The organism is Scytonema sp. HK-05 (assembly GCF_963872035.1).
In the GTDB taxonomy this organism is placed as follows: Bacteria; Cyanobacteriota; Cyanobacteriia; order Cyanobacteriales; family Nostocaceae; genus Kalymmatonema.
In genome coordinates this window covers 1-49,106 of record NZ_CAWMYC010000150.1, presented here as the reverse complement: position 1 = coordinate 49,106, position 49,106 = coordinate 1, and the positions used below count along the sequence as shown (strand labels likewise).

Annotated in this window: 46 protein-coding genes and 1 pseudogene; 22 read left to right on the top strand and 25 right to left on the bottom strand. The window is 44.5% G+C overall.

What is annotated here, in order from left to right:
• On the bottom strand, positions 1 to 225 hold a 225-nt coding region (locus AACT52_RS34905; RefSeq protein WP_073635015.1), incomplete at its 3' end, for a DUF2887 domain-containing protein.
• A 184-nt stretch (positions 226 to 409) separates the two neighbouring features.
• Between AACT52_RS34905 and glyS the strand changes: the two genes are divergently transcribed.
• The 4 genes from glyS to AACT52_RS34885 all read left to right on the top strand — a co-directional run bounded on the left by glyS (position 410) and on the right by AACT52_RS34885 (position 5,809).
• A complete protein-coding gene (gene glyS, locus AACT52_RS34900) occupies positions 410 to 2,560 on the top strand; it encodes a glycine--tRNA ligase subunit beta (RefSeq protein WP_073635014.1) in 2,151 nt (716 codons plus the stop codon).
• Positions 2,561 to 2,641: 81 nt separating this feature from the next.
• Positions 2,642 to 4,069, top strand: coding sequence for a UDP-N-acetylmuramoyl-L-alanine--D-glutamate ligase (murD, locus tag AACT52_RS34895; protein WP_073635020.1), 1,428 nt, complete (start codon positions 2,642 to 2,644; stop codon positions 4,067 to 4,069).
• A 293-nt stretch (positions 4,070 to 4,362) separates the two neighbouring features.
• Positions 4,363 to 5,004 carry a hypothetical protein gene (locus tag AACT52_RS34890; RefSeq protein WP_069349590.1) on the top strand — a complete coding sequence of 214 codons (642 nt, stop codon included), beginning with the start codon at positions 4,363 to 4,365 and terminating at the stop codon, positions 5,002 to 5,004.
• A 10-nt stretch (positions 5,005 to 5,014) separates the two neighbouring features.
• Positions 5,015 to 5,809, top strand: a complete 795-nt coding sequence (locus AACT52_RS34885; RefSeq protein ID WP_073635013.1) for a pentapeptide repeat-containing protein — start codon at positions 5,015 to 5,017, stop codon at positions 5,807 to 5,809.
• A gap of 185 nt (positions 5,810 to 5,994) precedes the next feature.
• On the opposite strand, the gene AACT52_RS34880 is transcribed toward AACT52_RS34885, so the two are convergent.
• The 5 genes from AACT52_RS34880 to AACT52_RS34860 form a co-directional block, all read right to left on the bottom strand.
• Entirely contained in the window at positions 5,995 to 7,494 is a 1,500-nt protein-coding gene (locus AACT52_RS34880) for a mannitol dehydrogenase family protein (protein WP_073635012.1), read from the bottom strand.
• Positions 7,451 to 8,608 carry an ABC transporter ATP-binding protein gene (locus AACT52_RS34875; RefSeq protein ID WP_073635011.1) on the bottom strand — a complete coding sequence of 386 codons (1,158 nt, stop codon included), beginning with the start codon at positions 8,606 to 8,608 and terminating at the stop codon, positions 7,451 to 7,453. The genes AACT52_RS34880 and AACT52_RS34875 overlap by 44 nt, the downstream gene beginning before the upstream one ends.
• A 166-nt stretch (positions 8,609 to 8,774) precedes the next feature.
• Complete coding sequence (locus AACT52_RS34870) at positions 8,775 to 9,596, bottom strand: carbohydrate ABC transporter permease (RefSeq protein WP_073635010.1); 822 nt, start codon at positions 9,594 to 9,596, stop codon at positions 8,775 to 8,777.
• Between the two features lie 2 nt (positions 9,597 to 9,598).
• Positions 9,599 to 10,522, bottom strand: a complete 924-nt coding sequence (locus AACT52_RS34865) for a carbohydrate ABC transporter permease (protein WP_073635009.1) — start codon at positions 10,520 to 10,522, stop codon at positions 9,599 to 9,601.
• 274 nt (positions 10,523 to 10,796) lie between these two features.
• On the bottom strand, positions 10,797 to 12,146 hold the full coding sequence (locus tag AACT52_RS34860; protein ID WP_073635008.1) for an ABC transporter substrate-binding protein: 1,350 nt from the start codon (positions 12,144 to 12,146) through the stop codon (positions 10,797 to 10,799).
• A 159-nt stretch (positions 12,147 to 12,305) separates the two neighbouring features.
• On the opposite strand from AACT52_RS34860, the gene AACT52_RS34855 reads away from it, so the two are divergent.
• The 5 genes from AACT52_RS34855 to AACT52_RS34835 all read left to right on the top strand — a co-directional run bounded on the left by AACT52_RS34855 (position 12,306) and on the right by AACT52_RS34835 (position 16,667).
• Entirely contained in the window at positions 12,306 to 13,109 is an 804-nt protein-coding gene (locus tag AACT52_RS34855; RefSeq protein ID WP_073635007.1) for an SDR family NAD(P)-dependent oxidoreductase, read from the top strand.
• 170 nt (positions 13,110 to 13,279) lie between these two features.
• Positions 13,280 to 14,272, top strand: a complete 993-nt coding sequence (locus AACT52_RS34850) for a sugar-binding transcriptional regulator (protein ID WP_073635006.1) — start codon at positions 13,280 to 13,282, stop codon at positions 14,270 to 14,272.
• Positions 14,273 to 14,941: 669 nt separating this feature from the next.
• Positions 14,942 to 15,748 (top strand): carboxypeptidase-like regulatory domain-containing protein, encoded by an 807-nt coding sequence (locus AACT52_RS34845; RefSeq protein ID WP_096549509.1) that lies wholly within the window; start codon positions 14,942 to 14,944, stop codon positions 15,746 to 15,748.
• A gap of 261 nt (positions 15,749 to 16,009) precedes the next feature.
• Entirely contained in the window at positions 16,010 to 16,288 is a 279-nt protein-coding gene (locus AACT52_RS34840) for a DUF6364 family protein (RefSeq protein ID WP_096549510.1), read from the top strand.
• A complete protein-coding gene (locus tag AACT52_RS34835; RefSeq protein WP_073635005.1) occupies positions 16,278 to 16,667 on the top strand; it encodes a type II toxin-antitoxin system VapC family toxin in 390 nt (129 codons plus the stop codon). Before AACT52_RS34840 ends, AACT52_RS34835 begins: the two co-directional genes overlap by 11 nt.
• On the opposite strand, the gene AACT52_RS34830 is transcribed toward AACT52_RS34835, so the two are convergent.
• Positions 16,612 to 16,821 carry a hypothetical protein gene (locus AACT52_RS34830; protein WP_143172944.1) on the bottom strand — a complete coding sequence of 70 codons (210 nt, stop codon included), beginning with the start codon at positions 16,819 to 16,821 and terminating at the stop codon, positions 16,612 to 16,614. The two genes, AACT52_RS34835 and AACT52_RS34830, sit on opposite strands and share 56 nt — an antisense overlap.
• A gap of 98 nt (positions 16,822 to 16,919) precedes the next feature.
• Between AACT52_RS34830 and AACT52_RS34825 the strand changes: the two genes are divergently transcribed.
• Positions 16,920 to 17,801, top strand: a complete 882-nt coding sequence (locus AACT52_RS34825; RefSeq protein WP_233154144.1) for an alpha/beta fold hydrolase — start codon at positions 16,920 to 16,922, stop codon at positions 17,799 to 17,801.
• Positions 17,802 to 17,814: 13 nt separating this feature from the next.
• On the opposite strand, the gene AACT52_RS34820 is transcribed toward AACT52_RS34825, so the two are convergent.
• Positions 17,815 to 17,955, bottom strand: a complete 141-nt coding sequence (locus tag AACT52_RS34820) for a hypothetical protein (protein WP_158054900.1) — start codon at positions 17,953 to 17,955, stop codon at positions 17,815 to 17,817.
• Between the two features lie 31 nt (positions 17,956 to 17,986).
• Between AACT52_RS34820 and AACT52_RS34815 the strand changes: the two genes are divergently transcribed.
• The 5 genes and pseudogenes from AACT52_RS34815 (at position 17,987) to AACT52_RS34795 (ending at position 21,114) form a co-directional block, all read left to right on the top strand.
• Positions 17,987 to 18,184, top strand: coding sequence for a type II toxin-antitoxin system HicB family antitoxin (locus AACT52_RS34815; protein ID WP_073635004.1), 198 nt, complete (start codon positions 17,987 to 17,989; stop codon positions 18,182 to 18,184).
• A gap of 145 nt (positions 18,185 to 18,329) precedes the next feature.
• The gene (locus AACT52_RS34810) at positions 18,330 to 18,830 is read left to right on the top strand and encodes a hypothetical protein (RefSeq protein ID WP_073635003.1); all 501 of its coding nucleotides are present in this window, start codon (positions 18,330 to 18,332) and stop codon (positions 18,828 to 18,830) included.
• Between the two features lie 9 nt (positions 18,831 to 18,839).
• Positions 18,840 to 19,046, top strand: a pseudogene (locus AACT52_RS34805) (Uma2 family endonuclease); the annotation flags it as partial.
• A gap of 340 nt (positions 19,047 to 19,386) precedes the next feature.
• Positions 19,387 to 20,049 (top strand): DUF4145 domain-containing protein, encoded by a 663-nt coding sequence (locus AACT52_RS34800; protein ID WP_073635002.1) that lies wholly within the window; start codon positions 19,387 to 19,389, stop codon positions 20,047 to 20,049.
• A gap of 180 nt (positions 20,050 to 20,229) precedes the next feature.
• Entirely contained in the window at positions 20,230 to 21,114 is an 885-nt protein-coding gene (locus tag AACT52_RS34795; protein ID WP_073635001.1) for an AraC family transcriptional regulator, read from the top strand.
• Positions 21,115 to 21,139: 25 nt separating this feature from the next.
• On the opposite strand, the gene AACT52_RS34790 is transcribed toward AACT52_RS34795, so the two are convergent.
• A complete protein-coding gene (locus AACT52_RS34790; protein WP_073635000.1) occupies positions 21,140 to 22,111 on the bottom strand; it encodes an AraC family transcriptional regulator in 972 nt (323 codons plus the stop codon).
• A gap of 350 nt (positions 22,112 to 22,461) precedes the next feature.
• Between AACT52_RS34790 and AACT52_RS34785 the strand changes: the two genes are divergently transcribed.
• From AACT52_RS34785 to AACT52_RS34770, 4 genes are all read left to right on the top strand, one after another.
• Complete coding sequence (locus AACT52_RS34785) at positions 22,462 to 23,613, top strand: acyl-CoA dehydrogenase family protein (RefSeq protein ID WP_073634999.1); 1,152 nt, start codon at positions 22,462 to 22,464, stop codon at positions 23,611 to 23,613.
• On the top strand, positions 23,579 to 23,758 hold the full coding sequence (locus AACT52_RS34780) for a hypothetical protein (protein WP_158054898.1): 180 nt from the start codon (positions 23,579 to 23,581) through the stop codon (positions 23,756 to 23,758). Before AACT52_RS34785 ends, AACT52_RS34780 begins: the two co-directional genes overlap by 35 nt.
• A complete protein-coding gene (locus tag AACT52_RS34775) occupies positions 23,733 to 23,957 on the top strand; it encodes a hypothetical protein (protein ID WP_073634998.1) in 225 nt (74 codons plus the stop codon). Before AACT52_RS34780 ends, AACT52_RS34775 begins: the two co-directional genes overlap by 26 nt.
• Before the next feature lie 790 nt (positions 23,958 to 24,747).
• A complete protein-coding gene (locus tag AACT52_RS34770; RefSeq protein ID WP_073634996.1) occupies positions 24,748 to 26,169 on the top strand; it encodes a hypothetical protein in 1,422 nt (473 codons plus the stop codon).
• A gap of 326 nt (positions 26,170 to 26,495) precedes the next feature.
• Here AACT52_RS34770 and AACT52_RS34765 read toward each other — a convergent pair whose 3' ends face one another.
• The 5 genes from AACT52_RS34765 to AACT52_RS34745 form a co-directional block, all read right to left on the bottom strand.
• Positions 26,496 to 26,831, bottom strand: coding sequence for a DUF5615 family PIN-like protein (locus AACT52_RS34765; RefSeq protein WP_073634995.1), 336 nt, complete (start codon positions 26,829 to 26,831; stop codon positions 26,496 to 26,498).
• Positions 26,824 to 27,150: a DUF433 domain-containing protein gene (locus tag AACT52_RS34760; RefSeq protein WP_233154143.1), complete on the bottom strand. Its 327-nt coding sequence runs from the start codon at positions 27,148 to 27,150 to the stop codon at positions 26,824 to 26,826. Before AACT52_RS34760 ends, AACT52_RS34765 begins: the two co-directional genes overlap by 8 nt.
• 126 nt (positions 27,151 to 27,276) lie before the next feature.
• Entirely contained in the window at positions 27,277 to 27,846 is a 570-nt protein-coding gene (locus AACT52_RS34755; protein WP_073634993.1) for a Uma2 family endonuclease, read from the bottom strand.
• Positions 27,847 to 27,884: 38 nt separating this feature from the next.
• The gene (locus tag AACT52_RS34750) at positions 27,885 to 28,241 is read right to left on the bottom strand and encodes a hypothetical protein (protein WP_073634992.1); all 357 of its coding nucleotides are present in this window, start codon (positions 28,239 to 28,241) and stop codon (positions 27,885 to 27,887) included.
• Positions 28,242 to 28,262: 21 nt separating this feature from the next.
• On the bottom strand, positions 28,263 to 31,478 hold the full coding sequence (locus tag AACT52_RS34745) for a helicase-related protein (RefSeq protein ID WP_073634991.1): 3,216 nt from the start codon (positions 31,476 to 31,478) through the stop codon (positions 28,263 to 28,265).
• A gap of 324 nt (positions 31,479 to 31,802) precedes the next feature.
• Between AACT52_RS34745 and AACT52_RS34740 the strand changes: the two genes are divergently transcribed.
• Entirely contained in the window at positions 31,803 to 32,036 is a 234-nt protein-coding gene (locus AACT52_RS34740) for a hypothetical protein (protein WP_073634990.1), read from the top strand.
• 127 nt (positions 32,037 to 32,163) lie between these two features.
• On the opposite strand, the gene AACT52_RS34735 is transcribed toward AACT52_RS34740, so the two are convergent.
• The 6 genes from AACT52_RS34735 to AACT52_RS34710 all read right to left on the bottom strand — a co-directional run bounded on the left by AACT52_RS34735 (position 32,164) and on the right by AACT52_RS34710 (position 37,120).
• On the bottom strand, positions 32,164 to 32,340 hold the full coding sequence (locus AACT52_RS34735; RefSeq protein WP_158054896.1) for a hypothetical protein: 177 nt from the start codon (positions 32,338 to 32,340) through the stop codon (positions 32,164 to 32,166).
• A gap of 117 nt (positions 32,341 to 32,457) precedes the next feature.
• The gene (locus AACT52_RS34730) at positions 32,458 to 33,120 is read right to left on the bottom strand and encodes a Uma2 family endonuclease (RefSeq protein WP_073634989.1); all 663 of its coding nucleotides are present in this window, start codon (positions 33,118 to 33,120) and stop codon (positions 32,458 to 32,460) included.
• Positions 33,121 to 33,129: 9 nt separating this feature from the next.
• Positions 33,130 to 34,953, bottom strand: a complete 1,824-nt coding sequence (locus AACT52_RS34725) for a DUF1156 domain-containing protein (protein WP_198941048.1) — start codon at positions 34,951 to 34,953, stop codon at positions 33,130 to 33,132.
• Positions 34,913 to 36,130, bottom strand: coding sequence for a DUF1156 domain-containing protein (locus AACT52_RS34720; protein WP_233154142.1), 1,218 nt, complete (start codon positions 36,128 to 36,130; stop codon positions 34,913 to 34,915). Before AACT52_RS34720 ends, AACT52_RS34725 begins: the two co-directional genes overlap by 41 nt.
• Positions 36,131 to 36,407: 277 nt before the next feature.
• Positions 36,408 to 36,857, bottom strand: coding sequence for an REP-associated tyrosine transposase (locus AACT52_RS34715; RefSeq protein ID WP_073634987.1), 450 nt, complete (start codon positions 36,855 to 36,857; stop codon positions 36,408 to 36,410).
• An 80-nt stretch (positions 36,858 to 36,937) separates the two neighbouring features.
• Positions 36,938 to 37,120, bottom strand: a complete 183-nt coding sequence (locus AACT52_RS34710; RefSeq protein WP_198941047.1) for a hypothetical protein — start codon at positions 37,118 to 37,120, stop codon at positions 36,938 to 36,940.
• A 176-nt stretch (positions 37,121 to 37,296) separates the two neighbouring features.
• Here AACT52_RS34710 and AACT52_RS34705 point away from each other — a divergent pair, with 176 nt between their 5' ends.
• Positions 37,297 to 37,467, top strand: coding sequence for a hypothetical protein (locus AACT52_RS34705; protein WP_158054894.1), 171 nt, complete (start codon positions 37,297 to 37,299; stop codon positions 37,465 to 37,467).
• Positions 37,468 to 37,501: 34 nt separating this feature from the next.
• On the opposite strand, the gene AACT52_RS34700 is transcribed toward AACT52_RS34705, so the two are convergent.
• The 5 genes from AACT52_RS34700 to AACT52_RS34680 form a co-directional block, all read right to left on the bottom strand.
• A complete protein-coding gene (locus AACT52_RS34700) occupies positions 37,502 to 37,930 on the bottom strand; it encodes a DUF7680 family protein (RefSeq protein ID WP_073634986.1) in 429 nt (142 codons plus the stop codon).
• Between the two features lies 1 nt (position 37,931).
• Positions 37,932 to 41,210: an ATP-binding protein gene (locus AACT52_RS34695; protein ID WP_073634985.1), complete on the bottom strand. Its 3,279-nt coding sequence runs from the start codon at positions 41,208 to 41,210 to the stop codon at positions 37,932 to 37,934.
• A 311-nt stretch (positions 41,211 to 41,521) separates the two neighbouring features.
• Positions 41,522 to 42,988, bottom strand: coding sequence for a xylulokinase (gene xylB, locus AACT52_RS34690; protein ID WP_073635016.1), 1,467 nt, complete (start codon positions 42,986 to 42,988; stop codon positions 41,522 to 41,524).
• A 232-nt stretch (positions 42,989 to 43,220) separates the two neighbouring features.
• On the bottom strand, positions 43,221 to 43,835 hold the full coding sequence (locus AACT52_RS34685; RefSeq protein ID WP_073634984.1) for an MBL fold metallo-hydrolase: 615 nt from the start codon (positions 43,833 to 43,835) through the stop codon (positions 43,221 to 43,223).
• Positions 43,836 to 43,896: 61 nt separating this feature from the next.
• Positions 43,897 to 45,000, bottom strand: coding sequence for an RRXRR domain-containing protein (locus AACT52_RS34680; RefSeq protein ID WP_073634983.1), 1,104 nt, complete (start codon positions 44,998 to 45,000; stop codon positions 43,897 to 43,899).
• A gap of 1,010 nt (positions 45,001 to 46,010) precedes the next feature.
• On the opposite strand from AACT52_RS34680, the gene pgmB reads away from it, so the two are divergent.
• Positions 46,011 to 48,929 carry a beta-phosphoglucomutase gene (gene pgmB / locus AACT52_RS34675; protein WP_073634982.1) on the top strand — a complete coding sequence of 973 codons (2,919 nt, stop codon included), beginning with the start codon at positions 46,011 to 46,013 and terminating at the stop codon, positions 48,927 to 48,929.
• The last annotated feature ends 177 nt before the right edge of the window (positions 48,930 to 49,106 follow it).

Sequence of the window (49,106 nt, the reverse complement as noted above, 5' to 3'; positions counted from 1 at the left end):
CTGGCGACTTATCCCCATGTCTAAAGCCAGGGGCTTGCGTCTCGTTTTCCGGTCAGGACTGTTTTCAGGTGGCAGAAACACTCCGTCAATCCGGAAAGCCGTTTGTTTGATTTCCACGGAACGGAATTGATAACCTCTAGTCTCGTTGGTAGAACGCCCAATCAACTCAAAGAAAATACTGGGAAACTCTGCAAACAATTGATAAAAGATGCTGTCAGTCTTCACTCTGGCTTTTTGCCTTTAAAAATTACGCTATGTTGATTTTAAGTGCAGCAACGCCCATTCTGACTTTTTATGGTTCCCCTTGTCCTGAAATGTGCGCTTTGTGTTACGCAAGCATAACAACCAAGGTAAACTGGTTGAATTGATTAATATAGTTAAGCCACGCTTTCCTTGACAACAGTGTCCTATGCCTGCATTTTTATTAGAAGTCGGTACAGAAGAACTACCCGCAAGCTTTCTCAGTAGCGCGATCGCACAATGGAAGTCGCGCATTCCCCAAACTCTCAAAGAAAACAGCCTCACTTACGATGCTGTGGAAGTTTACGGGACTCCCCGCCGTTTAGCCGTACTCATCAAAAATCTACCATCCCAACAAAGCGATCGCGAAGAGGAAATTAAAGGTCCCCCCGCACAAGCTGCGTTTAAAGATGGGAAACCGACACCAGCCGCGCAAGGCTTTGCTAAAAAGCAAGGTGTGGAACTCGACGCCTTGGAAGTTCGCGCTACGGATAAGGGGGATTTTGTCTTTGTACGGAAACTCACTCCCGGTCGTCCGGTTGCCGATATTTTAACAGAACTTGTTCCTCAGTGGATTTTCAAACTCGAAGGCAAGCGGTTAATGCGTTGGGGTGACGGGGATAAAACATTTTCTCGTCCCATCCGCTGGATTGTTGCTTTGTTAGATGAGGCGGTGCTGCCAATAGAATTAGATAATGGTTCGGAGACGATAAAGAGCGATCGCATTTCCCAAGGTCATCGGGTCTTGCATCCAGAAATCGTCACAATTCCCGAATCTACTGATTATATCACGGCGCTTCGCTCTGCATATGTCGTCGTTGATCCCGATGAACGGGCAAATACCATCACGCAGCAAGTCAAAGAATCTGTACAAAAGTTAGATGGCTATGCAGAGATTTACCAAGATTTATTAGAGGAAGTCACAAACCTCGTAGAATTTCCCTCAGCAGTTATCGGTAAATTTGAATCAGAGTTTTTGAACCTACCCACTGAGGTAATTACCACTGTGATGGTAAGTCACCAGCGTTATTTTCCTGTGTTCCAAGCTAAAGATTCAAAAGAATTACTACCCAACTTTATCACTGTCTCTAACGGCGATCCCACGAAATCAGACATCATTGCTGTCGGAAATGAAAGAGTTATCCGCGCACGTTTAGCCGATGGTCGATTTTTCTACGACGCCGATTTAGAAAAACCCTTAGAAAGCTTTTTACCTCAGTTGGAAAAAGTGACTTTCCAAGAGGATTTGGGTTCGTTGCGTGCCAAAGTAGATAGAATTGGCAAAATTGCTCAGCAAATTACAGAACAACTGCAATTAAGCGAAAAAGAACGGGAAAATATCCAAAGAGCAGCTATCTTGTGCAAAGCTGATTTAGTTAGCCAAATGGTCTACGAATTCCCAGAATTACAGGGAATTATGGGACAAAAATATGCCTTAGCCAGTAAAGAAGATGAAGCCGTTGCCACGGCAATTTTTGAACATTATCTACCTCGCGGGGCGGATGACATTTTACCCGAAACTTTGGTAGGACAAATTGTCGGTTTGGCAGACAGACTTGACACGTTAGTCAGCATCTTTGGATTGGGGATGATACCCACGGGTTCTTCTGACCCCTTCGCCTTGCGACGGGCTGCAAATGCGATCATTAACATTACATGGGCGGCTAATCTACCAATCAATCTGCAACAGTTACTAGAGCAAATAGCAACAGATTTTGTTAAGGAACATAACAAAGATAGAAATCAATTAGTCGCTGCTTTACAAGAATTCTTCCTGCAACGTATCAGGACATTGCTACAAGAAGAAAAAGGCATTGATTATGACTTGGTAAATGCAGTTTTGGGAGAAAATGACCCAGAATATGCAGAAAGGGCGTTAAAAGATTTATTGGATGTGCGCGAGCGCGCCACTTTCCTCCAACAAATCCGCAGTGATGGTACATTAGATAACATCTACGAAACGGTTAACCGTTCCACTCGTTTAGCGGCTCAAGGAAATTTAGATACAAAACAACTTGATCCAATATCAGTAGTTCACAAAGAACTCTTCCAAAAATCATCCGAAGAAGCTTTTTACAATGCCATTGTGGATTTAGTGCCGCAAACTCAAGCAGCCCAACAGTCACGAGATTATAGGCAGTTGGTAACAGCATTAGAGCAAATTACCCCCACCGTCAGCAACTTTTTTGACGGTGCAGAAAGCGTTTTAGTGATGGACCCAAATCCAGAAATTAAACGGAATCGGTTAAATTTGCTCGGATTACTTCGCAACCATGCGCGTATTTTAGCGGACTTTGGTGCGATAGTAAAAAATTTGTAGCATACGTAAAAAAAAGTTGTGTGATTCTAGCAAATAAACGCTACGATAATGATGCTTAACCAGGGACCTCTGCCACAGTCTATGCCCAAAGCCCACGTCATTGGATTAGGAAAGTCCGGTATTGCTGCGGCGAGATTGTTGAAACGGGAAGGTTGGGAGGTAGATCTGAGCGATCGCAACACCTCCCTTGACCTCCTCAAGCAACAACAGGAACTTGCCGCAGAGCAAATAACCGTTAAACTGGGATATTCCCTGGAACTCAATAATTCAGATTTACCCCAATTGATAGTTGTTAGCCCAGGCGTACCTTGGGATGTGCCTGTGTTGGTTAAGGCACGAGAATTGGGCATTAAAACCATCGGAGAGATGGAACTCGCTTGGCAACATTTGCAATCAGTACCCTGGGTAGCAATTACTGGCACAAACGGTAAAACCACTACCACATCCTTAATTGCTGCAATTTTTGAACAAGCAGGATTAAACGCTCCCGCCTGCGGTAACATTGGCTACGCTGCTGGCGAAGTCGCCCTGGCTGTGGGAAGAGCAGGGGGAGCAGTTACTTCCTCATCTTCCTCATCCTCCTCATCTCCCCACACTCAAATCGACTGGGTAATTGCAGAGGTGAGCAGTTATCAAATAGAATCATCTTGCTCCCTTGCGCCTCGCATCGGCGTTTGGACGACTTTCACACCAGATCATCTCAGTCGCCATAAAACCTTAGAAAACTACTACAACATCAAAGCGCAGTTGCTGCGTCAGTCTCAGATACAAATTTTCAACGGTGATGATCCATATCTGAGGAAGGTGGGTGAAAGTGATTGGCGTGATGCTTATTGGACAAGCGTCAAAGGTAAAGATGATTTGATAAGTTCCAAAGGCTATTACATAGAAGATGGCTGGGTTGTAGAGACGAGAGGCGGCGCGTCTCTACAAGATGAACGCATTGTGGAAGTTTCCGCTTTGCGGATGGTGGGAGAACACAACCTGCAAAATCTGCTGATGTCAGTTGCAGCGGCGCGTTTGGCGGGAATTGATAAAGATGCGATTTCTCGCGCTATCCGTGAATTCCCTGGTGTCCCTCATCGTTTGGAACACATTTGTACTTGGGAAGGCATTGATTTCATCAACGACAGTAAAGCAACTAACTATGATGCTGCTGAAGTTGGCTTGGTATCCGTTAAAAGTCCTGTCGTATTAATTGCTGGTGGAGAAGCCAAAGCTGGTGATGACACTGGCTGGATGGCAAAAATTAAAGCTAAAGCCGCCTCAGTATTGCTGATTGGGAGTGCTGCACCTGCATTTGCCCAACGCTTGCAAGAAGAAGGATATAACAGTTACGAAATTGTAGAAACAATGGAGAAGGCTGTTCCCAGATCAGCGGAATTAGCAAAACAGCATCAAGCGCCTGTGGTGCTACTCTCTCCTGCTTGTGCAAGTTTCGACCAGTATGCCAATTTTGAACAGCGCGGTGATCATTTTCGGCAGTTGTGTTTGGATCTGTTGAAATAGCAAGCCCAAATTGATCTCTCCCCGAATTTAGCGAAGCGGAATCCGGGGATTTTTTCAGAGTCTAATCGGTCTAGTGGTCTGTCTCATTAATTTTGAAGCCTTCGTAGTGAGTGCTTAAGCGCTCTTGGAGTTTAGGACGCGCATTCCTTACTACGAACTTATACAAGTATCATAATTAATGCGATGAACCACTAGCCTGAGTCAATACTGGCATCTAGCTTTATGGTAGTGTGAAGTTACACTTGACCTCTTGCAATAGATAACTTTCACCGTCATGACTGGAGAGCAAAACCTTGGGAATAGAACTACGCAGTTTCGTATTTCTCGACAGCCTGCAACCTCAACATGCAGCATATATGGGAACGGTAGCCCAAGGTTTCTTGCCATTACCAGGAGATTCATCGCTGTGGATTGAAATCTCTCCTGGTATCGAAATTAATCGGATTACGGATGTAGCTCTCAAAGCTGCTTCTGTCCGTCCGGGAGCACTGGTGGTCGAACGACTGTACGGTCTATTGGAAATTCATTCTAGCTCCCAAGGTGAAACGCGAGCTGCTGGTGCTGCCATTTTGGCGACGCTAGGAGTTCAAAAAGATGAATGTCTCAAACCGCGTGTCGTTTCTAACCAGATTATCCGCAACATTGATGCTTACCAAGCACAACTTCTCAATCGCACGAACCGGGGACAAATGCTACTGGCAGGGCAAACGCTGTATGTATTAGAAGTTGAGCCTGCTGCTTATGCCGCACTGGCTGCGAATGAAGCAGAGAAAGCGGCGGCGATTAACATCCTTGCGGTTCAACCTGTAGGTAGCTTTGGACGGCTTTACTTAGGTGGACAAGAACGGGATATTCTTGCTGGTTCTCGGGGAGCATTAACGGCGATTGAAAGTGTCGCTGGTCGGATACATTCCCAGAGTGGGCGTCAGGAATAAAGGAGAGACAATGGCAAATCTTGAGCATCTGGCTTTACTCAGAGCAGGTGCAGTGACATGGATTGAGTGGAGAAAGAAAAACCCCCAGATTTCACCAGATCTGAGCGCCGCTAACCTGCAAGGCGATAACCTCAAAGGCGCTTTGCTCCACTCTGTAAACTTGAGCAAGGTGGATTTAGATAATGCTTTACTCGTGCAAGCGAATCTTAGCGGTGCTGACCTCAATGGCGCTAACCTCAAGGGTGCCAACCTGATTGAAGCTAACCTGAGTGGGGCTAACTTCAGTGTTGCTAACTTGAGCGGTGCTACACTGACACAGGCAGATCTGAGCCATGCCAATCTGATTGGAGCTGACTTAAGTGAGGTGAATCTCAAAGGCGCTATTCTCGCTGATGCTAACTTGATTGGAACTGATTTGAGAGGCGCTAACTTGAGAGATGCCGATTTGGGTACAGCAAAGTTAACCCGCGCTAACCTCTGTTATGCCGACCTCATCGCAGCTAACTTGATTGCGGCTGACCTAAACAAGGCAAACCTGTACGAGGCGGAAATGATGGGGGCTTACCTTTACAAAACTGACCTGTACAAAGCTAATCTCAGTAACGCTCACCTGAGTGGTGCATACCTGTTGCGGGCTAACCTGAGTGAAGCTGACTTGAGCTTTGCTGACTTGAGATGGACTAACCTTGCAGGAGCTAACTTTGCAGGGGCTAATCTTAGAGGAGCTAACCTTAGGGGCGCTAACCTTAAGGGAGCTAACCTCAGTGGCACGAACCTTGACCAGATAATTATGCCTGACTCTTGAACGCACCATTAGTTGTTAGGAAGTTAATGATGAACCATCGTAACGTGGTAGCTCTCATTACTAAACCTCTTGCAAAAGTCAATTTTATGAAAAAAAAACCACAGATGGACACAGATGGACACAGATAATTTATCTGCGTGTATCTGCGGTTCTAAATATCCATTAATCATACTTTTGCAAGAAGTCTAATGTACCTGCGAGAACTGAGCTAGTGTTTCTTTAGCTCCCAACTCATACAATCTATGTAAATGGTTCGTCACTGACTCGACAAAACGCGACGACTGGGGTAAATCGCCAAAAATCTCACTTAGGCTGAGCAATGGTTTGGGATCAGAGCCAGCAGAGCGGGCTCGTTGAGTCAGGATGTCTGCCATTGGGTCATCAATGGGAATGGGTTTGCCTTGGTCATCCTGTCCATTGAGGTAACGGAACCAGGCAGCAACCGTTAGGCTCATGTAATCAATCGGTTCTCCTTGGCGCAGCGCGTCACGAACTGAGCCGAGAACAAATTTTGGCATTTTGGCAGAGCTATTGAGGCAAAGACGCGGGAGTTGATCCCGAATCTTGGGATTGGCAAAGCGTTCAATTAAGGTCTTTTTGTAATTATCTAAATCAATCCCAGGCACAGGTTGGAGTGTCGGCGTCACTTCTGCCATCAAATGATCAACGGCTTGCCGAATCAATGGGTCTGCCATCACCTCATGGACGTAGGTATATCCTGCCAAAGAGCCGAGATAGCCAATCAACAAGTGACTGGCATTGAGCAGCCGGATTTTCATCATCTCGTAGGGATGAACATCGCTGGTCATTTGGACGCCAACGGCTTCCCAATCGGGTCTACCTGCACAGAAATTGTCTTCGACCACCCACTGAAGGAAGGGCTCTGCCACAACTGGAAAGGCATCCTCAATACCAAACTGTTCTGCCACCATTTTGATATCAGGTTCGGTTGTGGCGGGAGTAATGCGATCAACCATGCAGTTGGGGAAGGCAACTTGTTCGGCAACCCAGCGCCCCAATTCTGGATCTCGCATCTGTGCAAATGCGGTTAGCATTTTGCGGGCAATGTTGCCGTTGCCTTGCAGATTGTCGCAGGACAACACGGTAAACGGTGCTATTCCTTGTTTACGGCGGTGATCAAGTGCTGCTGTCAAAAAGCCATAGACTCCAATTGGTTCATCAGGATGTTGCAGATCGTACTGGATTGTCGGGTGATTGGCATCGAATTCACCGCTGCCTTCAATGTAGTAGTAGCCCCCTTCTGTAATGGTGAGCGTGACAATGCGGCATTTGGGATCTCCTAATGCGTTGATCACTGCCTGTCGGTTATCCGGTGCAAACAGATATTGCGCGATCGCACCAATGACACGAGCGCGATCGCCTTCTGGTGACCGTTCAACCAAGGTATACAAACAATCTTGCGAGTTCAGTGCATCACGCATCCGCTTGTCGTATTCAAGTAGCCCAACTCCGCAGATTCCCCATTCACTACCGGGATTCTCATGAAAGTAATTATCGAGATATAATGCCTGATGTGCTCGATGAAACCCACCAACACCGATATGGACAATTCCATTGGTGATTTGATGGCGATCGTAATTGGGTACGCGAACGTTATTTGCTAAACGAGATAGGGATGCTTCATTCAGCTTGATTGCTGAACCTGTGCTGATATTGCTGTTCATGAGATTCATTCAGGGTTAGGTGGTGACGACGAGCTTTCGGAATGGCTTCACCTTGTTGATTAAACAAATGGCAAAGCTCCCCGTTAATGTACATAGGAAGGCGATCGCGTATATGCGCAGGATTATCTCCGTCTGTTTGCACAACTAAGGTGTCCCCACCCGCAATCTTGACGTAGAGATAGGTTTCTCCTCCCAATCGTTCTACGACTAGCACTTCGCCATTCAAGCTTGCGTTATTCTGATTGAGCCGCAGATGTTCAGGGCGAATCCCCAAAGTTGCTCTATCCCCAACCGACAGGCTTCCGGGCTTCACCGGAATCATTACGGTTGCGTCACCAGGTAGTTTAACTGTTGTACCAGAGTCATTGACACCTGTCACCGTGACTGGGAAAAAGTTCATTTTGGGCGAACCAATAAATCCAGCGACGAATAGATTGCGAGGATGGTGGTACAGTTCCAGTGGAGAACCCACTTGTTCTATAATGCCACCTTGCAACACCACAATCTTGTCAGCAAGCGTCATTGCCTCAACCTGATCGTGCGTCACATAAATCATGGTCGCTTGCAGGCTGTCGTGTAAGCTGGCAAGCTCGATCCGCATTTGCACCCGCAAAGCAGCGTCAAGGTTAGACAGCGGCTCATCAAACAAAAAGACTTTGGGATTGCGCACCAAAGCACGACCGATCGCCACCCGTTGACGCTGTCCTCCCGATAGTTCTTTAGGCTTCCGATTTAAAAGTGGCTCCAGTTGCAAGATGCGAGCAACTTCACGTGCCCTTTCATACCGCTGAGCTTTCGGCATACCCGCAAGCCGGAGGCTAAACGCCATATTCTCCGCCACACTCATGTGAGGATATAAGGCGTAGGTTTGAAACACCATTGCCAAACCGCGTTTATCTGGAGGTACATCATTAACTTTCTGTCCATCGATGAGCAAATCGCCAGAGCTAATTTCCTCCAGTCCAGCAATCATGCGGAGCAAAGTGGATTTCCCACAACCGGAGGGACCGACGAAGACAACAAACTCGCGATCGTTGATGTCAAGATCAACGCCTTTGATCACCTCAGTGTCGGCATAGGTTTTATGGATATCTCTTAAAGCAACTGTTGACATAAAATTTTTGTATTAGAGGGGTTGAGTTTATTTTGAAACGCAGAGTCACGCAGAGGTTTACGCAGCGAAAAGTTCTGCAGGAGGGTTTCCCTCCGTAGGAAACTTTTCAAGACAGAGGAGCGCAGAGCGTTAAGCAGAGCTACTTCGTTTAAAACTCGGATGCTCCCTACTTCACCGCACCAAAGGTGAGACCTCGGACCAATTGCCGTTGACTCAGCCAACCAAAGATGAGAATGGGTGCGATCGCCAGTGTTGATGCTGCTGAAAGTTTTGCCCAGAACAATCCTTGAGGACTGGAAAATGAAGCAATAAAAGCTGTGAGCGGTGCAGCATCTGCCGTGGTCAAGTTCAGGCTCCAAAATGCTTCGTTCCAAGACAAAATAATTGAGAGCAATGCAGTGGATGCAATTCCAGGTAATGCTAGTGGCAGCAACACATGAACAAGTTCTTGCTGAGTCGTTGCCCCATCCATGCGATCGGCTTCGAGAATATCTTTGGGAACCTCTTTGAAGAAGCTGTAGATCATCCAGACGATGATCGGCAAATTAACCAAGGTATAAATGATGATTAAGCCGATACGGGTATCGAGTAACCCAAAGTTGCGACACAAAATGTAGATCGGTACTAGCACACCAACGGACGGTAGCATCTTGGTGGACAGCATCCACAGCAAGGTTCCCTTGGTGCGTTTCGTTGGGAAGAATGCCATTGCGTAGGCGGCAGGTACGGCAAGCAGCAGCGCGAGTATAGTCGCTCCAAGGGAAATCGCTACGCTGTTAAATGCATAATTGAAATAATTTGCCCGGTCTTGTATGGCAACATAGTTTTCCAATGTTGGTCGGAAAAACAACTGGGGAGGAGTTGCAACCGCAGCGACTTCCGTTTTGAAACTGGTGAGAAACATCCAGAAAATCGGGAAAAACAAGATGCAAGCGGCAAGCCAGCCAAGTAATGTCCATAGCCAGGGCTTTGAGGTTTTACGTGCCATTGTTAGGTATCCAAATTACGAGCAACACTACGCATCAAAAAGATTGCCACGATGTTGGCAAGAATTACCGCAATTAATCCACCGGCTGAGGCACCGCCCACATCAAATTCCAGCAGGGCTTTCAGGAAGATGTAATAAGCAAGGTTAGTGGTTGCTAGTCCTGGTCCACCGCCCGTGGTGACAAAGATTTCAGCAAAGATGGTCAGGAAGAAAATTGTCTCGATCATGGCGACCACCGCAATAGCGCGGCTCAGATGCGGCAGCATGACGAAACGAAATAGGGCGATCGCATTCGCTCCATCCATCCTAGCTGCCTCTAGCTGTTCACGATCAAGCGACTGAATTGCAGTCAACAAAATCAGCAAGGCAAAGGGAAGCCATTCCCATGAAACAATGATGATGATAGCTAGCAGGGGAAAGTTTGCAAACCAATCGATCGCCCCCAAACCCAAACCCCTGGTGATTTGAGCAAACAACCCATTCACCGGATGCATCAGCATATTTTTCCAGATCAGGGCGCTAACCGTGGGCATGACGAAAAACGGAGAGATTGCCAACACCCGCGCAATCCCACGCCCATAAAAGTCCTGGTCAAATAGCACTGCTAGGAGTGTACCTAGACCGATCGTGATTGCCAGAACAGAAACGACCAGAATGACTGTGATGATGATTGATGTCCACAGAGCTGAGTCAGTCAGAATGAACGTGAAATTTTCAATCCCGATAAATTTGCGTGCCTGTGGATTCAGCAAGTTATACCGCTGAAACGAAAACCATAGCGTCATTACCAGAGGCACAATCATCCACAGCAGCAGGACAATGACCGAAGGCGCAACCAGAGGTAAGGTTGACACTTGTCGCCTAGTCCGTGGCTTGGCGGGTGGTGGCGTTTCGTGTTGAGGTTTTACCGCTAATGAAGAAGACATAAGCAATTCAAAATTCAAAATTCAAAATGAAAAACCTAGAATTACAGCGATTTTCATTTGGATGAAGTACAAATTCATCTGTGTCCATCTGGAGGACACTGCTGTGGGCGGGTTCCCCGACTTGTTCAAAGCAGCGTCTCCGTAGGAGTTAGCAAGTGTCCGTTGTCCATCTGTGGTTCCATAATTCTTTGATGTATTACACCCAGTTGCAAACCGCTATAATAGGCATCCTGGCTGCTAACTGTATGCAAGTAAAATCTGGAACAGGTTAGAATTACTCGATGTAACCCGTGTGTTTCATGAACCGTTCGGTCGATCTCTGCGATTGCTGCAACGCCTGGTCTAGCGAAGTACGATTGGTCAATGCCGCTGCCAGGGTTTGCCCGACAGAAGAACCGATCGCCTGAAATTCTGGAATATCAACATATTGAACGCCCTTATACGGAGTTGGTTCTGCGGATGGACGGGTAACATCAGCAGATTGGATTGCTCTAAGTACAATCGGAGCAAACGGTGCAGCTTTTCGATAATTTGGATTCTCATAGGTGGATGTTCGCGTACCCGGCGGTACAGCAACCCAGCCATTTTCCTTAGCAACTAGTTGGATGTATTCCTTAGAGGTTGCCCAGGCAACGAACTTTTGAGCGGCTTCAGGTGATTTTGATGTTTTTGGAACCGCTAACGCCCAAGCCCAAAGCCAATTTGAGCCATTGGGATATCTTTCAATTGGCGCACGGGCAAAGCCAACTTTGTCATAGACTTGGGATTCTTTCGGATTGGATAACAGCCCTGCTGCAACGGTTGCATCCACCCACATACCGCATTTGCCCGTCGAGAATAACGCCAGATTCTCATTAAATCCGTTGGAACTGGCTCCCGGCGGACCATACTTTTGGAGCAAATCAACATAAAATCCCACTGCATCTTTCCAGGCTGGAGTATTGATCGTTGGTTGCCACTTCATGTCAAACCAGCGTCCACCATAGGTGTTGACCAACGTGGAAACAAATGCCATGTTTTCACCCCAACCAGGTTTTCCGCGCAGGCAAACCCCATAAACACCATGTTTTGGGTCGTGGATCTTGCTTGCCCATTCTCTCATTTGGGGGTAGGTTGGCTGTTCAGGAACCGTAATCCCAGCTTTTTTAAATAAATCTTTTCGGTAGTACAGCATGGAACTTTCCCCATAGAATGGCACGGCATAGAGTTTACCGTTATGAGAAAGTCCTTCTCGTATAGGTTTGAGCAGGTCATTCACGTCGTAGCTTGCGCCTAGTTGATCCAATGGTCTTAACCAATCCCGCCTAGCCCAGATCGGTGTTTCATAGGAACCAATCGTCAGGACATCGAACTGCCCACCTTGGCTAGCAATATCTGTGGTTGTGCGTTGGCGCAACACGTTTTCTTCCAGGACAACCCACCGTAGTTGAATACTGGGATTGGCTTGCTCGAACCTGCGGGAAAGCCCCTGCATAACCACCATGTCGCCGTTGTTGACAGTGGCGATCGTCAGTGTAGTTTTCTCTGCTGCTCGCGAACTCGGCGAACAAGCATGCAGCAGTTGCACCAGCATCACTCCAGGGACAAATGCAACCAGTACTTTAGCGAAGCGGGGGATACGCATCGCATAACTCCTTTAAATTAAAAAATCGAACGAATTAAATTTTTGATTTTATGCTCTTTTTTTGAGTAAAAGCTCAATAATAGAATCATACCAACCCCACCTCAATGGCTGGCATTTGCAACAATTCTTCAATAAAAGGTTAAAAAAGAGGTTGAAACTATGACAGCGAAAGCAACCTATCAGTTTGCAGGCAAAAACATCCTGATTACAGGCGGTGCGGGAGATATTGGCAAGGCAACTGCACACCGTTTTGCTGCTGATGGTGCAGGTGTAGTCCTGTTGGATTTGAATGAATCGAAGATGGCAGATGTGGCTGAGGAACTAAAAGGGTACAACGTTCCAGTCGGCACATTTCGCTGTGATGTTACGGCTGCTGATGATGTTGCCAAAGCCTTTACTGGTGCTGCTCAACAGCTTGGGCGTATCGATTATGTCTTTAACAACGCGGGCTATCAAGGAGTGTTTGCCAAGACGGACGAATATCCCGATGACGACTTTCAAAAGGTCATTGACATTAACGTTGTCGGCGTTTTCCACGTTCTCAAGGCGGCTGCACAGCACCTGCGCGATGCGGGTGGAGGCGTCATCGTCAACATGGCAAGTTATGCAGGAGTGGTTGGTCCACCGAATATGCTGGCATATGGCGCTTCAAAGTTCGCGGTCATTGGAATGACTCAGACAGCAGCCAAAGATTTAGCTCCCTACGGCATTCGGGTGAATGCGGTCTCTCCTGCGCTCATCGGTCCCGGTTTTATGTGGACGCGGCAAACAGAATTGCAGGCAGCAGTGGGTTCCCAGTACTTTAACGCCGATCCCAAAGTAGTTGAGCAGCAGATGATCAATTCAGTGCCGATGCGCCGTCTGGGAAGCCTAGAGGAAGTTGCGAATGGGGTAGCGTTCCTGATGAGCGACGAAGCAAGCTACCTAACTGGATTCAACTTGGAGATTACTGGCGGGCAATAGAAAATAAAGACAACGAATCTGCGGCTTTCTGTATGCAAGGTGATGTTAAAACACTTAGAGTATACCGCTATACTACCTTCACAAAATTTGAGCAAAAAGTATGCATTTGGGCATATGCTCAAATAATGCAATCATTCTTTTGGTAGGTACATACTTCTTGAAGGTGGGATATGGGAGAACCTTTCTCTGAGCGGCGCGATGCCAGCAAAGCTGGCTTGCCCCTTAGGGCTCGTAAATTAGATATGGCTGCTCACGCTGCCTGGCTGTATTACATCGCCGGCAATACACAGGAAGAGATTGCCGCAAAGCTCAATGTCTCGCGACAGGCTGCACAACGCTTGGTCGCACTTGCAGTCAGTGAAAAATTAATCAAATTTCGGCTCGATCATCCCCTAAGTGAATGCATTGCTTTAGCTGAGGCATTACGCGATAAGTTTGGGCTGTCGCTTTGTGAAGTAGTACCAACTGACGCAGGTAGCGGTGAGACATTTAATGGAATTAGCGTGTGTGCTGCCACTCATCTAGAGGCTTACCTGATCGCGAAAACCCCGATTATACTGGCGTTCTCCTCAGGACGCACGTTGCGAGCAATGGTGGAGCAAATCCCATCAATGAACCAACCACAACATAAGATTGTTTCAATAATTGGGAATATGTCCCACTATGGGCTTGCAGGTCGTCACGAAGTGGTTATGCATTTGTCTGATCGCGTCGGTTCCCAAGCCTACCCAGTGCCGACTCCGGTCGTAGCCACTAGCATTGAAGAACGGGAAGTTTTGCAGACTCAGCGATCGTTTCTCGCCGTCAAGACTCTTGCAGAGCAAGCTAAAGCAACGTTTGTCGGAATTAGCCACATTGCCTGGAATGCCCCATTACATCAAAATGGCTTTATCAATGACGATGAAGTGACTGAATTAATTGAACTGGGTGCAGCAGGGGAAATCGCAGGTTGGGCTTACGACCATTACGGAGTGTTGCTTCAACAGGGAACGAACAGCCGGGTTGCCAGTGTACCACTCGAACAACCCGCTCAACGGCTGATTATTGGTGTGGCAGGGGGTGTGAAAAAGGCGGAGGCGATTCTGGCTGCTCTGCGTGGCAAGTTGATTACCGGACTGATTACTGACGAAGCAGGTGCCCAAGCGATTCTTGCTAAAATTTAGTAGACCGAAAAGTTTTCCAGAACCTTTATCAGCCTCTCATTTGAGCGAGTATATACAATCTGCCGGAATTCTGGCGGAATCCGCTTTTCAAGGAACGGGTGTTGTAGGTGGCTTTTCTTGTAAGTGCTTACGATTGCCCTTTGGGCACTGCGCTGAGTCCCAAAGGGACACGCTACGCGAACGCGCGATCGCGATCATCAGCCCAAAAATATCGGGTGAAACCCTAATTCTTTCGTCAACCTACAAAAATTTTCAGTCTAGTGACTTTTCAAACATCCTCTAAGGTAGCTCTCAAGATGGAGATATTATATTGAGTTTCCGTTGTATAAGGTGTGTAAAAAGAAATTCTACTCACTGAGAATGATATAGAGAACCCAAGTAATAAAACTCCAATACCTGTAAAAGCAGCAGAATAACATCAAAAGCAACAATTATAGCAGTATTAATAGCTGGCACGGCAATGTTAGTTTCTAAGGTGTCTAAGTTATTAGAACCTAAATCTACACTATTAAATCCGATAATTAAAACGACAGTTAAGGATGCAATTTAAACAAGAGTAAAATCAAAGTTTCAAAATAGATAAGTGGTGTCTGGTTATGAACGTAATAACTTATTTTTTCTTATAAAAGCTTGAGTAATAAGTTAATAGCTACTTACTAAATTAAATTTATGCATAATTTTATAGGTCGGGTTGTAGACCAAAAGAATCAACCTATTAAAGATGCAAAGGTTTCATTGGAAGGTTTAGGAACTCCAGTTGTAAAGTATACAGACACAGAAGGAATTTTTCTATTTTCAATTTCTATTATTAGCAGTAGTCATGTGAATGTAAACATAAGGGTAGAAGCTGAAGGCTACAAGCTATATAATCGCTATATTGACCTATCTGTTGTTAATACAAATCCTACAAATCCTGTAGAAATTCGACTCAATCAGAATGATACAGAGAAGTCAAGTGATACAAATCCAGCTATAAAAGCTGCTATAATAGCAGCAAGCGCAACAATTATAGCAGCATTAATAGCTGGTGTTGTAAAGTTATTAGAACCTAAACCTACACCACCAAATCCAGATAATCATAGAACATTAAAATTGCCACAAACCATTCAAAAAAAATCGCCATTACGGATTTCCCCATCACCCTCGGTTGAAAAACTAGCACAGGATTTGCAGGCTGTTAATATTAGTTTTAGCGCTCGTGAACTACGCAATCAGTTAAACAACTCATATTCTCAATACCCACAATTCGCTAATGGCTGTCTTAAGTTTCTGGAAAATCGACGCTTAAAGCAAGAATTATTCTTTGATATGATTTTTTGGAATTATACCCAAGAGCTGGGGGGTAAACCTAACCCAAATTCACCGGATGGAAATTTGGATGCAGAGATATTGAAAGCAGCTATGGTGACAGCACATAACGGACGTTATAGCAATAAAGCCTCATCATTTGAAGACATCGTAGAACCAAAGGAATGATATGGTGTATGGTAAATAGAACTTACGCGATTCAAAACAATTCCGTAGTTGTTGTCTAAATGATTGAAATTGCGCTATTAATTGATTGTGATTTATTTTTAGCATAGCCCCTCAGCGATCACATCGATCTGTAGGGTGCATTGTCGCAAAGCGCAAGGCACCACAATCTCAAACATCCCAAATATACGATAAAAGCTGAACCTCACCACTGGCAGCCCAATCTAACAGGTAAAATGAGACAGTCTAAGACCATGCACAGCCATGACCACCAAAATTACATTAGACATTGATGAAGCTTTGATCCAAAAAGCAGAACGTTGGGCGCAGCAACAACAAATGTCGCTTTCTGATGTGATTTCCAATTTTCTGCGTCAGTTACCAGAACCGGATTTGACACCGCAAGACGAACATCCTTTAGCGAAGTTTGCTGGAATTTTGAGTGCTTCTGAAGCTAGAGAATTGCAGCAGGCGATGTCTGACGACAAGCCACTTCGTGTCTACGCGGCAGAGTTTGAGCAGATAGACACAAATGAATGGTAAGGTAGCCTTGGATACTTCTGTCGCAGTTCGTTTTTTGAATGGCGATGAGGCAGTTGTGGCTCAGGTATTAGCATTGACAACAGTGATTCTACCGACTGTTGTTGTGGGTGAATTATTATTTGGAGCGGAAAACTCAAGTCGTTCTTTGCAAAATCTGCCGCGTTATTTGGAGTTTATTGAGACGTGTGAGGTAGTAAAGTTGGGTCGGGAAACTGCGGTGGTGTATGCTCGAACTCGGTTGGCATTGAAGCAGAAGGGGCGACCGATTCCAATGAATGATGTTTGGATTGCGGCGCAGTGTTTGGAACATGGTTGCCGGTTGGTCACGGATGATTCAGACTTTGGCTATGTGGATGGGCTGATGTTGGAAAACTGGTAGCAAGAGCGATCGCTACATTTGCGCTGGATAAAATTTTGAGTAATAACGCATATCCTAGTGCGATTGGCTTTGCCACTGCCCCTTGGGCGATCGCATCCCTCCCGTAGTGTTGTTGCAAAGCGCAATGCACCATCATCTGTTTTTGTCCGCTCATCGCTCAAAACCTGTCAAGGACTGAGAGCGGAATCTTACGTCACCTCAAAGACCATCTTAAAGATTTGGTATTTTGAAGAGATGACGAGAATTAATAGCATGAACAATCTTGTGACACCACCCGAAAGACAGGCAAAGATGCAACTGTATGATGGTCGTATGCTCGCGTGGTCCGAATGGGGACCTGTTGACGGTCTTCCAGTTTTGTTTTGCACCGGGGCTGGAATGAGCGGGTGGCTTGGTTTTGGCGCAAGCGACCTTCCAGGTCTCGGCTTGAAACTTATTGCCATTGATCGGCCTGGCTTGGGTTTGTCCGATGCTCACCCTAACAAGACGTTGTCCTCTTGGGTGGATGACATGCGGGAGTTTATTCAGGTCAATGATCTGCATGATGTTCTCGCCGTTGGTTTCTCTCAAGGTGCACCGTTCGCATTCGCTCTCGCAGGAAGGAGCCTCGTGAAGGCGATCGCAATTGTGTCCGGTCAGGACGAACTTGCCCATCCGCGTGTGAGACCGCTCTTGCATCCGGATGTAGAGGGGATGATTGCTGCTGTCCAACAAGATGCTATGAAGTTCGAGCAGCACTTTTCCCAGATGGCAACGCAGGAGGGGCTGTGGCAGTTAATCATTGGGATGAGTGCCCAGCGCGATCGGGCGTTGTATGAGAGTGACACGTTGGGCGAAGCATATCAGCGGGCGTTGAAGGAGGGTTTCTCGCAGGGCGCACAGGGATACGCGCGAGACCTCGCCAATGCGCTGGGTTCATGGCCTGTGGAGCTGGAGGACATCACCGTTCCTGTGGATCTCTGGTATGGCGGTTTGGATACTAGCACGGTTCACTCCCCAGATTTTGGCGCGATCCTGGCTTCGCGCCTGCCAAACGCTTCGCATACCGTTGACCCAGAAGAAGGAGGGTCGATTCTCTGGACGAGATCTTACGATATTCTCGCAAAACTGAAATCTCATGTATCGATTACATAAGGTGGTCTTTACCTTAGGATTTTGTAGCTGCCAAACCCGTACGTGCATCAGCATAACAAAGCGATCGCACACTCATGACAAATTTTTTGTGAGTCCAGTGGACTACAAACACCTTTACCGCCATAGTTAAGAACATACCAACTATTCTGTACATAGAAACAGCAAACAAACACTAGGAGTCATTGATGAAGTTTAATGTGACACTTGACCGTGATGAGGACGGAGTTTGGATTGTAGAGTGTCCCAGTATTCCTGGTTGTGTTAGCCAGGGACGTAGTAAAGAGGAAGCTATTGAAAATATCAAGGATGCGATCGCTGCTTGTCTTCAAGTTCGTGCAGAGCGTGGTATGCCATTGACTGATGAATTTGTTGCTGCAAAATAGTGCGTGTATAGCAGCATAACAACAGCAACTGAAAAAAACAAATCAGCAAATCAGCTGTGAGCGATCGCAATGCTTTTGGTTTAGGTATTCACAGGTAAAAAACGAAATATAATTGGTGCAGTACATTTGCACTAGGAGTTAGACAATGATCGATGCCAGTATGGTTTTGGAGATTTTGGCATTCTTTGGTAAAGGCATAGCCAATGCAGGGCTTAAGGATATTTACGAGAAATGGAAGAAGCTTATCAAGGCAAAGATTTCAAGTACAACTGTAGCTAAAACCGTAGAACCTGAAAAATTGTTGGAGGAGTATGAGCAAAATCCTGATATTTGGAAGGAACCTATGAAGGCGGCTTTAGACGAAGCTCAGATCGGCAAAGATGAAGAGATTATAAAAGGAGCATTGCATCTGTTAGGTTTGACGAAACCTACACAAAATAATGGAACTTTTCAAAGTTTCAACAACAACGGATCTGGAACTCAGAACAACATTGGCAACAAATTTATCAACAATCATACTGTATACAATCAAGCATCTGAGTTTTTTGATGAAGTTGATGAGAGAAGCGGCTTCCGAATCCGAACCACTTACCAGAGAGATCATATGACAGGAGCGCGGATCATTGTCGGTAAAGAACTTGCATAAACGTCTAAAAAAGTAACGAAAAATATTCTTCATTGTCTGAAGCATGGAACTCAAATGGGTTGGTTAATCGATCCAGATGAGCAAACTGTGTTTGTCTATCGTCCTAAACAAGAAACTGAAGTGTTTGATGAGCCAGATGAAGTTCTTCCTATGCCATCGTTTGCAAGTGAGCTACATCTTACAATCAAGGATTTGTTTGCTTGGTTGTTAGAGTAAATGTTAAGTAAGTAAGCGGACATAATTAAACGTACGATGTGTTAGGCGTAGCCGCAGGGCATCAATTCCTAAGTAGGATGGTTCATTTTCATTCCACAAACCTACTTAGTAGCCAGTTACCTAACACTGCACGGTTAAGAACATAAGTATAAATTATCGTAGTTTTCACATCCTTCCATATCTTTAGGATGCTTTTTGTCATGAAATTAAAAATATAGCGTCGAATTATGAATAGCCTGTACAGAGTGGTTTTACGGAAAATCTCATTATAAAAAATAGTTAGGTATACTTGTTCGGTATTGTTGGAATTTAGTGCTAGTTATTATTTGGAGCTTTTAGGTTGAACAAATTTTTCAAGCAACGTTTCGATGAGTTAGAGGCTCAAGCAATGCAAGTTGAAGCTTCTAAAAGGATGCACCATAGTGAGATGTTCGCTAGTGGTGAATATATTGATAATGATCTGCTTCTAAATTGGAAAGTAAAAGTTAAAAATTTATTGTCAAAAGTTTGCGGTGAAGAATCTCAACACTTTCAGCAATTCGAGAAAAATGAAGATGGTATACTCTATACAACAAACTACACTACCTTCAAAAGTCTGAAGGCTATATTTTTAGCGGCAAAAGAAGATTTTGAAGGTGGTTACCTTTCATCCATGAGAACACTTGTTCAGGCAGAAGTTTTTGATTCTGAACTTGAACAAGCAAATGAGTTATTGAGTAGCGGCTACTCTACAGCCGCTGCTGTCATCGCAGGCGTTGTACTAGAAACAGCATTGCGGGAGCTATGTGACAAGGAACGTATTTCACATGGAAAGCTAGATAAGATGAATGCTGATTTGACTAAAGCTGGTGTGTACAACAAGCTCGTGCAAAAGCAAATAACTGCATTGGCAGATATACGAAATAGTGCAGCTCATGGCAAACCTAATGAGTTTACGGAGCAAGACGTGAGCAATATGATTAGAGACGTAGGTCAGTTTCTGGCGAACCACCTGATAAGTTAGCATACCTAACAATTTGCTTGGAATGAACTGGTAAGAACTGCTCATGGGGATATAAAGTTCTTTACAGCCGCTCAAGCGAACCGTTATGTTCCAAACTGAGCACCTGCAGACTGAGCAATTTCTGTCAAGCTTTATAGATTCCAACGGAGTAGTCTATTGATAGCCGAGGAGGATGCTTCATTGACAGAATCTGCCGTTGTCACCTATCACTCTAGATTCCGTAAGGTGCTTGAGTACATCGATTCTCATCTAGACGACGACCTTACTGTCGATCGCCTGAGCAACGTTGCTGCATTCTCGAAGTATCATTTTCACAGGCAGTTCTCTGAACTTTTCGGGATTAGCGTATACAAATACGTTCAACTCCATCGCTTGAAGCGCGCTTCTTACCAACTTGCCTTTCGTGACCGTATGCAAATCATCGAGATCTCGCTGGCGAGTGGCTACGAAAACCATGAATCGTTTTCTCGTGCATTCAAGAAAAGCATAGGGCAAACTCCTTCCGAGTTCAGAGAGCGTCCGCAGTGGAATCCTTGGCACTTGACTTACCAACGATTAAGTGACTTAAGGATCAAGCACATGAAACCAGAAAATCAGCCCGCCAATGTCAAGCTAATCACCTTTAAAGACACTAAAGTTGCCGCTCTTGAACATAGGGGCGATCCAAATCTTATCGGGAATTCGGTTCGCAAGTTTATCGAATGGCGAAAGCAGAACAATCTGCTGCCCCAAGTCAGCGCTACTTTTAACATCCTCTACGATAATCCGTCCGAGACGTCGCCTGAAAACTATCGTTTTGACATATGCGCATCAACAGATCGAGATGTGGCTGACAATCCATTTGGGGTTGTAGAAAAAATCATTCCTGGTGGTAGATGCGCCGTATTGCGACACATGGGAGACGACGCTAATCTTGGCGAGAGCATCACTTATCTTTACTCGAACTGGCTCCCGTTGAGTGGAGAAGAACCGCGAGACTTTCCACTGTTTCTACAGAGAGTCAGTTTTTTTCCGGATGTGCCTGAGCATGAGGCGATTACCGACGTGTTTCTTCCGCTCAAGTAAATTCGTGTGGTCAACTGATGTTCTCTCAGTGGTGTGCAATACCACTTCCACGTCGCCACGTTGCAGGAGGCATGCCTAAATGACGCTTGAATGCTCGGTTAAATGCGGCTTCTGACTCATAACCCACTTGAGTGGCAATCTTTACCATGCCTGCATCTGTACTTTTTAGCAAGTTCACCGCTAGCTGTAGCCGCCACTGTGTTAAATATTGCATGGGTGGCTGTCCCAACAGTTGAGTAAAGCGAGTTGCCAGTGTCGATCGCGAAACTCCTACCTGTCCTGCCAGCTCTGTCACCGTCCAGTTATGTTCAGGGCGAGCGTGCAGCAAATTCAGTACCTGACCCACAATTGAGTCATTCAATGCAGCCAGCCAACCAAGCTGTTGTTCTGATATTTGCTGCATCTGGTTGCGGAGAATTTCCACGAACATTAACTCGGTTAACCGTGCCAGTAGACAACTGCTGCCCGGACGATCACCGAGCGTTTCTTGAATGATGTAGCGAACTCCAGTTTCTAACAGCGGAGAAATTGGCTCTGCAAAGACCGGAATATGCATCAGGAGGGGAAGGGTTCGCAGAAATGGATTGAACAACAGTTCGTCACACAGCAAAAAGCCACAGACAAGCTGCGTCAGCGCTCCATTCCCGCCATATTTCAGAACTGGCATATCTGACCAGGGTTGAGGAGGAAGGATATCTCCGACTGGAATCGGCGGTTTACCGGGTTGATCACTCAAAATATGAGAACTGCCATAGGGAAAAACAATGATGTCTCCCTCAGAGAGTTGTTTGCTTTCAGAGCATCCATCAATTTCTACCCAACAGGTTCCCTCAGCAACAATGTGAAACGAGACAATTCGCCGTGAAGCTGCTTGCAGTAGCACTGCTAACTGATCTGGCGGTGGCGTTTCAATACTCCAAGGAGCAAAGTACTCGGTACGAAACCGAACACCACCCGAAAGGCGAATCACTCGAAGCACATCAGAGAGAACATCCATAGCACTTTTAAGTAAGAATTCTTACAACCGTTCACTCAGTAAAGTGACATTTACTGGTCTGGCGTTTCAGTCAAGAACTCCAGAGTCTTAGTCATTGCACATCCCGTTTTTATAGTCAAGTATAGAGTTACAGTGCATTATTCTCCGTTAAGCCGCTGTTAAAAACCTAGCATCTGAAGGGACATCACACAACGTTCAAACATTTCAATTTAACTGTCTCCAGGTTGACAGTTTCTAAATCACAAAGACGAGTGCAATCCCCCTGTGGTCTGCACATTGTCTTTCATCAACTATTCAATTAAGTTTGCTCGTATTTGAAATCAATTCCTGTAACTCTAAAGGACGACACTATGTTGGAATTACAAGCCCCTACAGCCCATTCACCTGCCCAACCCTGGATAGAACTTGCTAAAAATTTAGGTTCTCAATTTGCAGAACGTCGCACTGATGCAAACGAAAACGATCGCTTTGTTACTGAAAACTTTGCAGATTTGAAACAGCATGGATTCGTTTCGGCGGGTGTGCCTACTGAGTTAGGCGGTGGAGGAGCAAGCTACATCGAGATGTGTGGAGTGCTGCGTGAGCTTGCCCATCATTGCAGCTCCACTGCGCTTGCCTTTGCCATGCATACGCATCAAGTAATGATACCTGTATGGCGTTGGCGTCATCAAAATGCTCCTATGGAGGGTTTGCTGCGACGAGTGGCAATGGAACAAATTATCCTCCTCAGTAGCGGTGGTTCTGATTGGTTACAAGGCTCTGGTACGGCAACTCGGGTCGAAGGTGGTTTTTACATTAACGCCTGTAAAGTCTTTGCTAGCGGTGCCCCTGCCGGTGATTTGCTCATGACTAGCGCTGTTTACGATGATCCAGAAGCTGGCTCCACTGTTCTGCATTTTGCGATTCCTGTTCATGCTGAAGGAGTCAAGATTGATCCCGTTTGGCACGCAATGGGTATGCAGGGCACAGGCTCCCACAACATCCTGTTATCGGATGTATTTGTGCCTGATACAGCGATCGCGCTGAGACGACCCCAGGGTAAGTGGCATCCTTTGTTTCACATAATCTCAATGCTGGCAATGCCATTGGTCTACTCAGTATATGTGGGTGTGGCAGAAGCCGCACGAGACTTAACGACGCAGTTGATTCAGAAACGCCCAGAAGATAACCATATTTGCTACTTAGTCGGCGGCATCGAGAACGAACTGATGGCTGCAAAGTTAGCGCTACAACATATGATTACAGTGGCAGATACCAGTCAACCTGGATTTGATACCACTAATCAAATTATGATAGGTCGCACGTTAGCAGCACGTGCTGTGCTCAATGTGGTTGATCTGGCAATGGAAGCTACGGGTGGCACTGCGTTTTATCGTTCGCTGGGTTTAGAGCAATTGTTCCGTGATGCTCAAGCTGCTCGTTATCATCCTTTACGGGAAGGTGAGCAACGCCGACTTGCAGGACAACTTGCCCTCAATTGGACGATCAAGGCAAAAGACTAACTTTCCGCCAACTCTTAACTTAATCAGCGATCGCTGCCCTCCAGTACCAGACGAGCGACTTTACCGCGATGCCCGTCTAGCACTGGAGAGCGATCGTCTAAGCTGGGCAAGCGACCAAATTGAAATTCACATCCTCAAAGGCTGATTTTGAAATCCTCTGCGATCGCGCCTTGCGCGGCTCCCTTCGGGAGCATCGCGAAGCGGGCGCTCTGCGCCATCGCCGTTTGGTTAGAGGATGGAGTTGGCTCAATCCTTTTGCTGCCGAGTTTGGGTCAAACTATGATGTGATAGAAAATTCCGGCAAATCTTCAATGGCTTTTGCTACACAGCGATATTTGTCATGAGTGCTTGAATTACTGGAATTAGTTAGCAAACAGGTAAATTGAGAAAGCAATATAGCTTTTTGCTTGCCGAAAATACCAAAATGAATACGCGATCTACTGAAATGAGAAACGATTTAAGCATTTTGAGAAAGCAATATGCCTTTTTGCTTGCCCAAAACACCAAAATGAGAAACGATTTAAGCATTTTGAGAAAGCAATATGCCTTTTTGCTTATTGAAATCGACTTGATCTATTTTCCCGATGCAGTGACCAGTTATGGTATCGTGAAAATCTAACATTCAAAATGGGTATAACAAAATACAGTAACAGACTCTAGATGGGTAAAGGATACAAGCCGTCTCTTGAGCTAAAACTAGTTGGGGCAGATTTTGAAATCTTCTGTGATCGGTGTTTGGTTAGAGGATGGTGGCTTAATCCTTTTGCTGCTGAGTTGGGGTCAAACTATGATGTGACAGTGAGGCTTCAGGCTGCATCCAATGAGGTGTGGTCAAAGATAATAGCCCTGCTAAAATCCAAATATCCATGCAGAAAGATTGCCTAAACTGTTTATATACAAGCTCTAACAACGGCGCTGCACCGGATGGCAAGTTCGAGTTTACCTGCTTCGGTTACAATTGATTATGCCGCCGATGAGCTTTTTTCTTTCTAATAAATACTTAGATGCTTTAGTCCTTGGTTGGGGTCGTATTTAAACAGTATCGGTAGGTAATCTAAGACTAATGTAGTTTCGGTCAGTTCTTCTATTTTAGTTTTTGAGAGCTAAACTGGTGGCAGTATCAGCAACAGTCTTATGCCTAAGAAGATAAGTGAAGTTTTTGGGGTTTCTGGAGAAGCTCTGGAAAAAGAAGGAGCGTTCAACGGTTTTATAGATATCGACTCAAAGTTTTATGTTGATCCTCATCTTCTTGAAACTACTAAAGTTCCAGAACTTGGAAATTCATACCAAAGATTCAAAGACCATTTCAAAGAAGTTATTCATCTTCTACAGGCAACAAAGAATTCTGGAGATAGATTTTTCCGTGCCGCTCAAAAACGATTGATATTTCCAGAATTACCGTTCGTTTCTTTGGGATATTCTGCAGAAAGTACATCAGGTAGCGGGATTGGATCGGGAATAGCTCAGAATCTAACAAACACAGCTTGGGAAATTATACAAACAGGCATAACCGATCCAGTTATCTTTGAGTTAGTTGGACTGATCGAAGAAAACATTGGTGCTGATCGAATCAGCGATATGGTAATTTACATCATTGTTCTAGATTTACTGGCTTATTCAGAGAGAGTTGCTAAAAATCTCAATTTGAGTACCTTTCATGCAAAAGCACGCGGTAAGGAATTTTTGTTACCAGCAGTTTCGGGTAGTCATCGTCCCACAATCTTGATTCCTAATGAGATTCTAAATGATCTTCCTGTTGCATATGGTTGGGATGATATTGATCGTGTTTGCGCTCACAACGAAGATTTACGTAATCGTGTTAATGAGATTATTGGGGATTCTTGGAAGGATGCTACAAGAAAGAGAATAACTAAGCGTGAGTTGAAGTACATCTTACTACATTATCCCGAACTACTACAGGATCTAGTCGAACAGTATAAAGGTAAACCTGCCGAAAAATATGACTTTGAAAAAGACTCATCGGGGCAGCTTATCTGGTATGAAATTGCAAAAGAGTACGCTGAACTGTTTCCCCTGCCTTTAAGTGTTGAGAGTGGAATAACTTCTGAAAATATTCTTCAGGTGGTTGTCAAGATATGTAATCATTTCAAAACGTTAGTCGAGTCTAACGGACTATCAGTAACATTTTGGAATGATTCCGGGCAATTAAGAAATGGGCGATTTGCCCAACTACTTTTGTTCGGAATTGCCGATGCCTATTGCTGTGCGAACAATCTAGATTTGAACAGAGAACCAAATGCAGGTAGAGGTCCTGTTGATTTCAAGATTTCTAGGGGATACAATGCGCGAGTAAATGTTGAAGTCAAATACACATCAAACAACATTAGATCAGGCTACGAGAAGCAACTTCCTATTTATAATGCTGCTGAGCGAACTTTTCATAGTATTTTTCTTATTATTATCACTACTGAATCTACGAGAGCGTTGGATGAGCTAATCAAGTTCAGGCGAAGTGAGATAAGTGGTGGTAAAAGAGCACCAGAAATCATCGTGGTCGATGGTAGAATTCGACCCTCAGCCAGTAAAGTAAAATAGATCGTGTAGGGTGCGTTGTCGCTCGCGCAACGCACCTAATACTACCAATTTGATAGCATTAACAAAGTGGGCGATAACCGTTGGTGGGCGCAAAGCGCACGCTACGCGAACGGTGAACGCTGTCTTCAGCAGATTTGCAAAATCACTATAGCAAAGCGTAAGAAAAGCAATCGACCGTGGATTAAAAAAACGCTTGAATTAAAACCTGAGCATCACTGGGAATCTCCATCAGGCTACAAAATTTTTGTAGCGGATTGGGGGTTTTTCGTTTCAATGTTCCCCAGAATTGAGTTTTTGAATGCAAGCCTCTCGGTGCTGCTTTCATTTCACACAAACTCGACACGTCCCACCATCTCTTCAGGTGTCATCACCTCATAAATCAAAACCAAGGTTTCAATAATTTCACCAATTGAACGAGTCCCTTTTTTGCAGTAGGTAATGCCAGGATGATCAAGCCTAGAACTTGCAATAATCAAAAAATCTGCATCTTGGGTGAACAGTACTCGCTGTGTTTTCTGAATAAACGCTAACTGGACTTCATCGGTTTGAGTACGTAATTCCACATCATTGGTTGTTGTGACATCAATTCCATAACGGCGCAAGCCAAGCGCGATTGCAGGATCGACATTTTCATCCAGATGAAAGCTAATTCGTTTACTCATTCCTCAACTGTCTGAGTTTCTCTTGGAGATGCGAGGGATGATTTTGCTTCAGTACCTCAACTAACTCATCTTCTTCTGCTATGCGACGATCAATCTCGTCTCGGTGATCAAAGTAATAAGCCATTGCTGCATAAACAGATGCCAGTGACAGGTCATACTTACCAGCAATCTCTACCAAGGAATACCCTAGCTTTAAATGCATCACCGCCACATCTTCTACAGCAATGCGGGTACCGACAATGCGGGGCTTTCCACTCCGCACATTAGAAGCGATCTCGATATGCTCCCGACTGACTAACTGCATTGATGAATCTTCCACGTCCGTTCCATTATTTAATAATACACATCTGTCCTGGCTGTTACAAAGTTATAGATGGAACCAGACCAGCAGAATGCTTGCTTGACCAACCTGCGCGATCGCTCGCCTCTTTCAGCCAGAGCTATTTTACTCAAAAACAACGCCGCGATAAATTTCCGCCATTGGCAATTCCATCCCAACTGAGTCTAGGGAAATAGATTCTTCCAAGCCTTTAAATTCATTGAACAACCAACCTTGGGTTTGCTTGCTATAGCGTTCGACAAAAGCTTCATCCTGCTCGACTAATAAATATTCGCTAAAACTAGGAATTGATCGATATATCCGAAATTTATTTTGTCGGTCGTAATCTGCGGTGGAAGGAGATAGTACTTCAACAATTAAAATAGGATTCAAGACTTCATCCAAGCGATCATTATTCAGTTGCGGTTCGCCCTTAAAAATCATCACGTCTGGATATACTCCGCGTCGATGTTCAGGAATCCACAGCCGCAAATCGCTGTTAATTGGCTCAAATTGAGTATCGCGCAGCAGAAACTTGAGAAAGGCAAAAATATTACCACTGATGCGGCTGTGTTTGAGGGTTCCTCCGGGCATGGGTATAATTTCTCCATCTCGATATTCGCTGCGTCCTTCCGCTTTTTCTTCGAGCGCGCGATATTCATCCAAAGTGTAGCGGCGCTTGATGGTAGAAATCATAGGTCGTAGCCGATCGCATTGGCTATAGGACAACAAGATTATTTTGTCACAGATTTTAGTTGTGAGGTGATGCAGCGATGTCTACGACGACAATCAAACCTAAGCGATGCTCCGTAGGAGCCGCCCAAGGGGCGATTGGCTTTGCCACAATTGGTCGAGCAAGAACGTCCACATGAGCGGATTTCTGTGCGATGATGCCCGGCTTCAGTGGTATGTTCTGAAGGTCTAGGTAAACAGCCCTGGGCGATTGCCTTTGGCACTGCGCTTTGCGCAATCGCCGTCTTAAACCAAGCATTTAGCTGCTTAAACACAGTGGGATGATTAGCTTTGAGGCAGAGGATATACTCAGCTTGCGCCTGCTGAATCTGAGCCGCAATATTTTTTTGAGTGCCCATCGCATCCAGGGTGACATGGTTTCAACAATCAACTACTTGCAGTAATTTTTCAAACAAGGGTTCGCCAAAATTCATTAATCGTAGGGAAGGCATTTCATCAAAAATATTAGGGTAAAAAGTAACCGTGTAATTCTGCCCTTTATAAGTTAGTTGCCAAATACTCTCAGCCCTTCTCTCAAACTGTACGCCATTGACTTTTAAAATTGCTGAGGATGTGAATAACTGCTCAATAGTTTCTGGTGTAAAGGGAGTCGAAGTAATTGGTTTTTGAATTTCCGCTAGATCAGCGTCCAAGTCCATTGCTACCATTTCCTCAATTGCTAGACGAGGTGGTGGGCTGTCTAACACAGAATCGAATTCAGACATTAAAACATCCTCTTCTTCTGGATCTGCACTCATAGCAGCTCGTTCAATAAAGGTAGGAACTTGGGCTAAAATAGGCTGAAGATTACCAACAACAGTGGCAAAAGCATTGATGCGATCGCGTAATTTTTTATAAACCTTCGCTTCTACAGTGCCATCATAGTAAAAATTGTGGATTCGCACAGTAGAATACCTTTGTCCAATGCGGTCAATTCTGCCAATGCGTTGTTCTACCCGCATGGGATTCCAAGGCATATCATAATTAATCAACACACCGCAATTTTGTAAGTTCAAGCCCTCGGAAGCAGATTCTGTACAAAGGAGAATTTTGATTTCATCTTGGCGGAATCGGCGTTTAATTTCTTCCTTGGGAACTAGACACCACTCCCCAGTCTGGTAAAGTTCGCCGCCGCGACCGGAGTAGCAAGCCACTTGACTACCATACAACTCTTGCAAAGTATCCCGCAGATAGTCCATCGTGTCGGTATACTGGGTGAAAACAATAGCACTTTCTCGTTCGGTTAATTCTTGACGCAAAATCTGAATAAAGCGAGAAAGCTTAGTATCTTCCCCAGTATTTTCAAACTGGCGGAGTAAATCTTCAAGATATTGAATTTCCTGGGGATCTACTGGTTCAAAGAAAGATTCCAGCCCAGCAATCACTGCATCATCCTCATTATCCACATCAACTAAATCGTCATCACTTAAAACGCTTCCCTGTTGAGTTAACAGATAATCCAAACGGCGTTGCAGAGATGACTTGATAGCATAAAATGAACTGGTTAGGCGCTTGCGGTAAAGCGTCATCAAAAAACCCAAACAAGAACGTTTATCTTTTTGCGCCAGTCGATAAAAATGACGCACATAGTCACTGACAGCTACATAAAGCGGTACTTCCCGTTGTGGTTCCAAAGTAATGGCGTTGTCCTGCACAACTCTAGTAGGAATATCCCGCTCTAGCAGTCCCCGGCGGTAGTATTGTCGTAAAGTGTCGCGGGTGTGGCGGAACATCAAGTCTTTTAGAGGCGTGTTCACTGTCAAATATTGGCGTGAGGTGTCAATAAAGTCTTCATCTGCCAAAAGTTGTTTGTGATTGGAGATTTTCTTTCCCCGTTGCCAAGTATCTTGCATTTTGTAAGCGAGGATGCGATTTTGTTTAGTTAAAAACTGCTCTAATCTAGAACAAGGCTGTCCGCCGCGCTGAAAATAATCGCTAGACATGACTTGCCAAAAATTAATTACTTCCTGCTTGACAGCACCTTGTAGCGAGGCAAAATAATCGCAGAAATTATCGCCATAACTCCAATGTCCCTGCAATCCCAGCAGGTTTAACAAATCAAAAACTTCTATGGCATCAATTTGCATAGGAGTTGCTGAGAGGAGAATCAGAGATTTGGTTTTCTCCTTCAACTGTGCCATTAACTCTAACAAGCGATTGGGCGTTTCTTTACGGTCTTGAGGACTTTTACGGCGTGCATGGTGCGCTTCATCTAACACTACTAAATCCCAAGGTTCTGCTTCTAGTATCTGGCGCATTCTTTCAGTTCTACGTACTAAATGAGAAGAAGCAAGGATTAAGTCTTGGGTATTCCAGGGATTAGCTGCTGCTGGGATAGTGCGCTTGTAAGGGTCTTTAAATTCTGTAGATGTGTAACTCCAAAAATGCAGATTGAATTTTTCCCGTAATTCTTCTTGCCACTGGGGTTGAACGCTAGCAGGTGCTAAAATTAGTACCCGCTTCACTTTTTTGGACAACAGTAGATAGCGCAGAATTAAACCAGTTTCAATTGTCTTACCTAAACCAACTTCGTCAGCAATAAGAAAACTTTGGGGAAAATTTTGAGCAACGCGACGCAGGATTTTAATTTGGTGCGGCCAGGGTTGAATAGGAATTGATTTTAAACAAAAGTCCAAGCAGCCGGGATGTTCATGAATATTGGCAAGTTGAGTAAATGCTAACCGTTCTTGTTCGTTGTTGACTGTTGACTGTTGACTGTTTATTTCAGTTTTCGTAGTGGGAGCATCTTGCTCCCTACTGGTATCGCTACTGGTAGTAGCGGGCAAGATGCCCGCACTACCCAAGGTTTCAAAACGGACAAGGTTTAATTCTTTTGTTAAAGGTCGAGTATCAAATTCAGCCTGGGCATTCCAGTTAGGTTTCGTAGCAGGGGCGTAACGTAACAACTTTTTTTGTACCGCCTCTGGAACATCAAATACTCGCACGTTAGGCGATACGTCATACCAAAGTTGCTCAAACCTAGCTACTTCTTCTTCAACTCTATCTAGTTCCCTTCCTCCCTCCCAAGAACAATAAACATGAAATGATTCTACATTCCTCTCCCAGCCACCGATAGATTCATTATTGGAACCGTTAAATGCTAATTTATCGCGCTTGCTATCTGTAAAAATGCCAACTTTTTCGTGAAATATATGCTGTGGATCTAGTTGCTGTGTACTGTCTTCTGGCAGTCCATTTTCTTTAAGAGGAATAGCAATTTTAATATCGAGATATTGATTTTGAATTAACCAACTGAGAATTTCTAAGTGTTTGAGTTGAGCAAAACTTTCTGGGGGTTTTAAGTCTGCGTCTAGCCGAGATAGCAATGCGTCGCGCAGTTCGTATCCCTGTTGAATTGCTTGTAAATCTTGCGGACTAAACTGACAGCCCATGATTAAGCGTATTTTCCCCTCATTGTGCAGCATTGCACCTAAACCACGAGCCACTTTACTTAAAATGGCGCTGCTGAAAAAACCTGCTTTGCGGTCATATTGAATGGTACATTCTAAAGCAGGAATGTAGAAATCAGCAATGGTGTTGTGGGTGTTGCTGGAGTAACTAATTTTCCAAGGATATTCACGTAAAATTTTCGGCATATTATGCGGTTGTTTATATCCTTTGAAAATTAATACTAACGAGGTCGATTTTCTCGTCCGTGATATACATGTAAAATAACAACATCTTTTTTCACTAGTATATATATTTTTAACAAAAATGCTAGAATTGATAAAATATCATTACTTTTGATTGTAGACGGGTCACCGTTTTTTTAATCATAATAATCAACAATTAAACCTCGCCAATTTTGAAAAAAATGAGTAGTGCGGGCATCTTGCCCGCTACTAAGCTGAAAAACATCTAAATTGCATAATCAAATTAAATGAAACTCTTGTGGGATGGACATCTTGTCCGCGATAATTATGCAAGTTAAATGTGGAATAGCTTACCAGCAGGAAGCATTTTATCCACTACTACCAGCAGGGAGCAAGATGCTCCCACTACCTACTACCAGCAGGGAGCAAGATGCTCCCACTACTACCACCAGGGAGCAAGATGCTCCCACTACTTTTAAAAACTATGGTTATCACAAGAGATGTGGTTTATATCAATACGGTTCAGATAAGACCAGAACCCGGATCAAAACCACATTGTAGAGACGCGCCATGGCGCGTCTCTACAGAAAACGGGAATACAACTAAAATCCTTAATTGAACCGTATTGTGGTTTATATAAGTCAAATTCTGTAAAGATTTCTGTTAATTCACGTTGGTTCTTCCAAGCTCAAAATAATTGATTGAGCTTCGCTAGTTTTTCTGTTTCTGTTAAGGGTTGTTGTGGTTCTCTAATTGGATTTTCAATAAATTCTACGTCTATGATTATTTCTGTTCTATCTGGAATATTATGAACTTGTTCTAATATTTCAATGTTTTGACCACGTTTTATGCCTCTAACCTTCATATTTGCTTATCTCCTTATTAGTTCAATCATGAATTCTGACCAATGACTGTTAAGCGTTCACTGTAGCTTGCTTCTTGCGGTAGCGAGTTGACTGTTCACCGTCAACTGTCAACAAAATTAAAGTGTATTTGGGTCAATTCCTTGCTGTTGTAATCTAGCTAATAAATTTTGCAATTGTTCTTCTGGGGTTTGGTATCTGTTACCATTTTCGTCATACCAAAATAGCCATTCTCTTATTCTTCCTTGATAACTACCCTGTTCCCGTCCAATACCTAAACCAATTTCGGGCATCCAAACTTGATCGCCTGGTTGTAAAATGTATTCACCATTAATTAAGCGATAAACTTCTAAACGTTGACGCTTACGACGTAGCCGTGTTGGTGCATAAATGACATAATACAAAATGCCTAATTCTGCATAATCAATTTTTTTCTGTTCATATTCGCCATTGTAAGTTTGAGAAACAACTTCTAAAGCTAAAATTGGTGGAATACCCTCTTCTTCCCACAAAACATAACTAGAACGTCCATTTTCTCCCACAAAACGTTCAACACCCAAACTCAGGAATCCATCGGGGACTATGGCTCCTTTATTGGGTGTATAGTAAACTCCCATGTTAATACCGAAAAACCAGTCATCGCGGTTTTGCCAAATAGCGGCTAAGATGGCTAACAATAAATTGGGAATTAATATTTGCAGTTCGTTATCCACAGGGGTATCATCTGAATCTGGTAATTCTGCTGATGAAGGTAGGCACTCTAAAGGATTGTAGTTGAACATAAGCAGTTATTAACCCCCAAAATCTAGGTTTAAACTCAGTTGTCCATTATTCAAGGGTAACTCAGTCTGTTTGTAAGAGACTTTGGCTTTGATTTCATCCATAGCCAACCACAAATCTAATAAGGCTTTCTCTTCGGGGATGCGTTTCTTTTCATCACCAATGCGGGGAATTACTTTTAACGCTACTTCAAATGTCCGCATAAATAAATCGTTGCTGACTAAGCCAGTATTTTTCATAAACCTGCGGACTGGTTCTGTATTTTCTTCTTCTTGGTAAAGGGCGATAATGGCGTGGAGTCCATCTACTAAATATCTGGCAGAAAATTCAGTATCGGTGACGGAGAAAGCGCGCTTTTTCAGGCGTTGTTGCGGGGTGAGTAATTTACAGTAACCGCTAGCTGAATCGAGTAGTTTGTGTTTTTTGACTAAATCGGAAACATCAAAACCACCGACTGCTAAGGCGAGTTGTCTAGCTTCATCGAAGGGGAATTCTCGCGCTTCAAAGGTATCCCAGGCGAGGATGTACCATTGGGTTAAGGGGTCGATACCGTTGAAGTCTTTACCTTGTAATAAGTTTTGTAGTCGGTATTCGACTACGGCTTGGCGTACTTCTTCAAATGCTGCTTTGGGTTCAACTGGATTCCCGGCGCTGTCGAGGATGGAACTATATTTGGTAAACACACTCAATGCAGAACCGAAAGCACTTAAGCACAAGTTTATACCAGGGGGTTTAATGCGGCGTTGCGGATCTACTACTCTATCAGCAGCAGGACGAGAATCTTCAGTTAAGCATTTTTCGAGTTCTGGTGCTTTTTCAAATACGATATTTCGCACGTCAATTCGCACGTCATCCCACCAAGCTTGTTCAGCGTTGGGGTCGCGTTTGCGGCATACTAAAAGCACGGTGCTGGATACGGCGTTTTTCTGCGCTTGGTGTAAGTTTTGGGGGTTTTCGGTACTGACTGCCCAAGATGCGGTAATCTCGAAACCAGCATCGATGAGGGATTTGGCTAAGACATCCCACGCGCCGGAGTCTTTGTGGTTGAATTGTACTGTCATTACGCCGTCGTCGCGGAGGACGCGGTGGTATTCGGCGAACGCCATTGCCATTTTTGCTTCATAGTCTTGGTTGGCGAGTTCTTCAGGTGATACTCCCATGTTGCGGAAGCGGGAAGGGTTGGCGACAGCTTCACGATCTTTGTCGGTGAGTTCTAGGTAGAATAATTCGGGGAAGATATCGCCAAGGGTGCGTTTTAGCCAGACGTAGAAAAAGTCTGATAGTTCGGCGTATTGGATTGTGGCGTAGTAAGGTGGATCGGTAATAACTGCGTCTACAGAGTTATCAGGAATATGAGTTAAGTTATCAGCTGATGCTGATTCTATTTGAATTGATTTTGAGTCGTGTTGTTCAATTCCTGGGATACCTGTTGTACCTGGTTTAGTTCCGAATAACGCACACAAGTTTTCATAATCGGATGCAAATGCATCAGCACATGAAACCCATAGCTCACCAGCACCATTAATTTCTGGGTAATTCCATGTTAAATTAAGTGCGTGCTGAGTAGAAGCTCTCTCTATTGAAGCTCTTGCTGTGTGCCAAATAGACAATCTACAATTTCTATCAACACACCTATCTGAAACTAAAGCTAAATAAGTTGAAATTGCTTGTGCCTTCTCCCATTCATACTCAGCTTGAATTAGTGCTTTTGCTTCGTTGATAATTTCTATATAAGTCACAAGCGTTAAAAGCTGACGAGAGTTAAAACAATCCTCATACCTTCGCAAACCATACTCATAATGGTGAATCATGTAAACCTTTACTGGTTGGTTCACTGGGAATTAAATTACTAATGCTACCATCTGAGTATTTTTGTTGTAGATAAAATTCAGCTTTTTGAATACCATCTAAATCAGTTTGTTTAGGCAGTCTAAATTCTAATCCTGATTTTCCTTGTTTATAGGCTACTGCATATAATTGATAACCTAGACTGTTAACAGATGAATATCTCTTGATTGCTTCATCTTCAATTACATTGCTACAATTAGGACATTTACCAACGCCCCTAGTTAAAGTAATTGTAGTATCAGGATCATATTCATGTTCAATATTTGTAGTGCGAGCATCTTGCTCGCTATCATTTAAAGTTTCATTTTCGTTTGATAAATTAAGAGTATTATTATGTTCTGAGGATAAACGCGAGCGAGACGCTCGCACTACGGGAACGGAATTATCATTATAAATAATCGTTGTCCCCTTCCCCTTCCTCCCCTTAACCAATTCAAAATCAACCCGCTTATTTTCAGGATTAGGAATTGGCTTTACTGCACACCATTTATGTAAATTCTGCTTTTCTGGACGCTTATATAACCACCAATTAGGACTCAACGGAACAACCGACTCACAACTCGGACAAACAACCGTATGCGCCCAAAAATAATTCTGCACAGTTTCCCCAGGTAAAGAAGGGAAAAACTCAGCTAACCTTTTCTCAGCCTCATCCCCTACCCACTTCACCCATTTATCAATATCCTGCTGCAAATCTGGGCCAAACTTTAGCGGATATTCCATCGCCGCCTTCATCGTCACCACCGCTACAGGATTTAAATCAGAAGCCAGCACATTTAACCCATATCTCGCCGCCTCAAAAGGGATACTTCCACCTCCAGCAAACGCATCTAAAATTGTGGGTGTGCGAGTTCCCCAAACCTTCTCGCAATAATCCTGCACCTTCTTAATTTGCACAGAATTAGGCGGCGTTTTATATAGTTTTACCTCCTTCCCCGGTACTAACCCCAGCAAATATTCAAACTCTTGCATTGTGATATCTGCTGGTAATAAAGAAGCCAACACACTGGCGCGACTAAATGACAATGGCTTACGTGAATACCAGCGATGTAATCCTTTAAATGGATTTCCCCCGTGTTCAAAATTAACTTGCTCGTTTAATACCTGCACAGGCATCATTTTTTCAATAAAAACATCGGGGCGTTTGGGGGTTGGTTTATCCATCAGGGATTACAGGAGATTGAGAATTTCATTTCATGTATATTGTAGTGCGCGGATTGCGTAGTGCGGGCATCTTGCCCGCTACTGTTCGCCAAACGCCGGGTTTTCAATCTCCACGCGATTTTTCAGATGAACGCCGGGTTTTCATATCAACGCCGGGTTTTCAGATGAACGCCGGGTTTTCATATCAACGCCGGGTTTTCATATCAACGCCGGGTTTTCATATCAACGCCGGGTTTTCATATCAACGCGAGCAAGATGCTCGCACTACAGGATATTATTAAAATGTTTCCCATAAAAAGGGATATTCTTCAGGGGTAATCGATAAACCTGCTTTTACAGGATTTTGTCGAATATATTCCCATTTATTATTAAACTCTTCTTCGGTTCTAATCATTTCGTCGTATCTACCATCTTGCCAAACTTTCCCAATATGTAACATTGCTTTCGGAATTTGTTTGGAGCTATAACTTTTTATACTATGCAAAATACTTCCAATTGACCAATATTCTGTTTCAGATTTTGGGAAAGGTTGAATCATAATATGTACGTGATCTGGCATTATTACAACGGCGAAAAGCTCATATCTTTGTTCATGAAAAAACTTACAAGCATCTAATACAACTTGTCTAGCTTCTGGTGTGAGTTCTAATCTTTCCCAAGTTACAAATGTAATAAAATATCTACATTTTGGCTTTTCTAATTGTGGTAATTGCTTTTTATATCTCATTTTTATATATGAAATTACCGTCTCTTTTTAAACCTCTTCAAAAGTTTCTATAAGTTTACCTTGTTTGCCTGAAGTAGCTTTCATACCTCACGAATTTTCATCGATTTTACTTCCCCCGTTTCGGCATCTACGGTAAATATTTTATACTCACGTTCATATTTAGTAGCTAAAGAAATAGCTTCAGAAATAAGTGTTCTTTCAGTCTTAGCTACAGGGCGACTAAAACCTAATGTTACATACCAAAACCTTTTATTCTCTGACAATTATACTTCTTCAAGCAAGATATCATTGATAGAATTACCTATCATATCCTGGATATCTTCAAAATATTTTTTAGCAGCTACAACAGCCCCACGCACATCAATTTTCATATATTTTTACCTCCTGATTTATAGTTATAAACCTCGTCCATTTTCAATCCTGGAGTAGTGCGGGCATCTTGCCCGCTAATAACCCCACAGAGAGCTACTACCAGCAGGGGGCTAACCGCGTCTTGCCTGTAAGGGAGCAAGATGCTACTACCAGTTGGGAGCAAGATGCTACTACCAGTTGGGAGCAAGATGCTCCCACTACTTTTAAAACTATGGTTATTAAAATAGATGTGGTTTAACTTTATTTGTTAACTGTTCACTGTTAACCGTCAACTAATCCCCCAAAAGGACACGAATCGCTTTCAAAGCCTGATTACGTTTACCATTGCTAATCTTGGCAAACCAGTAGTGCGACTCCTCATAACTCATAGCTCTAATCCCTTGGGTAATATTCGCAATCCGTTCTAGTTTAGAAAGCGGTTGCAAAGTCTGAAACAATAATGCCAGATTTATCCCTGATTCCTCATTTAAAACATAAGGAGTTTGGCGATTGTGACTTAGGGTTTTGGGGTCATAATTGTTCGCCTTCAAACAATCATAAATTGCCTGCTTTACCTGTACTAAAGCATTGCCCTTTAAACGCCCAATGCGTTTGGCAGAAGGACGCTTTTTTTCACCGGCTTTTTTATAAGCACATTGATACAACTCCAGGGCAAAGTTATTATTATCTGTAGGAACTACTCGCAATTGAAACTCTTGCATCTCAGTACGTTACTTTTGCCGTCAAATTCAGCCTGTCAACCGGGTTACGATTCAGGGCTTGTTTGATATTACTGATTTCTGCGCCGTTTGGTTGCACTGGAGATGAAAATTCAAATACTAGCTTCAGCGACACGTCAGCTTTCACATCCGGGCTACTTAGCAGAGTATCAACAGGCCGCTGAAAACTCTGAAATCCTTTGTATGGCCCTTGGTACTCTAATCTGATAAATTGTTCACCAACAGTAATAGTTGCCGTTTGGTCGATTTGGAAGGGCAGCTTGATCAACATAGGGAAAGCCGTCATCAACTTGCGGTAGTCCATCACCTGTCCAACCGAGAGTTCCAGCGACTTGATACCCTGAACTTGATTATCTTGGATGCGATCGCCTAATTCATTAAATACCCTATCGAGTGTTCCCTCCAAGTCAAACTCTTCTGGTTTAGCTTTAAATATAGTCAGATTATCCCAGGAGGCGTTTTTATCTTCGCCAGCGCTTGGTGTGCCAGGTGTTCCAGTACCGTAGCTTAAAATACTTGCTTGGGTTTCCCTCTCCTCTACTTCGCCATTGCCGTAGTCAGCTACAATTTTGAAAGATGTGGTTTTAGCGTAGGCGTAGCCCGCCGTTCGCGGAGCGTCTCGTAGAGAAGGCATCGCCGTCTCATATTCATCACTAGGGCGAAACTCCCCTGCAACCAAATTTCCATCCTGATACAGCTTAATGGTCAAAGCCCCCGATGCTTTCCATCGCACCCGCACGGGTTTTACCGATTCTGTACTGGACATGACTTGGGCGTTAAGTTCAATTTCTCGCGGTTTCGGTAGTTCCAGAATTCCCCGGCGGTAAAGTACCATCCTCTCAGAAAATTCAATGGAGTCGGGTAGGTTAAACTTACCGTCATCGGTTTTTATAAACAGCTTTTCTCCCACCTTCATATCCCAGTTACCAGTCTGCAACCCCTGGCGGATGGTATCTCGCAACTTGGATAATTCAGCATCAAGGAGTATATTTAAACTCAAGTCTTTGGCGAAAGCTTCCTTCAGTGCTTTAGTTGTCCAATGGGTTAACCCAGACAGCCACACCTTCTGCAAAATGTAAGCAGGTGCATAGGGTGGTGATTCTTCAGCACGGATTTTTTGACAATCTTTCAGTGCTTTCAAAATGACATCTTGTTGATTATTTTTGCCCTTGATATCGCTAGAATCTTGTGCAGAAAGGGTGTAGTGCATTAAGCCTTTAGCAGCTTTTACTGGGTCATTAGCAGGGTAAAATAAATGGCGGTAAGCATTTGTTAAAGATACTCTTACCCCTAAATCAAGAGAACCTTTTTTATCTTTGAGTTGTTTTTGCTGACTTTCTGATAAATCTTGCAAGCGATTGGGAGAATTCAGAATATTTTGAATTGCCCTAAACTCTCTGGCATTGTCAATTGCTCGGTCTAATTCTTGCTTATTGGCGACTAAAAATAACAAACGATTTCTAAAAGTCCGAAACTTACCTGACTCACCTGTTTCATTAAAAATTTTCTCCACAAGTACGGGAGGTCCTTCGGTAGTTGCAGAAATAGTCGCCTCGTTAAAGTCAATTAAACATAGGGCGATACTCTCGGACACGTCATCCACATCTGCGGGTGATTCTGGTGCAATAACTAGCTTGAAGAATTTATCAGCAAAAATCGTGTCGCGGCGACTTCGTAAATCGTCTTTTGCCTCAGTAATTCCAACTTGGGCTTTTTCTTCGGCAATAATTTTATTGATTGATGGTTCTTCCTTGAAACGAGCCAGAGTTGTAATCGGATCATTTTCCAAGTACCAAGCAACTTCACTCAGTCTTTCTAAGGCAGTATCAACAAAGCCAATTTCTAACCCTGGTGTCAACAAAGATAAATTTAATTCGGCGCGACGAATACCAGCAGATATACCCTGAGTGATAGAATGCAAAAAAATAGTCCGGGCTACCCAAGTTGAAAAGGGAGGTTTACCAGCAGCTTTCCATTCTGCATCTTGTAACTGCGCGTGTGCTTCTCTACCATCTTTGTTGTAAATGTCTGCTTGGATAGTAATCCGCATCAAGGGACGTTCCAAACGGGCAGTTAAATCGCTGGTGATTTCTTCCTCAATACCGACAGGGATGTGGTGGGGATGAATTACAGGTATCCATGCAGTAGTATCTGACCATAGATAACGTATGACTCTGGCAAATAACCGCAAAGCCCCTCTGGTACGTTGGAAGTTGGGAATAGAGGCGATTTTTTTAGTTAACAGGTTAAATAATTCGGGGTGGAAGGGGTAACTTTGCTCGATGCTTTCCATGTAGCGTGCATCTTTGCAACCATCTGGTAAATTAATCCGACTAGCTTTATAACTCTGTAAATATTCTTTTGAAGCATTATTGGCAGCATTAGCTTCAATACTGCTGAACATCCTCTGTTTAACTATGTTGTAAATTTCAATATCAGTGCTGGGTTTAAGAATGCGTTCTTGTCTTGCTGTGGCAGAAATTGTTTCCCGAATTTCGGTGGTTTCTTCGCCAAAACTGTCACTGGAGGAAGCGAGGGTGTAAACAAATACCAAATTATTACAAGCTGCTGCTAAGTCCATGAGGGCGAATAAAAAAGCAACAACCTGTCCGGCTAAATCGCTGTTACCAACTATAACAGCTTTGGCTTTTCTCAAGTATGTAGCAATTTCATCGAGGATAATGACTGTGGGCTGCCCCTGCATTATCCTTTCTAAAACAACTGTCCCAGGACTAACTCGCTGTTCATCAGAACCTTTAAGTAAGCTATAACCTGCTACACCATTGATTTGATAAGCAATTTCACCCCAAAGAGTGTAAGTGGTAACGCCAGTGTCCGCATGATAAACACCGTTTACTGGATCAAGGTCTTGGCAAGCGATCGCAGAGGCTTGAATGGGCCGGTCTGGGATTAAATTAATGTTGTCAGTAAAACGGTCTAGTCCCGAAATATCTCGTCCATTTTTGGCAATGTGCCACAAAGCAATTTCATCGTGGGTTTTACCACCACCAAAGCTGGTTTCCAGCCGAATAATAGGAGAACCGGCAGCTTCCCCCACTAAACGCCCAAACACTTCAGAAATTAAAGTTTTTAAACCATCGGTGGCAAATGTATTGGCGAAAAATGCTGTGGGGTCTTGGTAGACTTGGGGCGCTTTCCCTTCAACAACCAGTCGCAACTTGGCGGCAAATAATTCAGGGGAGAGTTCCCCTGCTAAAATTTCTTCTCTGGGAATGCAAGTTTTAAATACTGAGGGAAGCATAAAAATATATTGACAGTTCGTAGTTGACCGTTAAAAGTTGACAGTCAACACCAACCGTCAACAACTCTTTGTCTTTAAATATACATTCTAGACAACTAGATTGCTTCTCTACCCCGTTATAAGGTTTTGGCATTTCCCTGGCTTGTGGAACATTATCGTTCTATGGGTCTGGTCAAAGCGGTTCGTCAACGACACCGACGAACCGCTGCTAGGTCTGTTGAGATCTGGGCTTCGGCCTTAACTTGACACCAATGGCATCCTGCCCGCCCAGTTTATGCAACTTCAATGCTGATTAGCTTACCAACGAAATATCAACGAACGGCTTTGAGGGCATCGTACAACAACTTATATCGCTTAAATCCTGCTTCATACATAGGATTTGCTTGCGGCTGTACGACATTACTATCCTGCGGCAGTATCTTAAGTGCAGCGTCTAAATTGGAATATGCACCAACCCCCACCATTGCCAGAATCGCTGCTCCGTAAGCTGCTCCTTCTTCTGCTTTGGGAGCAATGAGTTCTGTTTGCAAAACATCTGCAAAAATTTGTAACCAGATGTTGGATCGTGCACCTCCACCTGTTGCCAAGAGTTGATGAACGGGAGCGATCTCGGTGATGACTTCCAACGTTTCCCGCAAGCTAAATGCTACACCTTCCAGAACAGCACGAATGATATCTGCCTGCGTATGAGCCAATGACAGATTTACCCAAGCACCCCGAGTATCTGGATCAAGGTGGGGACTGCGTTCTCCTGAAAGGTGGGGCAGAAATAGAACACCACGGGCACCAGGTAGCGATCGCTCTGCTATGTCCATCAGCTCAGTGTAGGGAATATTCGCTGCAAACGTATCTCGATACCAACGCAGAGAACCGCCAGCCGCCAGCGTCACTCCCAAGAGATGATAACCACCATCCACATGACAGAACAAATGTACTCGACCTTGTGGATCGGGAATTGGGCGATCGCACGGTGCAAAGATAACTCCCGACGTGCCAATACTCAAACTGCCCCGGTTTAGGTTGCAGGCGGAGATGCCCAGGCTGATCGCCGCTGCTGCATTGTCGCCTCCGCCTGCAACCACAGGTAATCCCGCAGGCAATCCCACGCGGGCGGCGATTTCTGATTTCAACCGTCCGGCGATCGCCGTAGACTCGACTACAGAGGGGAACAACGCTGGGTTGATATTGAGAGCATTGAGAATATCCGTATCCCATTGCCGATTCGCCAGATTCAAACACCCGACACCGGACGCATCAGACGGTTCTGTCACTAGGGAGCCAGTGAGCACATATCCAAGATAATCTTTTGGCAAAAGAATCTGCCACAGCCGAGCATACGCTTGCGGTTCTTCAGCCCGTAACCACACCAGCTTCGGAAGCTGAAACCCGGTAATCGCAGGATTTCCAGTGCGCTGGATCAACTCCTGACGGGGAATGATGGCTTCAATCGCATCAACAGCTTGACCAGTGCGCTGATCATTCCACAAAATTGCCGGTCTGATCACTCTGCCCTCTGCATCCAGAGGAACCATACCATGCATTTGTCCAGACAAACCGAGGGCGATCGCTTGGTGTCCATCTAGCTGTTGAGCTACATCGAACAGGGCATCCAAACTAGCTTCGACCCAATCCGATGGGTTCTGCTCTGTCCAACCGGGCTGTGGTGTTAACAGGGGATAGCTTCTCGTCGTAGTAGCGATAATTTGCCCTTGCAGATCAACAGCGATCGCCCGCACTCCTCCTGTACCCAGATCTAAGCCAACTACGACGTCACTCAATTGCCCCCTCCCAAATTCAGCAATTCTAGACAAGTAACAATTAACGTTTTGCTGCTTGTTCACCAACTAGCTATCAGTACTGATATCAGGTTCGGCAAATTACCCATAATAAAACTTGTATGTAGTATGGACTTGAGTCCTTGTTTTCAAAGGAAGAGGACGCGCATTCCTCACTACAGATTTAGTAAGGTTATTTAATCGGACATGATATGACTTCGTATTCCCTCAACCACTAGGTGGACTTGGGTTGTTGGCTAGCTGCAAGTTCTTTCAACGCTAAACCTCCATCCCGAAAAACTGGCCACCCATCGCCCACCAGTACAGCCTCTATGCCATTTATCTGGGCAAGTCTTTGGACTGAGGCAACCGCTTGCTCTTGATTGCAAAGTTTGTCATTGGGTAAAATCGTTAGGCTCCCTGCTTTGTGTGCTCGGATCAAATCGCCTGTGATCAGAGTTGTCTTGTCCAAAAGCAGTGCCAGCTCACCAGGTGTCTTCGAGCCTTGCAATTCAATCACCTGCAACCCTGGAACTAACTCTTCGCCATCACAAAGCCAGCGAGCGCACTCAATAGGAAACTGACTTCGTTCAGCAGCCGGACCTGCAATTTGGGCACCAGTCACATATGCGAGTTCCTTAGCAGCACGTACGTGATCTGAATTGGTGATTACAATCCAACGAACACTACCTAAGGAATTTAGGTGTTCGTAGTCGTAGGATAACAGAGACAATGGATCGATGAGAATATTACCGTCTGGACGAATCCAAGCAATACTATTGAAATCTATATTGCGTTCTTTATTAAAGGATGACCATCCGTATAAGTCATCACGGTGTAGAAGTTTCATCTTTTTCCACGAGATACCCCGTCCCTCAGCGAAGCAGGGCGGGGAGGGTAGCTCAGTTAACTTACTGGTTCGATGCCAGTAAGTTAACCAATCTCCGAGTTGGTAGCACGATTAACCCCGTGCTTCGCCGTACCAGTCGGACTTTTTTAGCGCTGAATTGTCGAAGACGTTTCCAGGATGCATCACTAACTGAAACTTGTTTTTCGGTGTCGCCACTAACCCATCCGCGATAAGTTTTTGCGCCTTGGGTTGCCTCGACATAATCTCCTTTTCTGAACCCATGACGGGTAACAGTACCGCCATATTTGCGTCTAACACCACCCTTAGCCGGAACCATTAAGTGAAGTTGGCGACGCGATATTGGAGGTCTACGAATTACTGCAAATGGTGCTGAAGTTATAGTCACTTCACCCTTCCAACCCATCGAATGGCGGTCAATGATGCCGTACTTAATGAAAACACTGCACGCCAGAGCAACACCATCTACTGCGTGGGTAGCGGGGATTGCATCACCTTTTGAATGTTTTTGCTTCTCTATTCCTAATTGAGTGCGGATTTGTGCTGTCTCCCAACCTTGAACCTCGCGCACATCTTCAAAAGCGCTTTTTAGTCGGTTTAATTGCCAAAGTTGACCTACCATAACTGGACTAAAACCTTTACTGCCTTGCGCTTTGACGACTTCATAAACAACATTTTCAAAAGGGAAAATTAATGTTAATTCGTCTAAAACACGCCACTCCAAATCTCTGTTAGCTCGAATGCTAGGTGGTACTTTACAAAAGCGACGATTGTCAAAACGTTTTTGACGATGGGCGCGTTTACTGAACTCAACTTTGCGGTTAATTCGGCGACCTCTACGACCTCGACGCATCATGGCACGTTGTTCCATGCGGTCTTTGACGGTCTTAAAAGGCAACTGGAGGTGCGCTAACCACAAGGTAAATTTAGCGGACTGAACACCGATGCCCGTGTACATTTTGCCGGGATCGACACCCACTACAATTGGTTGCGTCGCGTCATCAGCGTACTTAGTTAGTTGAATTTGAAAGATTCCCAAGTCGTTATGTACGATTCGCGCTTTTCCTTGTTTTAACCAACGTCGCGCCCTGCTGGGTTTGGTTGGCATTAAAGGAAGTCCTTGTTTAGATAGAACTGGTACTCGCATGGAGATAATCCTTGAGTAAAGTGTGAAGTCCCCTCGCCCAACTAATCACAGATGTCTCGGTGAGACCAGTGCTGAAGGAGGGTCTCCCTCCGTAGGCAACTGGCGAACCCGTAAGGGCTCAACCCGACGACCCAACAAAAGGTCTTAAAGTATTTCCGAACTGGGGAAGTATTCGGAAGTTTTAACCGCAATTAGTCTCGGTGGGCTAGTCAAACACGTAAGATTTGCTTCTTACAAGCCCCGTCCCTCTTTAGGGCGGGGTTATTGACTGGAAATTCGTTTAGTAAATTTAGTACTAGATAGTTGCTCCTTCTTAATATATTTATACATAAGGCGAAGTTAAGGTCTGATAGTATTTTGGTTAAACTTTACATTGCTGTAACGCATTGAAATTGCGAATATTCTTCTTGCTGCGTTATAAATCAAAATTTTCTTCCCCTGCAACCCAAGCGCTCCCCCTGCTCCCCCTGCTTATTTTTATGAGGAGGGTCTTCACAAAAAAATATGCTAATAATAATGTGTCATTCTAAAGAAAAGATTAAAATATAATACATTGTATAAAACTTGTGGTATATATTTTCATCCAGCAGGAGATAATAGCTATAACAACGCACTCCAAACAAATATACCTCCCCGAAAGCGCTCTAAGATAACTTACTGTCCATCAACTTTTTTGTCATCTCTGATAAATTTATTTATAAATTTTATTGTTTCAGATCTAAATATTTAAAATTTTTAACGAAAAAAGTTAATACAATCTATCAAACGATCGATGAAAATGGGAACCTTTCTTTTCAAGAAGGCATCGTTCTTCCCTGTTAAGGATTTATATGAGTCCAAACAGAGGGGCGTAGGGAAGGACAGTCCTAAAAACCCACAGTGTTGCAGGGAATCCCCAAGGTTTCTGTAAGTGGCGTTCAACTGTTTGTAGTCAATAACTGAATCTAACCCCTAAAAAAGCTATTTCATGCCGACCAACACAAACACCAAAATATAGGTTTTATTAAGTAATGCTCTACTACTCAACTGACACCTCCCCAAACGATCAGCAACTCCTTGACTCCACTGGCTGGAACGTGATTGAAACAGAGTTCAATCCCAACGAACTGCACCACAAAGAAACCGTCTTCACCCTTGGCAACGGCTACTTGGGAACACGGGGAACTTTCGAGGAAGGATATGCCAATGATTCTGCAGCAACAATCATTAATGGTGTTTATGATGATGTTGCGATCGCCACCACACAACTTGTCAACTGCCCCAGCTGGCTGTCCTTGGTTGTGAAAGTCGGAGAAGAACGCTTCAGTCTTGACGCTGGCGAACTTTTGTACTATGAGCGTCGGCTTGATATGCGCTTGGGTTTATTGAACCGTGAAGTGCGGTGGCGTTCCCCACAAGGTCATACTGTGGATTTCCACTTTCAGCGTTTCGCTTCTTTAGCAGATCAACACGTTTTAGCTATCCGTTGTGAAATCACATCCCAAGATTTTGAAGGTGACATTTCAGTTGAAGTTGAGTTTAATGCCGAACAGGATACCCAAGGTGTCAAACACTGGCAAACTTTAAACTCTGGTACCGCCGGAAATCTTGTCTGGTTGCACAGCCAAACTCTCCATTCTGGAATTGAACTTGGTATGGCAGCTAAGCTTGTGGTTGAAGGTGAAGATGCTGCACCCTTGGGCGAACAGAATGGTTCCGCAAGCTTAACAAAAACCTTCCAATGTGTACCAGGACAAACAGTAACCGTTGACAAGATTGTCACCTTGTTTACTTCACGGGATACAGAAACCCCAATGGCAGCAGCCTTAAATAGGCTAGCGGATGAACCAAGCTACTCCACCCTGTTTGCGGCTCACATTGCTGCATGGGAACAGGTGTGGCAAGACAGTGACATAATTATTGAAGGCGATTCTAAAGCGCAGTTGAGCATTCGCTACAACCTCTTCCAAGTGCTTGCTGCTGCACCACGTCATGATGACCGAGTCAGCATTCCTCCCAAAACCCTCTCCGGTTTTGCTTATAGCGGGCACATCTTTTGGGATACAGAAATTTTTATCTTGCCCTTCCTAACCTTAACTCAGCCAGCATTAGCACGTAACCTGCTTACCTACCGCTACCACACTCTAGATGGGGCGCGACGCAAAGCCAAAGAAGCGGGATACTCTGGAGCCATGTATGCTTGGGAAAGTGCTACTACTGGTGATGAAGTGACTCCCCGGTGGGTACCAGGTAAAAACGGTGAGCAAATCCGCATCTGGTGCGGTGACATTGAAGTGCATATCAGCACAGATGTGGCTTATGCTGCTTTGAACTACTGGCGGTATACGGGTGATGATGAATGGATGCGCGATTATGGTGCAGAAATTATCCTAGATACAGCTGCTTTCTGGGAAAGTCGGGTTGAGTGGAACCCACAGCGCAACAGTTATGATATCCGTGATGTGATTGGACCTGACGAAAATCACGATCGCGTAGACAATAATGCCTTCACCAATCTCATGGCGCAATGGCACTTACAGTCGGCATTGATGCTGTGGAACTGGCTGCATCAGGCTTATCCTGACACGGCAGAACAGCTGGCGATAAAACTCAACTTAGGAACCGAACGCTTTGAAAGCTGGGCGTCAATTGCCAAAAATCTTTATGTTAACCAAGACTCAGAAACTGGGTTGATGGAGCAGTTTGAGGGGTTCTTCCAGCTCGAAGATATTAACTGGGCTGATTACGAAACCCGTACCACATCAATGCAAGGACTTTTGGGAATTGAAGCCACAAGTCAAAGGCAGATTCTCAAACAGCCAGATGTGTTGATGCTTTTCTACTTACTGCGTGATGTCTACGATCGCAAAACTCTACAAACCAACTGGGATTATTACAACCCCCGCACCGACCACACCTATGGTTCCTCACTCGGTCCAGCAATTCACGCTATCTTAGCTTGCGATCTGAATCATCCACAAGAAGCGTATACCCATTTTATGCGATCGGCGTTGGTAGATTTGGAAGATGTGCGGCGTAACGCAGCTGAAGGAATTCATGCTGCTAGTGCTGGTGGAGTTTGGCAAGCTGTAATCTTCGGGTTTGCTGGTATCCGGATGACTCAATTTGGTCCTGTTGCTTGTCCAAATCTACCCTCAGGCTGGACGCGCTTAAAGTTCCGTCTGCAATGGTGCAACCAGTGGTATGAATTCGACCTGCAACCAGAAAAAATTCAAACCTTTGCAGATATTGCGCCAACTTCAGACTCAGCAATTGCTGGCGTCATCTTTGACTTGGATGGTGTTTTAACCGATACTTCGGAGTTACACTATTTGGCTTGGAAGCAACTGGCAGATGAAGAAGGCATAGAGTTTGACCGAGAAGCAAATGAAGCAATGCGAGGACTGCCACGTCGAGAATCTTTGTTGCATATCTTAGGAAACCGCCCCGTAACTGAAGAGCAAATTCAGGACATGATGGAGCGTAAGAATCGCTACTACGTAGAAGTGATGCAGAAGATTACGCCAGCACATCTACTCCCAGGAGTTGCAGATTTGTTGCAGGAAGTACGAGCTGCTGGAATTAAAGTGGCTTTGGGTTCATCGAGCAAAAACGCCGAGACTGTGATCGAACGTTTGGGGATTGCCGAACACTTGGATGCTATTGCTGATGGCTACAGCGTATCCCAGCCAAAACCAGCACCAGACCTTTTCCTATATGCTGCACAACAACTTGGTGTTTCACCGTCACGATGTGTTGTGGTGGAAGACGCAGGAGCAGGTGTAGAAGCTGCTCTTGCTGCGGGAATGCGAGCTATTGGGCTTGGTCCTGCGGAACGAGTAGGTAAAGCACACGTTGTATTACCCAGTTTAGAAAGAGTTAGCTGGCAAGAGTTGCGATCGCACCTCATTAATAGCGATAAAGCTTCGTTGGTAGAAGTCACAGCTTGAAGGCAAGATCATTGGTCAATTGACCGGATGGCGGGCAATATGCCTGCCATTTTATTTTTTGTTGAGCCACACCCAACAAGAGCCAGAGGCTCTAATATCTCGTTACCAGGTTGAACCTGGTAACGAGGGTTTGGAGGCTTCGCCTCCTCACTGTTGCAACTCGAGGCTTGATCTCAG

What these genes read in the sequence shown, in the direction of transcription:
- glyS (WP_073635014.1), top strand. Translation starts at nt 410, where the DNA reads ATGCCTGCATTTTTATTAGAAGTCGGTACAGAAGAACTACCCGCAAGC.
- murD (WP_073635020.1), top strand. Translation starts at nt 2,642, where the DNA reads ATGCCCAAAGCCCACGTCATTGGATTAGGAAAGTCCGGTATTGCTGCG.
- AACT52_RS34885 (WP_073635013.1), top strand. Translation starts at nt 5,015, where the DNA reads ATGGCAAATCTTGAGCATCTGGCTTTACTCAGAGCAGGTGCAGTGACA.
- AACT52_RS34880 (WP_073635012.1), bottom strand. Translation starts at nt 7,494, where the DNA reads ATGAACAGCAATATCAGCACAGGTTCAGCAATCAAGCTGAATGAAGCA.
- AACT52_RS34875 (WP_073635011.1), bottom strand. Translation starts at nt 8,608, where the DNA reads ATGTCAACAGTTGCTTTAAGAGATATCCATAAAACCTATGCCGACACT.
- AACT52_RS34870 (WP_073635010.1), bottom strand. Translation starts at nt 9,596, where the DNA reads ATGGCACGTAAAACCTCAAAGCCCTGGCTATGGACATTACTTGGCTGG.
- AACT52_RS34865 (WP_073635009.1), bottom strand. Translation starts at nt 10,522, where the DNA reads ATGTCTTCTTCATTAGCGGTAAAACCTCAACACGAAACGCCACCACCC.
- AACT52_RS34860 (WP_073635008.1), bottom strand. Translation starts at nt 12,146, where the DNA reads ATGCGTATCCCCCGCTTCGCTAAAGTACTGGTTGCATTTGTCCCTGGA.
- AACT52_RS34855 (WP_073635007.1), top strand. Translation starts at nt 12,306, where the DNA reads ATGACAGCGAAAGCAACCTATCAGTTTGCAGGCAAAAACATCCTGATT.
- AACT52_RS34850 (WP_073635006.1), top strand. Translation starts at nt 13,280, where the DNA reads ATGGGAGAACCTTTCTCTGAGCGGCGCGATGCCAGCAAAGCTGGCTTG.
- AACT52_RS34845 (WP_096549509.1), top strand. Translation starts at nt 14,942, where the DNA reads ATGCATAATTTTATAGGTCGGGTTGTAGACCAAAAGAATCAACCTATT.
- AACT52_RS34840 (WP_096549510.1), top strand. Translation starts at nt 16,010, where the DNA reads ATGACCACCAAAATTACATTAGACATTGATGAAGCTTTGATCCAAAAA.
- AACT52_RS34835 (WP_073635005.1), top strand. Translation starts at nt 16,278, where the DNA reads ATGAATGGTAAGGTAGCCTTGGATACTTCTGTCGCAGTTCGTTTTTTG.
- AACT52_RS34830 (WP_143172944.1), bottom strand. Translation starts at nt 16,821, where the DNA reads ATGAGCGGACAAAAACAGATGATGGTGCATTGCGCTTTGCAACAACAC.
- AACT52_RS34825 (WP_233154144.1), top strand. Translation starts at nt 16,920, where the DNA reads ATGAACAATCTTGTGACACCACCCGAAAGACAGGCAAAGATGCAACTG.
- AACT52_RS34820 (WP_158054900.1), bottom strand. Translation starts at nt 17,955, where the DNA reads ATGTACAGAATAGTTGGTATGTTCTTAACTATGGCGGTAAAGGTGTTT.
- AACT52_RS34815 (WP_073635004.1), top strand. Translation starts at nt 17,987, where the DNA reads ATGAAGTTTAATGTGACACTTGACCGTGATGAGGACGGAGTTTGGATT.
- AACT52_RS34810 (WP_073635003.1), top strand. Translation starts at nt 18,330, where the DNA reads ATGATCGATGCCAGTATGGTTTTGGAGATTTTGGCATTCTTTGGTAAA.
- AACT52_RS34790 (WP_073635000.1), bottom strand. Translation starts at nt 22,111, where the DNA reads ATGGATGTTCTCTCTGATGTGCTTCGAGTGATTCGCCTTTCGGGTGGT.
- AACT52_RS34785 (WP_073634999.1), top strand. Translation starts at nt 22,462, where the DNA reads ATGTTGGAATTACAAGCCCCTACAGCCCATTCACCTGCCCAACCCTGG.
- AACT52_RS34770 (WP_073634996.1), top strand. Translation starts at nt 24,748, where the DNA reads ATGCCTAAGAAGATAAGTGAAGTTTTTGGGGTTTCTGGAGAAGCTCTG.
- AACT52_RS34765 (WP_073634995.1), bottom strand. Translation starts at nt 26,831, where the DNA reads ATGAGTAAACGAATTAGCTTTCATCTGGATGAAAATGTCGATCCTGCA.
- AACT52_RS34755 (WP_073634993.1), bottom strand. Translation starts at nt 27,846, where the DNA reads ATGATTTCTACCATCAAGCGCCGCTACACTTTGGATGAATATCGCGCG.
- AACT52_RS34750 (WP_073634992.1), bottom strand. Translation starts at nt 28,241, where the DNA reads ATGGGCACTCAAAAAAATATTGCGGCTCAGATTCAGCAGGCGCAAGCT.
- AACT52_RS34745 (WP_073634991.1), bottom strand. Translation starts at nt 31,478, where the DNA reads ATGCCGAAAATTTTACGTGAATATCCTTGGAAAATTAGTTACTCCAGC.
- AACT52_RS34740 (WP_073634990.1), top strand. Translation starts at nt 31,803, where the DNA reads ATGCAAGTTAAATGTGGAATAGCTTACCAGCAGGAAGCATTTTATCCA.
- AACT52_RS34735 (WP_158054896.1), bottom strand. Translation starts at nt 32,340, where the DNA reads ATGAAGGTTAGAGGCATAAAACGTGGTCAAAACATTGAAATATTAGAA.
- AACT52_RS34730 (WP_073634989.1), bottom strand. Translation starts at nt 33,120, where the DNA reads ATGTTCAACTACAATCCTTTAGAGTGCCTACCTTCATCAGCAGAATTA.
- AACT52_RS34720 (WP_233154142.1), bottom strand. Translation starts at nt 36,130, where the DNA reads ATGGATAAACCAACCCCCAAACGCCCCGATGTTTTTATTGAAAAAATG.
- AACT52_RS34715 (WP_073634987.1), bottom strand. Translation starts at nt 36,857, where the DNA reads ATGAGATATAAAAAGCAATTACCACAATTAGAAAAGCCAAAATGTAGA.
- AACT52_RS34700 (WP_073634986.1), bottom strand. Translation starts at nt 37,930, where the DNA reads ATGCAAGAGTTTCAATTGCGAGTAGTTCCTACAGATAATAATAACTTT.
- AACT52_RS34695 (WP_073634985.1), bottom strand. Translation starts at nt 41,210, where the DNA reads ATGCTTCCCTCAGTATTTAAAACTTGCATTCCCAGAGAAGAAATTTTA.
- AACT52_RS34685 (WP_073634984.1), bottom strand. Translation starts at nt 43,835, where the DNA reads ATGAAACTTCTACACCGTGATGACTTATACGGATGGTCATCCTTTAAT.
- AACT52_RS34680 (WP_073634983.1), bottom strand. Translation starts at nt 45,000, where the DNA reads ATGCGAGTACCAGTTCTATCTAAACAAGGACTTCCTTTAATGCCAACC.
- pgmB (WP_073634982.1), top strand. Translation starts at nt 46,011, where the DNA reads ATGCTCTACTACTCAACTGACACCTCCCCAAACGATCAGCAACTCCTT.